General features: G+C 39.0%; 57 protein-coding genes (2 of these 57 running past the window's edge). 23 read left to right on the top strand and 34 right to left on the bottom strand.

The features are described 5' to 3' along the window. On the bottom strand, positions 1–664 hold the start of the coding sequence (gene cysS / locus ACRRSQ_RS01150; protein WP_440873851.1) for a cysteine--tRNA ligase. The gene continues 722 nt to the left of window position 1, outside the view; the window shows 664 of its 1,386 coding nt (coding positions 1–664); the start codon lies at positions 662–664; its stop codon lies beyond the left edge, outside the window. Between the two features lie 195 nt (positions 665–859). Between cysS and ACRRSQ_RS01145 the strand changes: the two genes are divergently transcribed. From ACRRSQ_RS01145 to ACRRSQ_RS01135, 3 genes are all read left to right on the top strand, one after another. Further along, positions 860–1,351 (top strand): peptidylprolyl isomerase, encoded by a 492-nt coding sequence (locus ACRRSQ_RS01145; protein WP_440873850.1) that lies wholly within the window; start codon positions 860–862, stop codon positions 1,349–1,351. Positions 1,352–1,357: 6 nt separating this feature from the next. Continuing rightward, positions 1,358–2,110, top strand: a complete 753-nt coding sequence (gene lpxH / locus ACRRSQ_RS01140) for a UDP-2,3-diacylglucosamine diphosphatase (protein ID WP_440873849.1) — start codon at positions 1,358–1,360, stop codon at positions 2,108–2,110. A gap of 407 nt (positions 2,111–2,517) precedes the next feature. Beyond that, complete coding sequence (locus ACRRSQ_RS01135; RefSeq protein WP_440873848.1) at positions 2,518–3,534, top strand: diguanylate cyclase; 1,017 nt, start codon at positions 2,518–2,520, stop codon at positions 3,532–3,534. A 54-nt stretch (positions 3,535–3,588) separates the two neighbouring features. Here the strand turns inward: ACRRSQ_RS01135 and miaE are convergent, their stop codons facing one another. Next, positions 3,589–4,353: a tRNA isopentenyl-2-thiomethyl-A-37 hydroxylase MiaE gene (gene miaE, locus ACRRSQ_RS01130; protein WP_440873847.1), complete on the bottom strand. Its 765-nt coding sequence runs from the start codon at positions 4,351–4,353 to the stop codon at positions 3,589–3,591. 232 nt (positions 4,354–4,585) lie between these two features. Here miaE and ACRRSQ_RS01125 point away from each other — a divergent pair, with 232 nt between their 5' ends. Both ACRRSQ_RS01125 and ACRRSQ_RS01120 read left to right on the top strand, forming a co-directional pair. Beyond that, positions 4,586–4,867 carry a hypothetical protein gene (locus tag ACRRSQ_RS01125; protein ID WP_440873846.1) on the top strand — a complete coding sequence of 94 codons (282 nt, stop codon included), beginning with the start codon at positions 4,586–4,588 and terminating at the stop codon, positions 4,865–4,867. Positions 4,868–5,127: 260 nt separating this feature from the next. Then, on the top strand, positions 5,128–5,727 hold the full coding sequence (locus ACRRSQ_RS01120; RefSeq protein ID WP_440873845.1) for a Yip1 family protein: 600 nt from the start codon (positions 5,128–5,130) through the stop codon (positions 5,725–5,727). Positions 5,728–5,799: 72 nt separating this feature from the next. Here the strand turns inward: ACRRSQ_RS01120 and purF are convergent, their stop codons facing one another. From purF to fabB, 10 genes are all read right to left on the bottom strand, one after another. After that, positions 5,800–7,317 carry an amidophosphoribosyltransferase gene (gene purF / locus ACRRSQ_RS01115; RefSeq protein ID WP_440873844.1) on the bottom strand — a complete coding sequence of 506 codons (1,518 nt, stop codon included), beginning with the start codon at positions 7,315–7,317 and terminating at the stop codon, positions 5,800–5,802. Positions 7,318–7,343: 26 nt separating this feature from the next. After that, complete coding sequence (locus tag ACRRSQ_RS01110) at positions 7,344–7,826, bottom strand: CvpA family protein (protein WP_440873843.1); 483 nt, start codon at positions 7,824–7,826, stop codon at positions 7,344–7,346. Positions 7,827–7,915: 89 nt separating this feature from the next. After that, positions 7,916–8,584: an SPOR domain-containing protein gene (locus tag ACRRSQ_RS01105; protein WP_440873842.1), complete on the bottom strand. Its 669-nt coding sequence runs from the start codon at positions 8,582–8,584 to the stop codon at positions 7,916–7,918. A 57-nt stretch (positions 8,585–8,641) separates the two neighbouring features. Next, positions 8,642–9,904, bottom strand: a complete 1,263-nt coding sequence (gene folC, locus ACRRSQ_RS01100; protein WP_440873841.1) for a bifunctional tetrahydrofolate synthase/dihydrofolate synthase — start codon at positions 9,902–9,904, stop codon at positions 8,642–8,644. A 31-nt stretch (positions 9,905–9,935) separates the two neighbouring features. Beyond that, positions 9,936–10,802, bottom strand: coding sequence for an acetyl-CoA carboxylase, carboxyltransferase subunit beta (accD, locus tag ACRRSQ_RS01095; protein ID WP_440873840.1), 867 nt, complete (start codon positions 10,800–10,802; stop codon positions 9,936–9,938). 153 nt (positions 10,803–10,955) lie between these two features. Continuing rightward, positions 10,956–11,735 (bottom strand): tRNA pseudouridine(38-40) synthase TruA, encoded by a 780-nt coding sequence (gene truA / locus ACRRSQ_RS01090; RefSeq protein ID WP_440873839.1) that lies wholly within the window; start codon positions 11,733–11,735, stop codon positions 10,956–10,958. Positions 11,736–11,872: 137 nt separating this feature from the next. Continuing rightward, positions 11,873–15,274: a FimV/HubP family polar landmark protein gene (locus ACRRSQ_RS01085; RefSeq protein ID WP_440873838.1), complete on the bottom strand. Its 3,402-nt coding sequence runs from the start codon at positions 15,272–15,274 to the stop codon at positions 11,873–11,875. 246 nt (positions 15,275–15,520) lie between these two features. Next, positions 15,521–16,540 (bottom strand): aspartate-semialdehyde dehydrogenase, encoded by a 1,020-nt coding sequence (locus ACRRSQ_RS01080; RefSeq protein WP_440873837.1) that lies wholly within the window; start codon positions 16,538–16,540, stop codon positions 15,521–15,523. A 17-nt stretch (positions 16,541–16,557) separates the two neighbouring features. Then, on the bottom strand, positions 16,558–17,685 hold the full coding sequence (locus ACRRSQ_RS01075; protein WP_440873836.1) for a 4-phosphoerythronate dehydrogenase: 1,128 nt from the start codon (positions 17,683–17,685) through the stop codon (positions 16,558–16,560). Positions 17,686–17,816: 131 nt separating this feature from the next. Beyond that, entirely contained in the window at positions 17,817–19,028 is a 1,212-nt protein-coding gene (fabB, locus tag ACRRSQ_RS01070) for a beta-ketoacyl-ACP synthase I (protein ID WP_440873835.1), read from the bottom strand. A 189-nt stretch (positions 19,029–19,217) separates the two neighbouring features. Between fabB and mnmC the strand changes: the two genes are divergently transcribed. After that, the gene (gene mnmC / locus ACRRSQ_RS01065; RefSeq protein ID WP_440873834.1) at positions 19,218–21,227 is read left to right on the top strand and encodes a bifunctional tRNA (5-methylaminomethyl-2-thiouridine)(34)-methyltransferase MnmD/FAD-dependent 5-carboxymethylaminomethyl-2-thiouridine(34) oxidoreductase MnmC; all 2,010 of its coding nucleotides are present in this window, start codon (positions 19,218–19,220) and stop codon (positions 21,225–21,227) included. A gap of 78 nt (positions 21,228–21,305) precedes the next feature. Here the strand turns inward: mnmC and ACRRSQ_RS01060 are convergent, their stop codons facing one another. The 4 genes from ACRRSQ_RS01060 to nhaA all read right to left on the bottom strand — a co-directional run bounded on the left by ACRRSQ_RS01060 (position 21,306) and on the right by nhaA (position 24,585). After that, positions 21,306–21,572: a YfcL family protein gene (locus ACRRSQ_RS01060; protein ID WP_440873833.1), complete on the bottom strand. Its 267-nt coding sequence runs from the start codon at positions 21,570–21,572 to the stop codon at positions 21,306–21,308. A 68-nt stretch (positions 21,573–21,640) separates the two neighbouring features. After that, positions 21,641–22,771, bottom strand: coding sequence for an ATP-NAD kinase family protein (locus tag ACRRSQ_RS01055; protein ID WP_440873832.1), 1,131 nt, complete (start codon positions 22,769–22,771; stop codon positions 21,641–21,643). Further along, positions 22,764–23,336 (bottom strand): elongation factor P hydroxylase, encoded by a 573-nt coding sequence (locus ACRRSQ_RS01050; RefSeq protein WP_440873831.1) that lies wholly within the window; start codon positions 23,334–23,336, stop codon positions 22,764–22,766. Before ACRRSQ_RS01050 ends, ACRRSQ_RS01055 begins: the two co-directional genes overlap by 8 nt. 76 nt (positions 23,337–23,412) lie before the next feature. After that, positions 23,413–24,585, bottom strand: a complete 1,173-nt coding sequence (gene nhaA / locus ACRRSQ_RS01045) for a Na+/H+ antiporter NhaA (protein WP_440873830.1) — start codon at positions 24,583–24,585, stop codon at positions 23,413–23,415. Between the two features lie 233 nt (positions 24,586–24,818). On the opposite strand from nhaA, the gene ACRRSQ_RS01040 reads away from it, so the two are divergent. Next, a complete protein-coding gene (locus ACRRSQ_RS01040) occupies positions 24,819–25,286 on the top strand; it encodes an Lrp/AsnC family transcriptional regulator (RefSeq protein ID WP_440873829.1) in 468 nt (155 codons plus the stop codon). A gap of 94 nt (positions 25,287–25,380) precedes the next feature. Here ACRRSQ_RS01040 and ACRRSQ_RS01035 read toward each other — a convergent pair whose 3' ends face one another. From ACRRSQ_RS01035 to ACRRSQ_RS01020, 4 genes are all read right to left on the bottom strand, one after another. Next, complete coding sequence (locus tag ACRRSQ_RS01035) at positions 25,381–26,715, bottom strand: DUF3300 domain-containing protein (protein WP_440873828.1); 1,335 nt, start codon at positions 26,713–26,715, stop codon at positions 25,381–25,383. 88 nt (positions 26,716–26,803) lie between these two features. Then, positions 26,804–28,180, bottom strand: coding sequence for an ATP-binding protein (locus ACRRSQ_RS01030; RefSeq protein ID WP_440873827.1), 1,377 nt, complete (start codon positions 28,178–28,180; stop codon positions 26,804–26,806). Positions 28,181–28,196: 16 nt separating this feature from the next. Beyond that, positions 28,197–28,883 (bottom strand): response regulator transcription factor, encoded by a 687-nt coding sequence (locus tag ACRRSQ_RS01025; RefSeq protein WP_440874251.1) that lies wholly within the window; start codon positions 28,881–28,883, stop codon positions 28,197–28,199. Between the two features lie 2 nt (positions 28,884–28,885). After that, the gene (locus ACRRSQ_RS01020) at positions 28,886–29,176 is read right to left on the bottom strand and encodes a PepSY domain-containing protein (RefSeq protein WP_440873826.1); all 291 of its coding nucleotides are present in this window, start codon (positions 29,174–29,176) and stop codon (positions 28,886–28,888) included. A 222-nt stretch (positions 29,177–29,398) separates the two neighbouring features. On the opposite strand from ACRRSQ_RS01020, the gene ACRRSQ_RS01015 reads away from it, so the two are divergent. After that, on the top strand, positions 29,399–30,169 hold the full coding sequence (locus tag ACRRSQ_RS01015; RefSeq protein ID WP_440873825.1) for a choice-of-anchor H family protein: 771 nt from the start codon (positions 29,399–29,401) through the stop codon (positions 30,167–30,169). Positions 30,170–30,248: 79 nt separating this feature from the next. On the opposite strand, the gene ACRRSQ_RS01010 is transcribed toward ACRRSQ_RS01015, so the two are convergent. Genes ACRRSQ_RS01010 through ACRRSQ_RS00985 form a run of 6 tightly spaced genes read right to left on the bottom strand, consistent with a single transcriptional unit; the run spans position 30,249 to position 35,201 of the window. Further along, complete coding sequence (locus ACRRSQ_RS01010) at positions 30,249–31,511, bottom strand: tetratricopeptide repeat protein (protein WP_440873824.1); 1,263 nt, start codon at positions 31,509–31,511, stop codon at positions 30,249–30,251. Between the two features lie 2 nt (positions 31,512–31,513). Beyond that, complete coding sequence (locus tag ACRRSQ_RS01005) at positions 31,514–32,131, bottom strand: energy transducer TonB (RefSeq protein WP_440873823.1); 618 nt, start codon at positions 32,129–32,131, stop codon at positions 31,514–31,516. A 3-nt stretch (positions 32,132–32,134) separates the two neighbouring features. Next, a complete protein-coding gene (locus tag ACRRSQ_RS01000) occupies positions 32,135–32,536 on the bottom strand; it encodes an ExbD/TolR family protein (protein ID WP_440873822.1) in 402 nt (133 codons plus the stop codon). Positions 32,537–32,548: 12 nt separating this feature from the next. Beyond that, complete coding sequence (locus ACRRSQ_RS00995; RefSeq protein ID WP_440873821.1) at positions 32,549–33,073, bottom strand: MotA/TolQ/ExbB proton channel family protein; 525 nt, start codon at positions 33,071–33,073, stop codon at positions 32,549–32,551. Continuing rightward, positions 33,073–34,422, bottom strand: coding sequence for a MotA/TolQ/ExbB proton channel family protein (locus tag ACRRSQ_RS00990; RefSeq protein ID WP_440873820.1), 1,350 nt, complete (start codon positions 34,420–34,422; stop codon positions 33,073–33,075). Before ACRRSQ_RS00990 ends, ACRRSQ_RS00995 begins: the two co-directional genes overlap by 1 nt. Next, entirely contained in the window at positions 34,422–35,201 is a 780-nt protein-coding gene (locus ACRRSQ_RS00985) for a DUF3450 domain-containing protein (RefSeq protein WP_440873819.1), read from the bottom strand. The genes ACRRSQ_RS00990 and ACRRSQ_RS00985 overlap by 1 nt, the downstream gene beginning before the upstream one ends. 555 nt (positions 35,202–35,756) lie before the next feature. Here ACRRSQ_RS00985 and ACRRSQ_RS00980 point away from each other — a divergent pair. From ACRRSQ_RS00980 to ACRRSQ_RS00960, 5 genes are all read left to right on the top strand, one after another. Next, positions 35,757–36,365 (top strand): hypothetical protein, encoded by a 609-nt coding sequence (locus ACRRSQ_RS00980; RefSeq protein ID WP_440873818.1) that lies wholly within the window; start codon positions 35,757–35,759, stop codon positions 36,363–36,365. 171 nt (positions 36,366–36,536) lie between these two features. After that, positions 36,537–37,325 (top strand): type I methionyl aminopeptidase, encoded by a 789-nt coding sequence (gene map / locus ACRRSQ_RS00975; protein WP_440873817.1) that lies wholly within the window; start codon positions 36,537–36,539, stop codon positions 37,323–37,325. Positions 37,326–37,354: 29 nt separating this feature from the next. Continuing rightward, on the top strand, positions 37,355–39,979 hold the full coding sequence (gene glnD, locus ACRRSQ_RS00970; RefSeq protein WP_440873816.1) for a [protein-PII] uridylyltransferase: 2,625 nt from the start codon (positions 37,355–37,357) through the stop codon (positions 39,977–39,979). A 67-nt stretch (positions 39,980–40,046) separates the two neighbouring features. Further along, on the top strand, positions 40,047–40,877 hold the full coding sequence (dapD, locus tag ACRRSQ_RS00965) for a 2,3,4,5-tetrahydropyridine-2,6-dicarboxylate N-succinyltransferase (RefSeq protein ID WP_440873815.1): 831 nt from the start codon (positions 40,047–40,049) through the stop codon (positions 40,875–40,877). A 376-nt stretch (positions 40,878–41,253) separates the two neighbouring features. Then, complete coding sequence (locus ACRRSQ_RS00960; protein ID WP_440873814.1) at positions 41,254–41,619, top strand: hypothetical protein; 366 nt, start codon at positions 41,254–41,256, stop codon at positions 41,617–41,619. A gap of 44 nt (positions 41,620–41,663) precedes the next feature. Here the strand turns inward: ACRRSQ_RS00960 and truC are convergent, their stop codons facing one another. Further along, positions 41,664–42,461 carry a tRNA pseudouridine(65) synthase TruC gene (truC, locus tag ACRRSQ_RS00955; RefSeq protein ID WP_440873813.1) on the bottom strand — a complete coding sequence of 266 codons (798 nt, stop codon included), beginning with the start codon at positions 42,459–42,461 and terminating at the stop codon, positions 41,664–41,666. Between the two features lie 12 nt (positions 42,462–42,473). Continuing rightward, complete coding sequence (locus tag ACRRSQ_RS00950; protein WP_440873812.1) at positions 42,474–42,809, bottom strand: YqcC family protein; 336 nt, start codon at positions 42,807–42,809, stop codon at positions 42,474–42,476. A 72-nt stretch (positions 42,810–42,881) separates the two neighbouring features. On the opposite strand from ACRRSQ_RS00950, the gene ACRRSQ_RS00945 reads away from it, so the two are divergent. From ACRRSQ_RS00945 to ACRRSQ_RS00935, 3 genes are all read left to right on the top strand, one after another. Continuing rightward, positions 42,882–43,919: a DUF3549 family protein gene (locus tag ACRRSQ_RS00945; protein WP_440873811.1), complete on the top strand. Its 1,038-nt coding sequence runs from the start codon at positions 42,882–42,884 to the stop codon at positions 43,917–43,919. A 2-nt stretch (positions 43,920–43,921) separates the two neighbouring features. Continuing rightward, complete coding sequence (locus tag ACRRSQ_RS00940; RefSeq protein ID WP_440873810.1) at positions 43,922–44,224, top strand: DUF3301 domain-containing protein; 303 nt, start codon at positions 43,922–43,924, stop codon at positions 44,222–44,224. A gap of 96 nt (positions 44,225–44,320) precedes the next feature. Beyond that, entirely contained in the window at positions 44,321–45,406 is a 1,086-nt protein-coding gene (locus ACRRSQ_RS00935; protein ID WP_440873809.1) for a hypothetical protein, read from the top strand. A 774-nt stretch (positions 45,407–46,180) separates the two neighbouring features. On the opposite strand, the gene ACRRSQ_RS00930 is transcribed toward ACRRSQ_RS00935, so the two are convergent. Together ACRRSQ_RS00930 and ACRRSQ_RS00925 are read right to left on the bottom strand one after the other, a co-directional pair. Continuing rightward, positions 46,181–46,822 (bottom strand): GNAT family N-acetyltransferase, encoded by a 642-nt coding sequence (locus tag ACRRSQ_RS00930; RefSeq protein ID WP_440873808.1) that lies wholly within the window; start codon positions 46,820–46,822, stop codon positions 46,181–46,183. Positions 46,823–46,968: 146 nt separating this feature from the next. After that, positions 46,969–47,343 (bottom strand): DUF3192 domain-containing protein, encoded by a 375-nt coding sequence (locus tag ACRRSQ_RS00925; protein ID WP_440873807.1) that lies wholly within the window; start codon positions 47,341–47,343, stop codon positions 46,969–46,971. Between the two features lie 212 nt (positions 47,344–47,555). Between ACRRSQ_RS00925 and ACRRSQ_RS00920 the strand changes: the two genes are divergently transcribed. After that, a complete protein-coding gene (locus ACRRSQ_RS00920) occupies positions 47,556–47,879 on the top strand; it encodes a hypothetical protein (protein WP_440873806.1) in 324 nt (107 codons plus the stop codon). A gap of 71 nt (positions 47,880–47,950) precedes the next feature. Here the strand turns inward: ACRRSQ_RS00920 and syd are convergent, their stop codons facing one another. After that, entirely contained in the window at positions 47,951–48,523 is a 573-nt protein-coding gene (syd, locus tag ACRRSQ_RS00915; protein WP_440873805.1) for a SecY-interacting protein, read from the bottom strand. Between the two features lie 55 nt (positions 48,524–48,578). Between syd and queF the strand changes: the two genes are divergently transcribed. From queF to ACRRSQ_RS00885, 6 genes are all read left to right on the top strand, one after another. After that, complete coding sequence (gene queF / locus ACRRSQ_RS00910; RefSeq protein WP_440873804.1) at positions 48,579–49,433, top strand: NADPH-dependent 7-cyano-7-deazaguanine reductase QueF; 855 nt, start codon at positions 48,579–48,581, stop codon at positions 49,431–49,433. 225 nt (positions 49,434–49,658) lie between these two features. After that, a complete protein-coding gene (locus tag ACRRSQ_RS00905; protein ID WP_440873803.1) occupies positions 49,659–51,263 on the top strand; it encodes a diguanylate cyclase in 1,605 nt (534 codons plus the stop codon). Between the two features lie 103 nt (positions 51,264–51,366). Beyond that, positions 51,367–52,716 (top strand): nucleotide 5'-monophosphate nucleosidase PpnN, encoded by a 1,350-nt coding sequence (gene ppnN, locus ACRRSQ_RS00900; protein ID WP_440873802.1) that lies wholly within the window; start codon positions 51,367–51,369, stop codon positions 52,714–52,716. After that, positions 52,717–53,562, top strand: a complete 846-nt coding sequence (gene xni, locus ACRRSQ_RS00895; protein WP_440873801.1) for a flap endonuclease Xni — start codon at positions 52,717–52,719, stop codon at positions 53,560–53,562. 108 nt (positions 53,563–53,670) lie between these two features. Then, positions 53,671–54,048, top strand: coding sequence for a DUF3192 domain-containing protein (locus ACRRSQ_RS00890; RefSeq protein WP_440873800.1), 378 nt, complete (start codon positions 53,671–53,673; stop codon positions 54,046–54,048). Between the two features lie 202 nt (positions 54,049–54,250). Then, positions 54,251–55,258: an isocitrate dehydrogenase gene (locus ACRRSQ_RS00885; RefSeq protein WP_440873799.1), complete on the top strand. Its 1,008-nt coding sequence runs from the start codon at positions 54,251–54,253 to the stop codon at positions 55,256–55,258. 218 nt (positions 55,259–55,476) lie between these two features. On the opposite strand, the gene ACRRSQ_RS00880 is transcribed toward ACRRSQ_RS00885, so the two are convergent. The 3 genes in view from ACRRSQ_RS00880 to ACRRSQ_RS00870 are tightly spaced (at most 3 nt apart) and all read right to left on the bottom strand, a layout consistent with a single transcriptional unit that may run on beyond the window. Continuing rightward, entirely contained in the window at positions 55,477–57,174 is a 1,698-nt protein-coding gene (locus tag ACRRSQ_RS00880) for a Na(+)/H(+) antiporter subunit D (RefSeq protein WP_440873798.1), read from the bottom strand. Beyond that, on the bottom strand, positions 57,161–57,469 hold the full coding sequence (locus ACRRSQ_RS00875) for a hypothetical protein (RefSeq protein ID WP_440873797.1): 309 nt from the start codon (positions 57,467–57,469) through the stop codon (positions 57,161–57,163). Before ACRRSQ_RS00875 ends, ACRRSQ_RS00880 begins: the two co-directional genes overlap by 14 nt. 3 nt (positions 57,470–57,472) lie before the next feature. Further along, positions 57,473–57,671, bottom strand: partial view of a monovalent cation/H+ antiporter subunit D family protein gene (locus ACRRSQ_RS00870; RefSeq protein WP_440873796.1) — the end only. Its footprint extends 1,325 nt past the window's final position; the window shows 199 of its 1,524 coding nt (coding positions 1,326–1,524); the start codon falls outside the window, past its right edge; its stop codon occupies positions 57,473–57,475.

The following is a 57,671-nucleotide window of genomic DNA, read 5'->3' as shown; positions in this document are numbered from 1 at the left end:
CAAAATGATGACCAAGCTCTTTGGCGTTCATCGCTGAACATTCAATATGCCAGCCCGGACGACCTTCGCCCCAAGGAGAAGACCAACTTGGCTCTTCTGGCTTAGCTGATTTCCATAAAACAAAATCTAACGGATTCTTTTTACTTTCGTCAATATCAACGCGCGAGCCAGATTGCAATTGCTCTAGGTTTTGACCACTTAATTTGCCATATTGCTCGTAACTTGAAACATCAAATAAAACGTCACCGCTTGATGCGACATAAGCATGCTCTTTAGCCACTAAGGTTTCGATCATCGCAATAATTTCAGCCATATGCGTAGTTACACGTGGTTCAATATCTGGGCGCTTCATGTTTAAAGCATCAAAGTCTTGATGCATATCAGCAATAGTGCGCTCAGTTAATTGCTCAGGTAATTCATTGTTTTCAATGGCGCGCTTAATAATTTTATCGTCAACATCAGTAATGTTACGCACATAATTAACCTCATAACCTGAAAAGCGCAGGTAACGGTTAATGTTATCAAAACTAATATACGTACGTGCATGACCAATATGGCATAAGTCGTAAACAGTACAGCCACAAACATACAAACCTACTTTGCCCGCAGAAATTGGTTTAAAGACTTCTTTTTTCCGAGTTAAGGTATTGTAAATTTGTAACATAAGAGTGTTCATTTCCTGATAGTTAAGACGAAAAATCCCCTTGTGGGGATAATTTTTTGCAATTGTACCTGAACAATGCGCATGGGTCATTACGACGAATAGAAAAAATCACTTATCGTTTCATCTATTTTGTACCACAAGCGCAGGAGTTAAGTTACAATTTAGCGATTACAGACAAAATGACGAGAAAATATCATGATCCTTTTTAAAACAACCCTTGGCGATGTGAAAATTGAGTTAGATTTTGACAACGCACCTGTTACTGCAAAAAACTTTCAACAATACGTGGAAGACGGCTTTTACAACGGCACTGTTTTTCACCGTGTAATTAAAGGTTTTATGGTACAAGGCGGTGGTTTTGCACCAGGCTTAGATGAAAAAGAAACCCGTGCTAGCATTAAAAATGAAGCAAACAATGGTTTAAGCAACAAACGTGGTACGTTAGCCATGGCGCGTACTCAAGACCCTCATTCAGCGTCAGCACAGTTTTTCATTAACTTAGTTGATAATAACTTTTTAGACTTTCAAAACGAGTCGACTCAAGGTTGGGGTTACTGCGTATTTGGTGAAGTGGTTGAAGGTTTAGACATAGTTGACAAAATGGCGCTTGTTGATACTGGTCGTATGGGCTTCCATGACGATGTACCAAAAGATGAAATTTTAGTTGAGTCGGCTACTGTCGTTTAAATTTTTATGACTAATATCGCTTCTAAGTCAGTGACCTATTTTATCGCTGACTTACATTTAGCACCAAACAGGCCGGATATCACGGCCTGTTTTATATCTTTTCTTGAAAACCAAGCCCCTGATGCCGACAAGCTTTATATTTTAGGCGACTTGTTTGAAAGCTGGATTGGTGATGATGACGACAGCACATTTGTGATTGATATTGCAAATGCAATCAAAACCCTAAGCACAACTGGCACGCCTGTTTATTTCGTGCATGGTAATCGAGACTTTCTGCTCGGTAAGCGTTATGCGAAAAAATCTGGCATGGAATTACTACCTGAAATTTCAGAAATAGATTTATACGGGCAAAAAGCGGTAATTATGCATGGCGACACACTTTGTACTCGCGACGTGGCTTACCAAGCATTTCGCAAAAAATCGCGCAGCTGGTGGTGGCAAGCCATGATCAAAAGTTTGCCATTGTTTGTACGACGCAAAATTGCCGCTGATTATCGAAAACGCAGCGCATCAGCTACCGCGATGAAATCGCAAGATATTATGGATGTTACTGACGACGAAGTGATTTTATGCCTAGAACAATTTCAATCGCAGCTGCTAATTCATGGCCATACACACCGTCCGAACCGCCATGCCATTGAAGCCAATAATGCCGCAGCAGAGCGCATTGTATTGGGTGACTGGTACGAGCAAGGTGCTTGGCTAAAAGTAAGCCCCAATAGCATTGAGTTGTTAACTCAACCTTTTCAACAAAACTAAGTAACATCAGCTAAGTAACATTGACTAACTAACATCAACTAAGTTCCATGAATTTTCAATGGTAAAATTGGGAGCCTGTGCTCCCTTACATTTTGCCGTTCATCCCTATAACGTTATCAGATGAAATCAAACAAGCTTCTAAAAATAATTGTCGAATTTCAAGAAACTTACTAAGGTGTTTTAAATACAAACGCGTTAATTAAAGTCTCTCGTTACACTTGAATCAAAAAGAGCTTAAAAAAACCAATTTTAACATAATATTTACATTGTTTATCATCGCGCTTTGCTGTTAAAATAGGCGCATACAGCCATTTTAAATAAAAATAATAGCTAAGTATTCAAAGTTTTGGAACAAGGTAAATAATCGGTTTATCTATCTTTATCTTAGAATGCGTTTGGAGAACCTGATGGTTACTGATGATAACTTTCAACAAGCTACTCAATTATCTTTTAAAGCTCAGTCATTTTTAGAAAAAAGAGCTATTGCCCCAACTCCGATAAATTTCTCTGTACTTTATTTGTACTATTCACAACAAAATTCAGAGCTAAGCAGTGCTTTAGATAAAGCCATTAAAGACAGTACGCAAATTGATGCGTTTTTTCTTGAATCACTTTTTAGCGAATATATTTCAAACAGCAGTAGTCTAGAAAAAAATGTCTTAGCGCCTTTTGAAAGCACGTTAAAAATGACCCTTGCCAGCATTAATACACAAGTTGAAAACGAGCAAGAAGCATTATTTGACTTAGAAAAAGTTGATAAAGCACTCGCTAAAATGAGCCAGCATAAATCATTACATAGCGTAGTGAATTTTTTGGTGAAATCAGTTAACGACTCACAACAGCAACGCAAAGTATTAACGGATCAATTAAATAAAACTTCTGATGAAGTGAACAGCTTGCGTAACCAGCTTGAGCAATCAAAACAAGAAGCAAATATTGATACACTTACTGGGCTGTTTAATCGTCGAGGTTGCGAGCAGAAACTTAAAGAGCTTAAACTTACTGATGTTCATTCTTCTTTAATTATTGATATTGACCACTTTAAAAAGGTTAACGACAACTTCGGGCACTTTATCGGAGATAAAGTTATTCAACATGTCGCCAAGATTATTGAAAATAATATAGACAGCGAAGATATCGCTGTTCGCTACGGTGGTGAAGAGTTTTTAGTGGTGATGGCACATAAATCAATTGATAAAGCCCATTATTTTGCCGAAAAAATCCGCAATGCTGTTGGCAAACTAAAACTAGTTCAAAAACAAACAAGTACGTCTTTACCACCAATTTCAGTGTCTATTGGTGTTGCTGAATTAGAAGATGACAACGACTGGCTATCGCTGTTTAAGCGTTCTGATAAAGCACTTTATCGCGCAAAAAATTCAGGCCGAAATTGCTGCGTTCTTGCCGATAAAATAATGGCTTAATTTATACTTGGTAAGTTTTGAGATAATTCTTACCAAGTTAACTATTTTCAGCGCTTATACTAGTGCTGGCACTCCACTATGAAACTTAAAGTCGCTGTCGCTGGTCAATATTAATTCTGCTTCCCGTTCACCGAAAAACATAACCCTTTCAGAAATATCCTTGCCAGCGATTTGTTCAGCTAACGTTAAATAATCTTGATAATGACGCGCTTCAGAACGCAGCAAGGATACATAAAAGTCACCGAGCTTCTTATCGACATGAGGTGCAAGTTTGGCAAAACGTTCGCACGAACGAGCTTCGATATATGCACCTATAATTAACTTATCAATCATTGCATCAGGTTCAAAGGTTTTAACATGTCTCAGTAAGCCTTTGGCGTAACGACAAGGGGTAATACTTCTGTACTCAATGTCATAGTCATGCATCATTTCAAGTACTTGATAAAAGTGATGTAGCTCTTCCTTAATAAGTAAAACCATTTTATCGATAAGATCTTGGCCATAAGGCGAGTTAGATTTAGGAATAACTGACTTAGTTAACTTATTTTTATCAGGCAAGGTGCGCCAGTCCCCTTCTCGCTTATATATCAGCGTTTCAAAAGGCTTAAGCCATGCTAACAGCGCATCGCCGCTTTCTTTATCAACTGCATATTTACGTATTAAGAACATCGCCGATTGGGCGGCTTTTAATTCACAAATTAAATGATCGATTAATACGATATCTAAATTATCAGTTTTAGATGCTTCATCAAGCCAAGCTTGGGGTGTTTCGCACTTAAGAAATGACAGTATGGGTGATAATAATTGGTGAGTGGACATTAATACGCTATCTTCTTGGTAAACTTAGCTTTTCATAAATTTTAACATAGCAATATTATGAGTACGTTGATTATTTGCAACAAAACCTTATTAAGGTTGTGGCGACTTTAGCATTAGCCGTTTAGTTTTAGTAAAAGCACTGCTAATGTTATTTTTTTTCATTTTAAAAAACTGTTTAAAAACAATAAAGCCTGAGATACTAATTAGCTCAACTATTGATAAAAGAATTTTTATGAAAAAAAATGCTCCCGTTGATAAATTGCTCGACAAACATAAACAGCTCACCCACACCGAAGATATTAAAGTCACCTCACATGTACAACGTGAAGATAATGAATGGGTAATTAATACCATCATGCTTGAAGGTATTGATGTTGCGTTTAAATATAAACGAAAAAAGCAATATAAGTCGCTTACGGGGCAACGAGTCAATATTACCTATTATCCTACAGTTGAAACTGTGGCAGGGTTTGATATGGAAGTGATGAATATTATTAGAATTAAGGTTTGCTAGTATTTTGTATTAAAAAGCAAAATACACAACAAAATAAAAATAAAAATCAAATAGTTAACAAAATAAACAGTCGAAATAATTACAATTACTTAAATTTATTTGAATATTTTTTACACTATTTTGTCACTCAATGCTTGACGCAAGCTTCAACTTCTCTCATAAATAAACTATCGGCATATAAAAATAGTGCCGTAAATCAACAATAATAACTTAAATAACAAGCGCGATTTTATGTTTGGGATCAAGAGAGGACGATTATTATGATACTAAATCATATTTGGGGACTATATGCACACCCTAAAGAAGAGTGGCAAACCATCGAAAAACGTCACGAAAGTTTGGTTTACAGTTTAACGCATATATTAATAGTGGCTTTGATACCTGCTGTTTGTAGTTACTTTTCAGCAGCACATATCGGTTGGCAAATTGGCGCTGGAGAATTAATTAAACTCACGAATTCAAGCGCAATGATAATGGCAACTGCCATGTATATCGGCATTGTCGGCGGTGTTTTTGCATTAGCTGTTCTCATTCAGTGGATGGCAAAAACGTTTGACTCACAACCGGATTTCACACAATCACTTGAATTGGCCACATATACTGCAACACCTTTATTAATGGTTGGTATAACGGCATTATTTCCTGTTCTTTGGTTTGTCGCAATGGCCGGCTTAGCTGCACTAGTTTACTCTGTATACTTACTGTATTCAGGCGTACCTATTATGATGAACATTCCAGAAGAAAAAGGCTTTATTTACTCAAGCTCGGTGGTCACTTGTGGTCTCGTCATGTTAGTGTCACTCATGGCGGTAAGTGCAATTTTACTTGGTATGGGATTTGGTGCTGAGTATATTTCTTAATACGTAATCTAAAAAAACTAAAGGCGCCAAATGGCGCCTTTATTATTTGAATGTCGTTACATAAGCTACTGCTTATTCAGAACCTTCATTGTGCATATCAATAATCGAGTCAGCATTTTTATCGCCGCTCTCTTTAGTTTCGTTATTGCGAGCAGCATCTAACTTTTCTAAATAACTATTATCAATATCGTTGGTAATATATTGACCATTAAATACTGACGTTTCAAACGTTTTAATATCTGGGTTGCCTGTACGAACAGCCGCAATTAAATCATCAATGGTTTGGAATATTAATTTATCAGCGCCAATTAAGTCAGCAATATCGTCAAGCTCACGACCATGCGCAATTAGCTCATTTGCACTTGGCATATCAATTCCATATACATTCGGGAAACGAATTTCTGGGGCTGCAGAAGCAAAGTAAACTTTCTTAGCACCAGACGCTCTAGCCATGTCAATAATTTGCTCTGAGGTAGTACCGCGCACAATCGAGTCATCAACTAATAACACATTTTTGCCAGCAAACTCAGCGCTAATGGCATTAAGCTTTTGACGAACAGATTTCTTACGTTGCTCTTGGCCTGGCATAATAAACGTGCGACCAATATAACGATTTTTGACAAAGCCTTGGCGGTAAGGGATGTCTAAATGATTAGCAATTTGCAGCGCAATGTCGCATGAAGTTTCAGGAATTGGAATAACAACATCAATATCGATATCATCCCAATCAGCAGCGATTTTAGCCGCTAATTTATTTCCCATTTCTACACGAGAGGCGTATACCGACATGTTATCAATCGTTGAATCTGGGCGGGCAAAATAAACAAATTCAAAAATACATGGGCTGTATTTAGGATTTTCTGCACATTGATAACTATGCAATTGACCATCTTCAGTGAAGAAAATTGCTTCACCTGGGGCCACATCACGAACAAATTCAAAATCACAAGCATCAAGTGCTACAGATTCTGATGCCACCATGTACTCAACACCTTTTGCCGTTTCACGCTTACCAAAAACTAACGGGCGAATCCCATTTGGATCGCGAAACGCAACCATGCCATGACCAATAATTAACGCCACAGTCGCATAAGCGCCACGAACACGTTTGTGTAGGTTTTTTATCGCTTTAAATATGTCGTCTGGCGTTAGGTCTAAGCTATCTGTTGTTTGCAATTCATGCGCTAAAATATTCATCAATATTTCAGAGTCAGACGTTGTGTTTACATGACGTCTCGCTTCTTTATACAACCAATCTTTTAACTCTTCAGCATTGGTTAAGTTACCATTGTGAGCAAAAGAAATACCAAAAGGAGAGTTTGCATAAAAAGGTTGAGCTTCTGAAGAGCTTGAACTACCTGCTGTTGGGTAGCGAATATGGCCAATACCAATGTTACCCTGTAAACGCAGCATGTGACGCGTGTGAAAAACATCTTTCACAAGCCCATTTGCTTTACGCATTCTAAAAGTATTATCACTAATCGTAACAATACCTGCAGCGTCCTGCCCTCTATGTTGAAGCACAGTCAAACCATCATATAAATACTGGCTAACAGGCGAGTTACCAACAATGCCAACAATACCACACATGCAATTATTCTCCGGAGAATATTAAATTAAGTAAGAAAACTCGATGACTCTTTGAGGTATTCAAAAAACCACTCTACCACTACTGTAAATTCAGGTATTAACTGCGATGCTTGCCACCAAGAGCTTTGAGCCGCGGGAGTAAAAGCATCCATAAAAAACAGCAACGCGCTGATCACCAATACACCTCTTAATGCACCAAAGGCTAAGCCTAGCACACGATCAGTTCCAGACAGGCCTGTTTTACTAACCAATTGGCCAATAATATAGTTAACAAGCGCACCCAAAATTAATGTGGTTACAAAAAGAATAGTAATTGCCGCAGCATTACGCAGCAGTTGATCTGAAATATTAGTAAGAAAGCTGGCTAGGTTTACATAAAATGTACTGGCAACAAAAAATGCGCTGATCCATATAATTAACGATACTGCTTCTTTTACAAAGCCACGGATCAAACTAATTAATGTTGATATGCCAATGACTGCCAAAATGGCATAATCTATCCAAACCATAAATTGAATTTTCTCATTGATTAGAGGCGCGCATTCTATCAGATGCGGTTTTCGCTAGCAACTTAGCAACGCTTTCTATTATTTGTTTGTTACTTTGTTGGGTAAAATCGTGCCACTTTACCGTCAACATTAGTTAACGCTTTCAGTTTGGGTATCTTCTTCTCTAATGAGGATTTGATTAACTCAGGACCTACAAATACCTTAGTTAAGGTGCCATTTTTGGTTTTAATGGGCTTGGTAAACGCTGTATAACCGTTGCTTTTTAATTTGTTGACTAAAGTTTCAACATTCTTTTTATGTTTAAAACTTCCAAGTTGAATAACCCAAGCTTGGCTAGATACCGCTTTTTCAGGCAAGGTTTTTTTAGCGGTACTATTTGATGACGCGCTTTCTTGTTTACTTTTAGTTTTACTATCGTCAAACACTTCAGGTTTAGATACAGCGCTCACTTTCACTTTATCTGAGTTGTTATTTACCCTAGATTGAGTGTCATCTTCAGTATTGTTATTAGAGGAAGTGTTATCTACGTCAAGCGCGACTTCATCAACCACACTCTCTTGTTTGGCTAGAGAGTTGAGTTTTTCTTGAGGAAACGTTTTATTGTTAGTGCCCGTTTCAACAGCCGGCGCTTGCGGAATACTTTCAAATTCTGATTGATATGTTTTTTTCTCACCATCGAGAATATCTGGCAAAAATATAATAGCAACAGCGGCAACAATTACCGTACCAACAAGACGATTGTAAAAAGGGGTAGACAAAAGAAACTCCAAAAATAGTCAATTATAAGCCATTAATAAATATTGGCTTTAGCTTGGCTATGGTAACAATAAACGTCTGATTTCCGCAACGGTGAAAAACGAGCCAAAAACTAATACCAGTTCTTGTTCTTGAGTTTGTTCACAGGCCTGCTCAAAAGCTGCGCTAACACTGTCAAAACAAGCTAGCTTAGTCTCGTCAACGGCGAGTTTATTAGCTAAGGTGCAAGCTTGCGCCCCGCGAGGAACAGATAAGCTTGCTAAGTACCAATGATCAACTACATCGGTTAATGGTGCCAGCGTATTAGCAATATCTTTGTCAGATAACATGCCAACAACTGCTGATATTTTTTGATAACCTCTTTGCTTAAGATTAACCGCTAAATATCGGGCAGCATGTGGATTATGACCAACATCAAGCAAGATATGACAAGGCTGAGTAAATAATTCGGTGCGCCCAGCGACAGAAGTTGCCTGTATAAGTTGATTGACCTTTGGTTCATCTAAAGCAATTTTAAGTTCAAACAACACCGTAAGCGCGGTGGCAACATTAGCTTGTGGTATATTAGTCGGCAATAACTCTTTAAAATGACAATCTTGATAACGCCACTGCCACCTTGATTTTTCACTGATAAGGAAAAAGTCTTGCTCTCTAACTTTTACATCCGCGCCAATTTCTTTTCCATGAGCTAATACTGAATTAGGTATATCGTCATCACCAACAATGGCCAATTTTCCACCACGCATAATACCGGCTTTTTCATAGCCGATAGCGTCTCGGGTATCACCTAAGAAAGCTTGATGATCAAGATCGATACTTGTCAGTACCGCAATATCTGCATCTATCATATTAGTCGCATCTAAGCGCCCGCCTAAGCCTACTTCTAAAATAATGTAATCTGGCTTTTGTGCCATCAAAACAAGAAAAGCAGCTAGCGTGGTAAATTCATAATAGGTTAACGAAATATCAGCACGTGCAGCTTCTATTTGCTCAAACGCGTTGATAAAACTTTGGTCATCAACATCAATTTTATTCACTCTTAAGCGCTCGTTAAAGTGCTCAATATGAGGTGATGAATAGACCGCAACGTTTGCATTTTCTTTAAGTAATGCGTTTTCTAAAAACGCACAGGTAGTGCCCTTGCCATTAGTGCCGGCAACGGTAATAACTTTTGCAAATGAAAAATCGATATTAAGTTTTTGCGCAACTAACTTTATGCGCTCAAGGCCTAAATCGATTTCGATGCTATGAATAGATTCTAAATAAGAAAGCCACTCTGGCAGGCTTTTTCCCTGAGAGTGGCTTGAAAATGTTGAAGTCATGGAAGAGCTTAACTTAACTTAACTTAACTGATTAATCTTCAGAAGCGGTAACACTAGGCTGCGCTGTAAATTTAGCTAACATTCTTGCTAAGGTGTCACGCATTTCACGGCGATCAATAATCATATCGATTGCGCCTTTTTCTTTTAAGAATTCACTACGTTGGAAACCTTCAGGAAGTTTTTCACGTACTGTTTGCTCAATAACACGAGGGCCAGCAAAACCGATAAGTGCTTTTGGCTCAGCTACGTTAATATCACCAAGCATGGCTAAACTTGCCGAAACACCGCCCATCGTTGGGTCGGTTAATACTGACACATAAGGCAGGCCTTTTTCGCTCATTTTAGCTAATGCAGCACTGGTTTTTGCCATTTGCATCAATGAAAATAATGCTTCTTGCATACGTGCGCCGCCACTTGCTGAAAAACAAACAAATGGAAGGTTGTGCTCTAAACAGTATTCAACACCTTTCACAAAACGTGCACCAACAACAGAGGCCATTGAACCACCTAAGAATGAAAATTCAAACGCTGCTGCAACAATAGGCATACCGTAAAGTTCGCCTTTCATTACCACTAGCGCGTCTTTTTCACCGGTATTTTTTTGTGCCGCTGAAATTCTATCTTTATAGCGTTTAGAGTCTTTAAACTTTAATACATCTTGTGCTTCAAATTCTTCACCAAGTTCTTGACGGTTATTTACATCAAGAAAGCCTTCAATACGCTTACGTGCGGTAATGCGCATGTGGTGATCACATTTAGGACAAACCGACATTTGACGGTCAAGTTCAACTTTATAAAGTACTGCATTACACGCAGTACATTTGCTCCAGACACCTTCAGGAATATTGCGTTTCTGGGTTGACTTAGCTTTTGGGAGAATTTTTTCTATCCAGCTCATAAGAGTACTTTTGCCTTTGTAACGAATAATGGGTGACTATTTGATGAAAAAACGTTCACCAAGGTCAAATAGATTTATATAACCGCGAATTAAACCACAGTTTCACCTATATTTCACAGTAAAAACTGGTCTGTTTTGTAATAAACAATTTATTTATAGAAATAAAGGACCTAGATTCCTTTTAGGAATGTCGAAATGTTCAGGGTAGTCAACGTCAACAAAATACAAACCACCGCCTGCTGCCGTCATGCCGGCCATACATCGATTTTTGGCTTCTAGCACTTCTTTTATCCAATCAATGCTTTCTATTTCTTGCCCTACTCTCATCAAGCTGCCAGCAATATTTCTGACCATATGATGTAAAAACGCATTGGCTTTAATATCGATTACCAGATAATCGCCATAGCGAGTTACATTACAATGATGAATGGTTCGCACTGGGGAATGAGATTGACAGTGTACGGTTCGAAAAGACGTAAAATCATGCTTACCAACCAAGTGCTGAGCCGCTTGGTGCATTAACTTTTCATCTAACGGATAATGACAAAAGCTTAAACCTTTGTTTAAAATCGCGGTACGCAATGGATTGTTATAGATAATATAACGGTAATTACGAGCAGTTGCGCTAAAGCGTGCGTGAAAGTCTTCGTCCACTTGTTTTACCCAAGTTACGGCGACGTCGCTAGGTAAGTTGGTATTTACCCCAAGTGTCCAGGCAACATCTTTTCGCACTTTATCAGTATCGAAATGCACCACTTGATTAGTGGCGTTAACGCCTGTATCCGTTCTACCGGCACAAAATACCGCAATAGGTTCATCCGCTATTTTTGATAACGCTTTTTCCAATACTTCTTGAACGCTAATTACATTATTTTGACGTTGCCAGCCAAAATACTTTTCACCATCATATTCAATACCTAACGCATAACGCATGCACACCTCCACATTTCAGGCGGCGCATTATCAACTATTTTAAGTCTCGATGCTATTATTGAGCACATAACTTGAAAATTTTTAACAAAAAATGCCACTAAAATTGCAAACGTGTTTTTAAGCGTGTTGATGCTAGTTTATTTAAAAATGTCGTCTAACAGTTTTTGTGCTTGTACCTTTTGATCGTCATCGCCATTTTCAAGCACTTCTTTTAATATAATTTCTGCGTTTTCACCGTCGCCAATTTCTAAATAAACTTTTGCCAAATCTAACTTTTCGGCTAGCGCTTGTTCGTCTTCATCAGCATCTACCGCATCACCTGCAAATTCAGGGAACTCATCTAATCCGACATCGATGCTGCTTTTGTTATAAGGTTCAGTTTGTTCGGTTTCATCTAAGCTATCAGAGATTAAATCATCAACGGATACAAATTCATCTGGGTTTGACGGTAACGCTTCGTCGTCAGTATGCTCGTCAAATGAAGAAATTTCATCGCCAATGTCTAAATCATCACCAATATCGAGATCTTCAATAAACTCATTTGCCTCGTTAAGATCTTCAGTCTCATCGTTTTGGTTATTGTCTTCAATATTTGCCAGCAGTTCGTCAAAGTCGACATTATCTAATTCTTCAATATCATCTATTTCTGCACTGGCTTGTTCGTCAATGGGGTCAACTAACGTTTGCTCATCATCGTCAGCTAATAAGTCAGCTAATACGCTACTATCAGTAAAGTCAGGCGATAATTCTAACTCTTCAGGATCGATATCTTTTTCATCATTGAGCAATTGATTTAAAGTATCTTCGTCGAATTCATCATCTAAGGCTTCTAATAACTCATCTTGACTTAATTCATTGCTAGGTGACTCTTCTATGTCATCACCGATATCCAATGAGTCTAAAAGCTGCTCGTCACTTTGATGGTTCACTTCATCAATAAGAGCATCAATGTCTAAGTCATCACTCAGCTCATCCGTAAGTTCATCGTCAGCAATTGAGTCAGTTAAATTCTCTTCAACAATATCTTGCTCATCGCCACTTTCCATTGTATTGGCTTTTATGTCACTAAAGTCCATTGCCAAAAATGGCGCTACATATTCTTCACTTAAATCATCAATCAGCGCTTTATTTGGCGACTCGCTTTCTTTGGTTTTTGATTCTGGTACTGCATCAGCAGGTGGTTCAGCTTGTTTATCATCAACTAACGCTTCTGCTGCCGCAGTTGATATGACAGGGCTAGTCCCCATGCTATCGAGTAAGGCATCAATATCGTCAGGATCAGATAACTCAGTTTGGTTATCATCGCTAATATTAGTATCGTCTGCACTTGTTTCTGTCTGAACATCCATGCTATCGAGTAAGGCGTCGATATCATCAGGGTCGGTTAATTCAGCCGGTTCTTCAGGCGCTGGTGCAGCAGGTGCTGCCGCCATCGAATCCATTAATGCATCAATATCATCAGGGTCGGTTAATTCAGCCGATTCTTCAGGCGCTGGCGTTGCAGGTGCTGCCGCCATCGAATCCATCAAAGCATCAATATCGTCTGGGTCAGAAAGCTCTGTTTGGCTATCGTCACTGCTTGATTGTGCAGGAGCATCCATCGAATCTAATAACGCATCAATATCATCAGGATCGGTTAACTCTGCAGATTCTTCTGCCTCTGGCGTTGCAGGTGCTGCCGCCATTGAATCCATCAAAGCATCAATATCATCTGGGTCAGAAAGCTCTGTTTGGCTATCGTCACTGCTTGATTGCGCAGGAGCATCCATCGAATCTAATAATGCATCAATATCATCAGGGTCGGTTAATTCAGCCGGTTCTTCTGCCTCTGGTGTTGTTGGCGCTGCCGCCATTGAGTCCATCAAAGCGTCAATGTCGTCTGGATCTGAAAGCTCTGTTTGGCTATCGTCACTGCTTGATTGCGCAGGAGCATCCACCGAATCTAATAATGCATCAATATCATCAGGATCAGTTAATTCTGCAGACTCTTCGGGCTCAGGTGCAGCAGGTGCTGCCGCCATTGAGTCCATTAAGGCATCAATATCGTCTGGGTCGGTAACTTCTGATGACTCGTCGGCAATAATGCTTTCTATCTCATTGTCAAATTCAGGTGTATCATCATCGTCAGCTGATTCCTCGAGCAAGTCATCAAGTAAGTTTTGCTCTAGAACACCGCCGGCTAGCACATCATCATCTAGCTCTGGTTCATCATCGTTATCATCAACCAAGTCTGAAAGTAGTGAGTCCAAATCACCTTGGTCTAATTCGCCACCTTCTAAGAGCTCAACCGCTTCTTCTTCATCGATTGAAATATCATCGAGATCGTCTAAATCATCAAGTTCGTCAACATCATCGTCTAGATGAATAACATCTTCACTTGAGTCATCAAAGACGGCATCTTCATCTAAACCTTCAAGATCATCTAAATCATCAGAAAATAAATCATCGTCTTTGTTTTCTTCTGGCTCGTCTAACGCTAATTCATCATCAAGTGAAAGTTCATCGTCTAATGACAATTCATCATCAAGCGATAACTCTTCGTCTAAATTAAGCTCTTCATCTAACGATAACTCTTCATCTAATGATTTTTCTTTGCTCTCTTCTTTTTTAGCGGCTTGTTTTTTAGGTTCAAAATCCAATTCATCATCATCGTCTTTTGAATTACGACGTTTTAATAGCAAAGCGACAATGACTACAAGTAAGATACCAGGAATGGTAAAGAGCAGTACCAAAAACCAAGGTTGCGACATGATGTCTTGCTTGTCTAATTCAGCTTGCTGTTTTTCCAATAATAATTGCTGCTCACGAGCTTCTGCTTTCGCTAATAGCTCTTGTTGAAGCGCGATCATATCGTCCATTTGCAATTTAATTTCTTTGCCCTTAGCGACTTCTTGCTGCATTGAGCCAAGTTTGTCGTTAAAGTTTGATAGGCGTTGTCTAAGCTGCTCGTTCTCTTTTAATATCGCTTGTAAACCATCGATCGAGTCTAACACGTCATTTTGAATGGTTTTTAGACGCTCTTGTTGCGTTGTATCAAACGTTTGTAATTGGTCGTTAATTTCGGTTTTAGCAGCGTCTAAGTCTTTCTTTTTAACCACTTGCTCTTGCGGCTTTGGTGGTTCAACCTTGGCGACTTCTTTTTTAACTTTTTTCTGCCACGAGGAGTCATCTTGACGAGATTTTTGTCGAGACGCTTGCGGGCTAATTTTTCGAAACTGTTCAATTTCTGGAATCTTTAAATATTGACCTTCAACCAAATGGTTAAAATTTTGCTCTTTAAATGCTTGCGGATTGGCTTCATACAGCGCCTGCATAACTTGGTACACAGTTAAACTTGGTTCAGGGCGAACCGTTAGCGCAATTTTCCACAATGTATCGCTTGATGTGATCGGGCCATATTGTTGGTACGGAAAGACATCGCTCGACTTAGGTCCTCGAATACGAATCCCCTCTTCTTCTGCACTTAATACTGGCAAATGAAAAGAAGCAATGCTGATGAAAATAACCTGCCACAGGCACAGGCGTATGTATCTTTGCATTTAAGCTATCCTAATTATTATTCTCTATACGTCAATTGCTTGACATTTCCGCGACCAAAAAATCTAAAGCAAACTCTATACCAGTTAAGTTTAAGCTTTGATTAATTGTTAACATAGCATTATTCAATGCTGCTGTGGATACGATTTTAGTGTTTCTAGATAAAAATCAGAAACTAGTCATTCATATTAACGACTAATTCCTGATTTTCTTTAGGAAATCCTACCTGAAAATTTGGTTAGGATCGATTAAGAAAGGTGTTCTTTAACTAATAATTCGGCAATTTGGATGCTGTTTGTTGCCGCGCCCTTACGAATATTGTCCGCAACGATCCACAAATTAATGCCATTTGGGTGGCTGATGTCTTCACGAATACGACCAACATACGTTGCGTCTTGTCCGCTAGCTTCGCCAATTTGTGTAGGGAATTCTTCGTCGTTTTCACACAGTACAACACCTTCAGCATCGTTCATCAATGCTTTAACTTCATCCACTGAAATTTGGCTACGTGTTTCAATATGAAGTGCTTCCGCATGGCCAAAGAAAACAGGTACACGCACAGCAGTAGGGTTAACCAGTACATTTTCGTCACCAAAAATTTTCTTAGTTTCCCATACCATTTTCATTTCTTCTTTGGTGTAACCATTGTCAAGAAATACGTCGATTTGTGGAATAACATTAAAGGCGATTTGACGAGAAAAGTTTTTACTTTCAACCGGCTTGCCGCTTAATAAATCAGCTGTTTGTTTAGCTAATTCATCCATAGATTCTTTACCGCCACCAGACACTGACTGATAAGTACAAACGTTAATACGATCAATACCTACCGCATCTTGAATTGGTTTTAATGCTACTAACATTTGAATTGTTGAACAGTTAGGGTTAGCAATAATGTTGCGGTTACGGTATTCCGCTAATGCTTGTGGGTTTACTTCTGGCACAACTAACGGTACATCGGCTTCGTAACGAAACTCTGACGTATTATCAATTACTATACAACCAGCTTCACCAGCAATAGGCGCAAATTTAGCTGAAATAGAACCACCCGCTGAGAAAAAGCCAATTTGTGCTTGGCTAAAGTCAAAGTGATCTGCATCTAAAACTTCAATGCTTTCACCGTTAAATTCAACAAACTCACCAGCAGAGCGGGCACTCGCTAATGGGTAAAGTTTATTTACGGGGAAATCACGTTGTTCTAAGATTTCCATAATTGTTTTGCCAACTAACCCGGTTGCACCAAGTACGCAAACATCAAATTTCTGTGCCATGCCCCTCTCTCTCTTTCTTATTTAGATGGATTGCTAAAGCCAAGTCGATGTGGCACATCGTTTTTGGCCTGATTAGTCAAGGTAACATTAACCGCGGAAAACTCCCTGCGAGTTGGATAGGTTTTACGAATGGTATCGAAACCCTGACTTGATAACTGTTGACGAAATATGGCGTCGTCTCGCCTTACATCGTAAACCATTTTCACTAACTGGTTTAGTAGTATTTGATCAAATTCTTGCTTTATTTCAACTTTATCGATAGTTGCACTTGGCAATAGTGCTGAAAGCGATAATTTAGCCGGAATTCCTAACTGTTGACATAATGCCTGATAGAGCATTTCTGTGCCACGAGCTTTTCCTTCTAAGCTATAACCAGCAATGTGTGCAGTGGCAATATCAACATGCTCAATCAGTGGTGTTAATACCTTAGGCTCGCCTTCCCAAACATCCAGTACCAACTTTAACTGATGGCCTTGTTCTTTAAGTGCTAACAAGGCTTGATTATCAATGACTTCACCGCGACAGGCAGTGATCAAAATTTGTTCATCGGTTAAGCTTGCTAAATTGTTAGCATTTAATAAATGGTAAGTGGCGTTTTCTTGCGTACGTGTTAATGGTACATGCAGCGAAATAACATCACATTTTAATACCTGCTCTAAACTGACAAAGTCGCGACTATCTTCGCCACTTTGTTCAAGCACCGGATCGCATAGCTTATATTGAATACCTAAGGCGGTAAGTTTTTCACTTAAACGCGTGCCAGTATTACCTGCGCCCACAATACCAACCGTTAATGACGACAAATCCAGTAAATACCGTTCAGCTAATACCACGAGCGCACTAATAACATATTCAGCAACAGAAATTGCATTACAACCTGGCGCTGAAAAAAATGGCACGTTACGGCTTGCCAAATACGTTTGGTCAATATGGTCAACGCCAATTGTTGCGGTACCGACAAACTTGAGCTGCTTGTTTTCAGATAAAAGCGCTTGGTTAACCTTGGTAATTGAACGTACCAATAGCACATCTGCATCGGCAACTTGCTCAGCTGTTAAATCGCGACCAGAAAATGATTGTAATTGCCCCAGTTCGCCAAAAAATTCTGCAGCAAACGGCATATTTTCGTCGTAATAAATTTTCATAAAAGCATTAAATCAGGAGAATTGACGCTATTGTAGCGAATTTTTGCCAAGTTTCGTGTAATTATTTTACTTTTGGCCATAAAAAAACCACTTATGAAAGTGGTTTTTTTTAACAAGCTGACATGTTCAGCTTATTTATATTTTTTCATCACTAACGTTGCGTTAGTACCGCCAAAACCAAAGCTGTTTGACATTACTAAATCTATCTCAGCATCACGTTTTTCAGTGACAATATCTAAACCTTGTGCTTGTTCATCTAAGTTTTCAATATTGATAGATGGCGCAACAAAGTTGTTTTCCATCATCAGTAATGAATAGATAGCTTCATGTACACCAGCTGCACCTAATGCATGACCTGTCATCGCTTTAGTTGCGCTAATTGCTGGTGAATCATTGCCGAATACTTCTTGAATAGCGCCAAGCTCTTTAACATCACCAACTGGCGTTGATGTACCGTGTGTATTTAAGTAATCAACTTTACCTTCAACACCTTCCATTGCTTGTTGCATACAACGAACTGCGCCTTCACCACTTGGTGCTACCATGTCGTAACCATCAGAGGTTGCGCCGTAACCAACAATTTCAGCATAGATATGAGCGCCACGTGCTAATGCATGTTCTAACTCTTCAACTACTAGCATACCGCCACCGCCAGAGATCACAAAACCGTCACGGTCTGCATCATAAGTACGTGAAGCTTGTTCAGGTGTTTCATTGTATTTAGAAGATAATGCGCCCATGCCGTCAAACATCATCGCTAATGACCAATCTAGTTCTTCACCGCCACCGGCAAATACGATGTCTTGCTTGCCTAATTGAATAAGCTCTGCCGCATGACCAATACAGTGAGCACTGGTTGCACACGCTGAACTCATTGAGTAGTTAACACCTTTAATTTTAAATGGTGTTGCAAGACACGCCGAACACGTGCTCGACATAGTTTTTGGCACTGCATAAGGACCTACACGTTTAACGCCTTTTTCACGTAACGTATCAGCAGAAGTAACAACATTATAAGAAGATGCGCCACCAGAGCCGGCAACAATACCGGTACGGAAGTTTGATACTTGTTCTTCAGTTAATTTAGCATCGTCAATTGCTTGTTGCATGGCGATATAAGAATAACCTGCAGCATCGCCCATAAAACGAAGTGCTTTACGATCGATATGATCTTTGATGTTGATATCGGGCATGCCCCAAACTTGGCTACGTAAGCCTTTTTCTTCGAAGCTTTCTGCTTTTGAAATACCTGAACGGCCTTCCTGTAATGAAGCTAAAACTTCTTCAGCATTGTTACCAATACTCGATACAATTCCTAATCCGGTGATCACTACACGTTTCATTTATATAACCATAATAAAATTAAAAAATCGGGCGTATAATAACGACTTTTGCCCCCTAAACTGGTCTATCCAGTGTACACTTGTACGCTGATTTCCGCAAACCTATGACATTTAGGATAAAAAAGCGTAAAATTCTTTCGCCCACGACATGGGCGACAAGTTTAAACTATATAAGTGAAAGAATACATTGTGGCTGATCAAACTCCCATTATTTTTCAAGCAGATGGCTCGCCCTTCTCGCAGCAATTTAACGATATCTACTTTGATAGCCACAGTGGTTACGCACAAAGCGAGTCAGTTTTCATCAAAGGCAATAAATTAAAGCAACGCCTTGAAAAGCTTAGCCCAAACGATAATCTCACCATCGCAGAAACCGGCTTTGGCAGTGGATTAAACTTCCTATTAACGCTAAAAGTTTACCTTGAGGTATTTACTGAAAAACCTACGCAGCAATGGCCAAGCTTATGCTTTATCAGCACTGAAAAATTTCCGATGAGCAAAGTAGATTTAGCTAAGTCTTTGGAAGTATTACCAGAATTAGCAAGACTTGCCCGTCTACTCATCAGCGAATACCCAAAAAGTTGTGATGAAAACAACTCATTACACTTTTTTGAGCAAAAAGTGACGTTACGGCTGCTTTTTGATGATTCAACTCAAGCACTTTCCCAGCTAAAAGTTGGTAAACAAGGTTTAGTTGATGTTTGGTTTCTTGATGGTTTTTCGCCAGCACGCAACCCAGAGATGTGGAGTTTGCCCTTATTTGAACAAATTGCCCGCTTAAGTAAGCCACAAGCCAGTTTAAGCACGTTTACTGTCGCCGGTTTTGTTAAACGACAATTGCAGCAAGTCGGCTTTCGGGTGGAAAGAAAAGGCGCAGACGGTAAGAAAAAAGAAATGACCTGCGGCCTTTATCAAGCACCAAAGCAATCAGGTAAAGGCTATCAGCAAAGGCCATTAATTACAAAACCCCAGCATGTTAGCATTATTGGTGGCGGCATTGCTTCAGCTTGCGCCGCATATGTTTTGACGCAAAAAGGCATCAAGGTCACGTTATATTGCAAAGACTTTTCAGTCGCGCAAGGCGCGTCGAGCAATGCTATTGGCGCGCTGTATCCGTTATTACATCAAAAGGCCGATGATATTAGCCTTTTTTATGAACAAGCCTTTTGGCGGGCAAAACAGCTTTATCAATCACTTGACGAACAAGGCTTTAACTATGCGCACCAGTGGTGTGGTTTGTTAGACATCGCCTATAAAGAGGCCATAGGTAAACGTCATCAACAATTTAGCGAGCTAAATACTTGGCCGCATAATTTAATTCATCAAATATCTGCCGAGCAAGCCTCAAAGGTTGCCAATATATCACTAAACCATGGCGGTTTATTTATGCCGCATGCGGGATGGATCGCACCACAAGAGTTGGTAAAAGCACTTTTTAGTGGCGCAGAAAAAACAGGGCGATTACGCATTGAAACCGGCATCAAGATTAAAAGCGTCACTCAAGTGAGTAAAAAAGCTAACGTCAGAGACGCTTGGCAATTACATACTGATAAAGGTGACTTTCTTGCCAGTGTGCTAATTTTAGCCGGTGGCGCAGAATCAATTCCTTTTGATTATATTAATGAATTGCCGCTAACATCTGTGCGCGGACAAGTCACGTCAATGAAAACCAACGACGATATCGGCAAGCTCAATACCGTCATTTGCCATAAAGGTTATTTAACCCCGCAGTATCAAAACCAACACTGCATTGGCGCAACATTTGAGAAAAATAGTTTTGATACAAATGCCACAAAAGCAGATGATGAATTTAATTTGACTATGTTAAATAAGTGCTTGCCTGACTTAGTGAGTTGGGATGAAAACGATATAAGCCGCGCCAAAGCCCGTTTACGCTGCATGACGCCAGATCACTTACCTATGGTGGGGGCAATGCCAGATATTGAAGCACATAAAGCAATGTACCCACATTTAGCTAAAGATAAAAATTGGCGGTATCACGAACAAGCACCGGTAATTAATAATCTCTATGTGATGACAGGTTTTGGCGCCCGAGGCTTTTGCTCGGCGCCATTAGCGGCAGATATTCTCGCTGCTGATTTATGCGGCACGCCTTATCCTGTAGATAACAATATGCTGTTTAACCTAGCGCCTAATCGCTTTATCGTACGTGATATTATCAGACGAAAGTTTGAATAAAACCAAGACTCAGCGACAAGTTTCAAGTTTCAAGTTTCAAGTTTCAAGTTTCAAGTTTCAAGTTTCAAGTTTCAAGCATTAAAAGCTTTGTTTAAGCTTCAACCAAAACTGTTGCACTATTTCTCTGTCTTGCGGTGATAGCTCTGTTTTGGCTTGCGCTAACTGTTTGTCGACGCTTTCGCTCAGCTTAGCGCTTAGCGGCTGTGATTCATCACCAAACTCGCTAGCAACTAAGGCAACAAAGCCTCGAATGTAACTGCTAGCAAATAAATCGTCAGCATCACTGTCTTGTTCTACTATGTTGTCGAAATGTTGGTATAGGTCGGTAAGGTTTTTAAATTTCATTTTATTTATCTATTTCAGTATTTTTAAGTAGTAAGTTATGTGTTAACACCAATGTGGTGGTTCTCAATTTATTGCGGGCTAGCTACCGGATAGAGTACCTGATCTTTATAGCCGGTTGTCACTGGCAAATAACCACATAACTTTTGGTCTAAATCACTGTCGCCCGTATCTGCAATTAGCGGCTTTTGCGCCAATTCGGTTAATTTAGTTTTAGTGGCAATTATAATAATATTTTCAATACCAATGGCGTTAATCACTCTCGGGCTAAGTTGTTGATTACCTCTGCCAAATATGTGCCCTTGGCCGCCAATTAGGGTGATCACTAGCTTAACCCCTGAGGCTTGATCTTGAATTGCTTGCCAAAGCTCAGGCTCAGTTACATCGTTGGCAGCTAGCTCTTGGTTTTGAACAAGATCTACGCCCAATAATGTATTTTCAATGCCAAGCTCTTCCATCACAAAAGCCGTAGTTGAACCCGAGCCCATCACGAAGAGTTCATCATCCATTTGCTCGATAATATCGGCGGCAATATCTTGCAATACCAGCTCATCGACTTCCTTGCCGCCAGATTTCACCGCTTGTACATAACGCAATTCTTTTGGGATTTGCATTTCACCAAAGCGCTTCGCTTTAACTACGCCTTGCCTAAACAAGCTTTCATCGATATCCATAACATCTGCTTCGGTTAATGTAACCAGCTGACGTGTTACCATCATTTCAACCACACGTCCTGCAGCTTTAGGGGTAACCGCATAAACACCAGAGTGAATTTTACAGCCTGCGGGAATGCCGAGTACCGGAAAGTTATCGCCAACAATAGCGCACACATTACGGGCAGTGCCATCGCCGCCAGCGAACAACAAAATATCTACGCCTTCATCAATTAACGCTTTGGCTGCAAGCTCTGTATCGTTTGCTGTGGTTTGGCTAGACTTGCTCTGATAAACCACTTGTGTATCAAAGCCTAACGCTTGCGCGCAATCTTCGCCCATTTCGTTGTTTGCGGTATAAATAACAATATCGCTTTGATACGGCATTAATGGTGATAACGCTAAACTTGCTCGGCTATTAGCTTTGGCAATAGCGCCAAGGCTAATAGCTTTTTCTGCCACACCTTCGCCGTCACTACCTTTTAACGCAACACTACCGCCAATACCCGCAATAGGATTAATGATAAAACCTAACTTAAATTTACTCATAATAATTTTCCAAAGCAGCCGGCTCTAATTCAAATTGTTCAGCGCATAATACAGGTGTTGTTTGATAAAAGTTTGCAAGGGTATTGATAAATAACTGCGCTCTTTTAGGAAAGCCTTGTTGTAAATAAGCTAACGCTTGTTGATGGACATTTTTTTTAAAGGTTATGGTATCAGCACCAGCACCATTTAGGTTATCTGCCGAGACATTAAATTTTTTATTACACGCGATATTAAACGCCCATTCGATCGCTTGCGGCGCAATTTCAACCTGCTCAAACTTATGCTGTTGTTTTGCATTTCGACCATCTGGAATATACCAATAACCAAAGTCTTCCAACAATCGACGCTCTTTACCGGCAATACACCAATGCGCTATTTCGTGTAAAGCACTTGAAAAATAGCCGTGCGCAAAAATAATTTGGTGATAGCTACAGTGCTCATTGGCAGGTAAATAAAGTGGCTCATCACCACCTTTAATAAGTTGAGTATTGTACTGTTGAAAAAAGGTCTGTTTGAAGAGTTCAATAAGATCTTGGTAACGGTGAGTTAAAAGCTCAGAAGACATAACAACTTATTCAAGTAAAATGCGGCAAAAATTCATGCCGCATTTTACCGAGAAAGTTGTTGCAGTTACAAGTAAATCAATCCATCCGCTTAACGGCATTTTTAATCACTAAGTAGCCTGCTAAGCCTGAAATTAACGAGCCAATAACAATACCAAGTCGGTCTTGAAACATCGGTGAACTGCTTGTTTGTTCAAACGCCAACGAACCAATAAATAAACTCATGGTAAAACCAACGCCACATAATAATGCTACGCCATATAGCAACTGCCAGTTAACTTGATCAGGTAATTTCGCTAAGCCTAGTTTAATGGCGGCAAAACAAAAAACAAATACCCCTAATTGTTTACCAACAACCAAACCAAGAATAATACCTAGCGGCACTGGCGACATCACCTGCTCAAGGCCAACGCCTGATAAACTAATACCGGCATTTGCGAAAGCAAAAATAGGCAACACAAAAAACGCAACACTAAAGTGTAAGTTATGCTCTAACGACTTTAACGGAGAAGGCTCGCCTTCTTCCCCTTTCATTGGGATAAAAAAAGCTAAGAATACGCCCGCTAAAGTTGCATGCACACCCGATTTTAATACGGCAACCCACAAAATAACACCAAGGAAGATATAAGGAGATGTGCTCGTAACATTACGCTTGTTTAATATAAATAATGCGGTTAATACTAATGCTGATACGACTAACGACAAAGTAGACAGTTGGTCGGTATAAAATAACGCAATAATAATAATTGCACCTAAATCGTCAAAAATTGCGAGCGACGTTAAAAACACTTTCAGCTGCAATGGCACTTTACTGCCAATAACCGCCAATATACCTAAAGCAAAAGCGATATCGGTGGCCGTAGGAATTGCCCAACCATTAAGCGCTGACGGATCGTCGTAATTTAATATAGCGTAACAAAATGCGGGCACTACCATACCGCCAACAGCACCAAAAGCAGGTAAGGTAATTTGCCCAGGCTCTGATAAGTTACCCTCTAAAAATTCTCTTTTAAGCTCTAAGCCCACTAAAAAGAAAAATAGTGCCATTAAGCCGTCGTTAATCCATAGCAATAAAGGTTTGGCAATTTCAAAGCTGCCAACAGCTACAACAACGGGCACATCCAGTAATAAATCATACCAGCCTGATAAAGGAGAGTTTGCTAGTATCATGGCTAACGCCGCGGTAAACATTAAAATAATACCGCTAGCCGCCTCTTTTTGAAAAAATGATTGAATAGTCGAAATGGGCATACTTGTCCTTGAAGTAAATGTTTTAACTCAAACGACATAATATGTCGTAATAATAGTAAAACTCAAGTATAAACTTGTTAGTGATATTTACAACCAAGTCTGCATTGAGTTTTATTCGGTATTTGTAAAATTTATCGTAAATTATTCTAAGAATAACTTCCTTTTAAGAAAAAAACAGTATTTAATATGGCAACAATAAAAAATATTATTTGCTGCTATGCACAGGTTTTCAAATGAAAAAACTCGATGATATAGATTTACGAATTTTAACTATCCTATATAAAAATGCTGACATAACCAATAAAGAGCTTGCTGCTCAAATAGGTATTGCGCCATCAACCTGTCTAGAGCGTGTTAAGCGTATGAAGCAAAGTGGTGTGATTAAAAACGCCTTTATTGATATTAACTTTAATTCTATTGGGGGGAATATCGAAGCAATTGCTGCGATTAAATTGCAACCTTATTCAGAGCTTATTGTGAATCAATTAAGAGATGATTTGCTAAAGCTACCTGAGATAGTGAGCTTGTATCATATGGGAGGCAACTTCGACTACTTCATTCATATGTCGGTAAAAGACAGCGAGCATTTACGTCAGTTTGTCTTTAATGCTATTACCTCTCGTGAAGAGGTGACTACTGTTGAAACTTCATTAATTTTTGAACATAGCCGAAGTGGTGTGTTGCCAAATTTTGACAAATAAACTGTCCTTTCTATACCGTGTTAGCTCTGGCTGTTAATACTAAATAACAACCTTTTGCTAACACAGTATAAATAAGCACTACATCATAAAAACACTAATTGTGTTTTTTCATCTGACCACCCTGACCGCCTTGACCACCACGATGTACTTTATGAGCACTTGGTTGTGGTTTTGAGACAGATTTAGTACTTACTGGCTTGTTCTGAGCCTGTCTATTTTGCACAGGTTTAGCTTTCATACTCTGGGTATTATTTTTATAGGTTTTTGCATTATTGCTCGCCGCTTTGGATGCTTGATTGCTCGGTGAGGCAACTCTATTATTACTCTTGTTATTAACACTATGAGTAGGCGGTTTAGCGGTTTTAATACTGTTAGTAGCCTGCTTAGATTTCGCTAGCGACTCAGATACTCGTTGATGCGTTGTTGTCGCTTTTTTTGAATGCACAGCAGCTTTGCTATTAATCGTGCCTTTATTTTTAGTTACTTTGGTAACTGACTTATAAGTCGTTGGTCGATTACTACCGTAATGCTTCTTCACTGACGTAGAACGATAAGCCACACCTTTTCGATGAACTGGGTTATGTGCCCAACGCTTTGAATGACCACTTTTTATAATTACAGTACTGCTGCGATACCTGTGAGTATTTCTATGGTTTACCACAACCACATGCCTGTTATGCCAATGCGGCGCGCCAAAGTGATAGTTAAATGAAATGTGTACACCAACATGCCAAGAAAACGTCATGTGTGGTCTATGGTGATGATGAGGGTAGTGTATCCAATACACGGGTGGATGATACCAGTGCCAATGCCCGTAAACATAGCGCGTATCATAATAAGGTACGTAAACAATTTCCTTTTCTACTGGCTGAATAATAATATTATCGTCTTCTTTGGTAACCTCAACATTTTCCATTTTGTCTAAATTACCCGCCTCATCCGCTTTTGCACGAAGTTGTTGAATAGTATCAAGCACCTTAGCTTCATCTTGTAAAAAAGCATCGCCTAAGTCTTGCGTCCAACTAAGCTCATCATTAAGTCGTGTTAACACAGTATCAAAAGGGACGACCGCTTTTACACTAGGCTCCCAGTCTTGCTGTTCCATTTTCTTAATTTTTTCATCTTTAGAGAGATCTTTATTTTTTTGCGCCCAACGCTCAGCTTCAACAATCTCTAACGGATAAGTTGACGCTATTAATATATGCGTTAGTAAACTGTCAGGATAAAGTGCGATTGGCGCTAACATTTGAGCTAACTCATCATCACTAAAACCTTCGTCACCAGTATCATTTGGCTGATTGCCTTTAGCTGAGTTTGCGCTAACGTTTTCTGAACGTATTTCGCCGCCAGCTTCTTGTGCAACAACGGTAAAAGTCATACTACTGATTAGCAAAACAAATACGGTAAAAATAATCGAACGTATAGTCATTTGGCCATCCTTTAAAAACGATTTTTTGATGATACTAAGATAACAAAGCCTATCTGAACATTAGCTGAACATTGTCTTAGAAAACAACTTAATTTTGACGAAAGGTAATAACAAACTTGGCGCCATGATAACGCTCTGAACGAGAAACAATTAACTGTCCATGGTAGCTAGCAACTAAGTCTCGCACAATCGCTAAGCCTATACCATGACCTTTATCATAAGTATCTGCACGTACGCCACGTTGTAAAATAACTTCTTTTTCATCATCGTCGATACCCATGCCGTCATCTTCAACAGAAACCCTAAGTAGTTTGCCAATGATTTTGACTTCAATTGCAATTTGCTGCTTAGCGGCTTTACAGGCGTTATCAAGCAAATTTCCTAATATTTCCATTAAATCAGCTTCATCGCCTTTAAAAATTGCCGCATCATCAATATCCAATTGGAAAGAGAGTTTGCGTTGGCAGTAAATTTTTTCCAAGGCACTCATCAGCTTATTAACCGTTTCGTTAATATTTACCCCTAAGTGCCAGGCAGAATCACCGGCACTTTGCGCACGTTTTAATTGATGTTCGATCATGTTATCAACAACAGTTAACTGCTCTTTTGTGACTTCATCTAACGCAGGTTGACTTTGAATAACGGATAATGGTGTTTTTAATCGATGGGCAAGATCTGATAAAGCATTTCGGTAGCGTTGTCTTTGTTGCTGCTCAGTTTTTAATAACGTATTAACTTGCTTGATCACCGGCTCTATTTCATCAGGGTAACGCCCTTTCAACACCTGACTCTTGCCAAGTTCAATACTTTCAAGCTCTGCTGTTAAACGAGACAAGGGTTTTAGCGTAAAGTATAACCATACCAATTGAATAATCAAAAATACGGATATCAAGATCCCTAACCAACTCCAAACTTTTTGCTTAAATTCCTGCTCCAACAATAAATAGTCAGATTGCTCTTTAATGATATGCAAGGTGATAGGAAACTCTTTGTCACCCGAACTAAAGCTGACACTAAAGCTAAAAACAATGTGCGGCGTATCTTCAATGCTAATTGCTTTCATTATTGATTGTCCGACTTTTGGCTTGGAAAATCTTGCAGGTAGGGGCATCGACAGCCACGAGGGTGAATGCCAAAGTAGCTGATAATTTTCAGCGTGTAATTGATTTTTGTCATTAACGCTTAAAGATTGCGTAATAAGCGCATATAAGCCTGATTGAATAACGTTGAATTGATTCTCTAACAATTGCTCTGGCATAAACAGCGTATCATCTTCTGTTTCAGCAACGGCCAAAATAGCGTAACTATAAGCATTGAGCTCGTTTTCTATCGATATTTTTAGTTGTCGTTCAAACGCACTATTTAAGGTAATGGCAACAACTGGAATGAGTAAAATACCGAGCAGTGAGGTACTAACAATCAACCTAGCTTTAAGCGAACGGGTTTGCCAAAATGTCCTATCCAATAGCTTTCTGAGCAAATTATTCCGCCTCTGTGTCAAGGGGGCGAATCATATAACCTTGCCCTCGAAGCGTTTGAATAAAGTTGTATTTATTTTCTGGATCTATCTTTTTTCGCAAACGACGAATAAAGACTTCAATGACGTTGGAGTCTAAATCAAAGTCTTGGTCATAAATATGTTCGGTGAGTATGGTTTTCGATTTAACTTCACCAATATGCATGATTAAATAGGCCAACAACTTATATTCATAACTGCTTAAGCTAATTGTCTCTCCGTTCATGGTGACCAGCATGCTGCTAGTATTAACGGCTAACGGACCATTTTCGATGATAGGACTCGCTTGGCCTGCACTTCGCCTTATTAAGGCATTTAAACGTGCACTTAGCTCTTGTGAATGAAATGGTTTTGTTAAATAGTCGTCTGCGCCAGCGTCTAGCCCCGCCACTTTATCTTGCCAACTATCTCTTGCCGTGAGCACGATAATGGGAAATAAAATATTTTTAGTACGCAAGGCTTTAATCAGCTCAATACCATTTAACTTTGGCAAACCAATATCGATGATTGCAGCGTCATAAGGATATTCAGTTCCTTGGAACAACCCTTGTTCACCATCAGATGCAATATCGACCGAGTAGTTTTCAGCCAATAAATGTGTTTTTAAATTCTTTTGTAGTAATGGGTCATCTTCAACAAGCAATAAACGCATCATTACCTTCCTTTGATCCGGCCAGAGGAAGCATCTACTGACATAGAAACAATATGGCCATTTTCTTTTAATACTTTAACTTGATAGCTATTTTTGCCTGAAGGGCGAACTTTAAGTATTTTGCCGCCTGTGCGTCTTTTTACCAGTTGTGCTGCTTGTTGAGGGCTTTTAATTTTTAATTTATTTTTAGCCGCTATAGGCGGTTTCTTATTACGAGTATCAGCCCAAGCACTTTCACTTAAGCTGCCAGTAATAAAAACGGAAATAATTATGACTAGCCATATAGGTTTCATTGTTAGGCCTTTCGTACTCTCTTCATCATTGACATACAACCTAGGGTTAAATTATAGACTTAGTAAACAATAGAACTTTCTCTCATAGAGCATTATAAACTAACACAAATGAACCCTAGCTGAACACAAAAAGCAATAGTCTAGCGTGATAACTTCGTTCAGTTTAGGTTCATATTCCTTAAGTTTTAATACGGTTAACTTAACCATTTAAGGAAGACAGTTATGAGATTAGCTCCCCAAGATATACCTAAAAAAATTTATAAATCTGGCAAACAAAGCGGGTCAGCACAAACGCAGGTTTACATCCAATTACTGTTGATAATTATACTTGCGATGCTTTCTAAGCAAAGTTTAGCGGATCCACTGGCGCTCCAATCACAAAGCACTTACTCACAAAGTACTCAATCCCAGAGCAACTATCATCAAGGCGTATCTCAGTATCAAAGTGTCGAACCGAGTCAATATATCACGGCGAATAATGGCATCTATCTAGAGTTTAGCTTCTTTGACGCGCAAACCTATTTGATAGACGATTTTGACGGCGACCAATACTACCGCACATTTTCAATTGTATTTGACGCTGATCTTTATAGTTACAGTGGTGAATTAACCGCTGAAGTTTATGCCGATATCTACATTAGTGCCAATAACGAAACCTGGGAATATTTGCACAGTACAGATAACTTTTTCATCACAGGCGATAGTGCTGACGACAGTTACGAAGTGATCACCACGCTCAGCTCAGGCTACCCAAGTGGGCATTACGATATTTTAATTGAGCTATTTCACGTAGGTACTAATGGGCCAGTAGCAAGCTTTAGTGCTTATGACACCAACAGCCTTTACGCTTTACCACTTGAAAGTGCTGAATTTGATCAGGTATATGAAGAAGTCTATATCGAGCACGGCGGTAGTTTGCCACTTGCGGCAATTATATTGATGCTAACTATTGTGATCGTTAAGTCTAGGTCCCTACTAATAAAGCGAAAATGAAGCGATATAATAGGCAAAAAAAACCTCACATTAGTGAGGTTTTTTAAATAACTTAACACGTTAGTCTCATCATTAAAAATTAAAGAGACTTACCTTTACGTTCAGCAGTATCTTTAATAAAGCCAACCCAGCCACTAGCTGCACGCTTAGTTTTCGGATCTTTTTGAGCTTTCTTAATATTGCTATAAGCTAGTTTATAGTTTTCTAGATAGAAATAAGATTCAGCTAAGCTCATGTGAACTCGACCAGCATCTTTTTTATCAATTTCTAACGCTTTGTTTAATGCAACAATCGCTTTCTTAAACTGTTCATCTTGCTTAAGCAACATGCCCTGTTTGCGATAATATTTGGCATCATTAGTCATTTTCGCTAATTCACCATAATATTTAGCCGCTTTATCTATCTCTAAAGCGGCATGCCATGCATTAGCTAAAGAGGCAACGTTAGAGTCATCTCTTGTTACTAAACCAGAATCGATATGCTTTTCTAATAACATGGCCGCTTTATGCGGAACTTCATTAGAAGAATATAAACTCGCTAAGGTTTTAATTTGAGATTCTTTATCTAAAAAGCCTTGCTTATACGCAAGTGATAATACTTCTAAACCACTTTTGTAGTCTTCGACAAGTAAATGAAACATACCAAGCTGGGTCCACCAAGTTTTATTCTCAGGGAATACTTGAAGTACTGTTTCTAAAACATCAATGGCCTCTTTATATTTCTTGCGTTCATAGTAAGACTGAATTTTAAGAACATAAGGGTTTTGATTTTGCTTGTCGCCAAACGCCGCAATTGCTTTATCAGCAGGGGCAATAACTTTGTCTAATTGCTTAAGCTCTGAATAAGCTTGACCAATTTTAACCCAAGTATTGCCGTCTGACTTACCAGTAAAGTCCATCCAAGCTTGGTAGTTTTTAAGCGCTTCTTTATAGTCTTTGCCTTGCATTTGCAAGTCAGCTAATAATTTCAACGCTTCACCATGATCGCCTTCATTAAGGATATCAGGAGCTACGGCTTGTTTAAGGTAATCAATCGCTTTCTTTTCGTCACCTTTGGTGGCGTACATTACCGCGATAAAACGTGCAACATAAGCTTTGTCGTAATCTTTCTTGGCTTCAATATCAAGTAAGACAACTAGCGCACCATCAATATCGTCAGCAGAGTATAGTTCAAAAGCTTTAGCTACTTTTTTACCTACACTTTGGCCAACTAACTGTGTTGGGCGCTTTTTCTTTTCTTCTTTTTTAGTTTCTGCTGCCATAGCTGTTGAAGCCATTGGCAATTGCGCTGCTAATAATGAAGAAACGACAACAGCTGAAGTCAATATTTTTTTAAACGTCATTATTAACTTCCTCCATCCATTTTAAAGTCTAACTGTACGGTTAAACCTGGTTGTCTTTGTGGCTTACCATCAACAACTTTAGGTTTATATTTCCACTTTCTAAGCGCGCGTTTTGCTTCTTTATCAAAAATACGCTTAGGCTGAGCTTCGATAACTTTAACGTCTTCAACACCACCAATCTCGTTAATAGTAAATGAAAGTTTAACCCAACCTTCTTTACCATCACGTGCTGCTTGAATTGGGTATTTAGGCTCAATTCGTACAATTGGTGTTGCTTCGCCGTCACGACCAAAACCAGAACCTGGTGCAGAAATACCGGTATTTGCACCTGCTAGTTGCACGCCTGGCATATTAAACGTAAGTCCACTAGTGTCGTTATTAACTTCAGGCTCTGGAGCTTGAGGTTTAGGCGGCGTTTTAGGCGGCGGAGGCGGCGGCGGCGGTACACGACGGCGCTGCTCTGCTGCAGATTTAGGCGGCGTAGTATTAACTTCCACGATGATATTTTCAACTGGTTCTTCGTTACCGCGGTTAGCACCGGTAACAAGGAAAGCCATTAGTGAAAACAATCCAAAAGTTACTGCTGCGCCTAATAGTATTGATACTAAAAAGCGAACCATAAACTACCCCTTTGCTGCTGCAATAGAAATACGATCTATGCCTGCTTCCTTAATTGCATCCATTACTTTAACAACAACGCCATGTTTTGCATCTTTGTCAGCTTGGATGATAACAACATCAGTTGGTTGCTCAGCTAATAATTTTTCAATGTTAGCCGCAACACGTTCGACATCAACGCGACGCTTGTCTAACCAAATTTCACCAGTATCTTTTACAGCAACAAAAATGTTGGCTGATTTTTGGGTGCTTTGATTAGCAGCTTTTGGTTTATTTACTTCAATACCTGCTTCTTTTACGAATGAGGTAGTTACGATGAAGAAGATCAACATGATGAATACGATGTCAAGCATCGGTGTCATATCAACTGCTGCTTCTTCGTCTTCACGAATACGTTTACGTGCCATTGTAATTTCTCTCTAGTGATGAGGTAAACTGTCAACCAGTTTAGCCTTTGCTAGTTTAACTTTTGCATCTAATCTTGAACTAAAAAATACGCCTGATAATGCTGCAACCATACCCGCCATAGTCGGGATTGTTGCCATAGATATACCAGATGCCATTAGACGTGGGTTACCTGTGCCCTGCTGAGCCATAGTTTCGAATACTGAAATCATACCCGTTACTGTACCTAGCAAACCAATCATTGGACACATAGCCACCAAGGTCTTAATGGTGATCATATTTTTCTCAAGTAATTCTGTCGCTTCGGAGATCCATGTATCTCTGATTCGATGCGCATACCATGATGTTGTATCGGTTCTAGCATCCCAACGTGAGATAATATCATCACGCATCTTAGGATAAACTGACGCTAAAAACCAAAAACGTTCAATCATCAAAATCCACATCAATAAGAGAGCAACAGCGACGAAGTAAAGTACATCACCGCCAGTTGCAACAAAACTCCTGACAGATTCAATAAGCTCTATCAGGAATAACATTATTTAGACTCCTTCTCTGCCAAAGCAGCAATCAAACCAGCACTTTGCTCGTCTAATTTGTGAAGAACAGCTTTACTCTTACCAGCAACAATACTGTGTACTAGAATTAGTGGTAACGCAGCGATTAGACCTAATGCAGTTGTTACAAGCGCTAATGAGATGTTACCCGCCATAAGTTTCGGGTCACCCGTACCGAACAATGTAATTGTTTGGAACGTTAAAATCATACCGATTACTGTACCTAATAGACCCATTAGTGGGGCAATAGCAGCAAACATCTTGATTAGGTTAACACCACGTTCAATACGCGGAGTTTCACGTAAAATAGCTTCATCAAGTTTAAGCTCTAACGTTTCAGCGTCAGCACCTTTGTTTTCTTGATATACGTTTAATAGACGACCTAGAGGGTTGTTTTCATTTGGTTGCTCAAGGTTCTTCTGTTGAGCATTCATTTTCGCGCTTACTGCACTTAGTACAATTAGACGCTCTAATGCAATTAAGAAACCGATGATTAACAATACTGTAATTGCGTAACCAACTGTGCCACCTTGATGGTAGAACTCTTCAAGCGTTTTCTTACGAGTTTCTAACGTTAAGATAGCGCCACGTGAAGGGTCAATATATACTGCTTTGTAACCTGAAGTCGTACCAGAAAAACCAGACGCAGTTTCAGAAATGTATCCTGCAGGCTGCTTAGCTAGAGGCTGAACTTGGCCAACTTCATCGTTATAAGTTAAGTAACCGTTATCAGAGATTAAGTTAAATGTACCGATACGAGTAACTGTTTCAGTAGATTTAGAACCGTCAAGATTAGTTACTTCACTAGTAAATTGAGATACTTCACCTGATTGAGTCATTTCAGTTTGAAGAGCAAACCATAATTCTTCAAGTTGTTCTAACTCAGGAATAGCTTTAGCGTTTGCGATTGCATCTAATGCATCGCCACGACCTGGGTACTCAGCACTTACAAGTGATGTCGCGATTTGACCGTATGCATCGGCAGCAGCTGCACGAGAAACACCGAACATTTCACCTAAAGTACCTTTAGCGTTATCAAGTTCAACTTCTTTTTGCGCTAATGTGATTTCATTAGCAGCATATTCTTTAGTTAAACGCTCGTTACGAGCACGTTGATTTGCTAATTCTTTTTTCGCTTTGTTTAATAAAGCTTGTTTGTCAGCGCGTTCTGATAAAAATTCAGCTTCGCGTTTTTTATCGATTTTAGCTTCAGAAATACGGTCAGCTTTTACTTGCTTTAATAAGTCATCTAACTGATTTGCATTAGCAGTTGTTGAAAAACCTACTGAAATAGATGCAGTAAGTAATACAAAATTAATAAGCTTCTTCATTATTTTGCTCCTGCTGCAAATACTGGTAATTTAACTAAGTCTGGCGAAAGTTGCTTGCGCGCCATACGAATAGCGTCGGTAGTAGGCTTTAAGTATTCATCGCCTAATGCATCCCATGAACGTGAATCGTTATTCCACACCCATGCTTGTTTCATATCAAGTGATTGAGCTAAGAAAGCCACACGACCCATGTGTACAAAATCAACAGTGATAGTGCGATCGCCTAGGTCTAATTCACCAACATAAGCGTCGAAAACTGTACCGTAGTTCGCTTCAATTTCGTATGCTTCAAGTACTAAACGGAATTGTTCAGAAACAGAAACGTTAGAATCGTTCATTACATTACGTAAACCTTGAATACGCTCTTGGCGGCCTTCTAAGTTTAATGGAACGTCTAAAGCAATGAATTGCTCAAGTGTTTCGATCATCTTATACATAAGAGGAACAACACCTTGCTTGGTTTTATCGATACCAGCAATTTGACCTTCTAAAGAAGCGATATTAGCTTTTTGATCGTCAACCATACGCTGAACGTGATCGTTGTAGCCTTCTAAAACTTCAGCTTCGTCAACAACATTGCGATATTCAGCAAGCAATTCTTGAGTTTGCTCATAAATATTATTGATTTTGTTTTGAGATTTTACAGAGGCTTTAAAAATTGTTGCTTCTGCTTTCTTTAAATCGTTTAACGCGTCTGCAGCAGCGAAGTTGCTTGCTGTAAGAGCGATTGCGCCCGCTATCGTCGTAGCGATAAGGCTTTTCTTGCTTAATTTGGACATAGTTCCCAACCAGTTGCTATTGAATTTTGATAACAAATATTTTGTTAACGCAAATTTAATAATCTGCCATTTTAAGTTTTAATTTCTCTAGAATAAAACCCCTCAATACTCCCAGACAACAAGATAGCTGTCAACCTGTGAGCGACAAATAAGGTTTCCAAAGCCAACCCTAAACACCTTTTGTATGAATTCCCAACGATTGGCGCGCAAAATTTAACTACCTGCATAATCAAATCAGTTAGCGACGTTATCATTTGGAATACAAAAAGGGGGTTGTCTTTATAGAATTAAATATTTGTTATATATGTTTTACTAATTCGTTCGTAGTAAGTCAAACAAAATTATGCCAAAGCGATTTTTTATTCACTTTTTTGTATTTTATTACCGTAAACGTGCTGGATTTTTATCCTTATAGTCATTTGTTTTAATTGATAATAATTATTTTTAATTGGAAATAGCGCCAAATTGACCAATTGCCCAATAAAATTTTTACCAATTCTGTATAATGTCGCTAAATTTAATCTCATTAATCAGACAATATTTAACGAGCACCAAATGTCTACTGAATTATTCTTTCTCTATGACAGTCATTGTCCATGGAGCTACAAAGCAACACAACTGGTCAAACATATTCATCAGGCGTACCCTAAAATTACCGTGAACTTGTTTCATTGTGGTCATTTTGATGGTGACCAAGTATTAACCCGCGAAAATATTAACGCTGTAGAAGAGCACTGCGCATGTGAATTTAACGAGAGTTATCTCGCCACACTTGCACAAGCTAAAGATTCAACGTTAGCACTGAATTTGCTCTCTTGGGCACAAAACCGCGCCCCAAAAAAAGCATTTGAATTATTACAAGCGCTGCAAAACCTACATTTTGAACAAGGTAATGCACTTTCGTCTTATGAAGAACTTAGCGACACGATTGAACAATTAAAGTTATCCCCGCCAAGTAAAGTATTTACCTTAGCTAAATATACAAAAGATGCAGAGATGGCATTGCAAAGCGTTGTAGAAATTCAAGAGATTATTGGTACAGAAGCGATACCGGCATTATTACTGGCAATCGATGACAGATTAATTTTACTGAACCACAACTTATATCTAACTGACCCAGAAAAAATTATTGAAGCGGTTAAGCTTGAACTGGCCAATAGCTAGTTATTTTTAGTTAGCTTATCTCGGTATTAGTTATCAATAAAAGATCATATACAGTGCTTTCTAAGAATAAGAAAAGCCTGTAAAATATCGTGTTACTCGTGTATAAAATACGCGTTAAAAAATTTATAGAACCTACAGCTCAAGTTAGGTTTATACTGCTATGAGGCATGAATGAGCATTGTAATAAAAACGCAAGAAGACATTGAAAAAATGAGAGTTGCTGGTCAACTAGCCGCAGATGTATTGGAAATGATCGCTCCACATGTGGTTGCCGGTATTACCACCGACGAACTTAATACATTATGCGCAGAATATACCGACAAAGTTCAAAATGCTATTTCAGCGCCGTTAAATTACCATGGCTTTCCAAAATCTATTTGTACTTCGGTTAACGAAGTTGTTTGTCATGGCATTCCAAATGACGTGCCATTAAAAGACGGTGACATTGTTAATATTGATATCACCGTGATCAAAGACGGTTTTCATGGCGATACCAGTAAAATGTTTTTAATCGGCAATGTTAGCCCTGAAGATACGCGTTTATGTCGTATCACTCAAGAAGCCTTATATATCGGTCTTAAAAAAGTAAAACCTGGCGTTGCTTTTGGTGAAATTGGCTCTGCGATCCAAAAGTTCATCAAAAAATCGGGGCGTTACTCTATTGTCAAAGAGTATTGTGGGCATGGTATTGGGACTGAATTTCATGAAGAACCACAAATCGTTCACTATAAAAACCATGACAAAACAAAAATGCAAGAAGGCATGTGTTTTACCGTTGAGCCAATGATCAACCTAGGCCGTGCAAATACCGTGTTAGATAAAGAAGATAATTGGACAGTCACCACTGCTGACGGTAAAAAATCGGCGCAATGGGAACACACCATCGTAGTGACTAAAACAGGTTGTGAAATTTTAACACTTCGTAAAGACGATACTATTGGTCGCATTTTACATAACTAATAACTACCAAAAGAATAAGAAGAATAATTGTGAATAGTCAGTCTGTGATACCTGAGAAAATTATTGAAGTACTTGCCATTAATTCAGATGCTTTAACAAGCGCTGAAATATGCTCATTGAGCAATGAATTTAATGAATGGTTAAAAGAACAATTTTCTCAAGTTGATGTTACTGAACTACTGTCTGCCCGCGCCGAATTTGTTGATCAGATCCTGACTAAGCTATGGTGTCAACATCGTTTAGATGAAGATCAAATTAGTTTAATTGCAGTTGGTGGTTACGGCCGGGGTGAACTGCACCCTTTTTCAGATGTTGATATACTTTTATTAACCCAAGAAGAAGTGGAAACTTCTGTAGAAGAAAAAATTGGCGCATTTATTACCCAATTGTGGGATGTGAAACTCGACATTGGCCACAGTGTCCGCAGTACCAAAGAGTGTTTAAAGCAAGCGGTAGACGATGTAACGGTTGCGACTAACTTGATGGAAATGCGCTTAGTTTGTGGTAATGAAATATTAACAAATCACCTTCAGCCGTTATTAAAAGAAGATGTTTTTTGGACTTCGCAAAAGTTTTTTATTGCCAAGCGTGAAGAACAAGAAAATCGTCACCAGCAATATCATGGCGCTGCATATACGCTAGAGCCAAATTTAAAAGCAAATCCGGGCGGACTGCGCGATATTCAAACCATAGGTTGGGTCGCTAAGCGTCACTTTAATGCAGACTGTATTGAAGAGCTTGTTGAACATAATTACCTTACCCGCAATGAATTTTTCGAATTACTTGAGTGTCAAGATTACTTATGGCGAATGCGCTTTGCCTTGCACATAGTTGCTGGTCGTAGTGAAAATCGCCTGTTATTTGATTACCAAGGTGACGTAGCCAAGTTACTTGGTTTTGGTGATGAAGGCAAAGCAGCCGTAGAGCGCATGATGAAACGCTTCTTCCGTATTATAGGTCGCATCGCCGAGTTGAATAAAATGTTATTACAACATTTTGAGTGCGCCATTTTAAAAAGTCATCATCAAGAACAAATCATTCCCATTAACAAAGACTTTGAACTCGTCGACGGGTTAATAAAAGTGGCTAATCAACGTGTCTTTATGCGTTCGGTAAAAATTATGGAAATGTTTTTATTGATCGCCCAACACCCTGAAATAAAGGGGCTGCACTCTGATACGCTTAGACTCATGCGAAATGCACGACGCCGCTTGGTGTCAGGTCTTATCGATTATGCACAATGTCGTAAATACTTTATGGATTTGATGAAGCACCCACGAGGGTTAGGACTTTCTTTTACCCTAATGCATCAAAACAGTATTTTAGGGGCTTACCTGCCAGAATGGCGCAATATTGTCGGTCAAATGCAGTTTGATTTATTCCACGCCTATTCGGTCGACGAACATAGCTATCGTTTGATTAAAAATTTATATCGCTTTAGCCAATCAGAACATAACCATGAATTTCCACTATGCAGTAAAATTGTGCAACGTGTGCGAAAACCAGAATTACTTTATATTGCCGGAATATTTCACGATATCGCTAAAGGACGAGGCGGTAGCCACGCTGATTTAGGCGCTATCGATGCACTTGCCTTTGGTAAAACACATAACATGAGTGATCATGACAGTCGCATGATTTCATGGTTAGTGAAACACCACTTATTAATGTCTGTCACCGCACAGCGCCGTGATATAAGTGATCCAACCGTTATTAAAACCTTTGCAGAAATTGTTAGAGATGAAGCACATTTGGATTATTTATACTGTTTAACCGTGGCAGATATGCGCGCCACCAATGAAAGTTTGTGGAACAGCTGGAAATCAAACCTACTCGAAGAGCTTTATTTTTCTACAAAACGCGCATTCCGACGCGGCCTAGAAAAACCGGTAGACTTACGGGCAAAAATTAGAGAAAACCAAGGCCAAGCATTGGAGATTATTTCTCAATCAGAATTTGATATTGACGCGTTAAAAGCGTTAAGAAAAGAGTTTAAAGCAGATTACTTTTTACGTTATTCGCCCGAACAAATTGCTTGGCACTGTAAAAATATTTTAAAGCATGATCGAAGTAAACCTTTAGTACTAATTAGCCCTAAGCCGTATCGCGGCGGTAGTGAAGTATTTATTTTCACTAAAGAATTTAACAATATATTTGCGTCAACCGTATCCTTACTTGCCAGTAAAAAATTATCGATTCACGATGCTAAAATTATTACCAGCAAATCGGGTTACACCTTAAACACCTTTGTGGTACTTGATCAACGCAATAAGCCAATTGAAGATAGCTACCGCGCACTAGAAATTGCCCAGTCGTTAACAACGACATTAAGCAAAGAACAAACGAAAGAATACTCGTTAAAGCCAGTGGCGAAACGTTTACAGCAATTTAATGTCAAACTTAAACTAAGTTTTATCGACAACAACAGCAACAAAACAACGCTGATAGAAATTATTGCCCTTGACCAACCGGGTATTCTAGCGTGGTTTGCGCAAGTCTTTAATGATTTAAATATTCATATACATTCCGCCAAAATCACCACCTTTGGCGAAAAAGTAGAAGATGTATTCACGGTCTCAAACGCCAATAACGAGGCGCTTTCAGAAAGTGAACAGCAACATTTAGTTTCAATGTTAACGGAAGATATCAGTTAGTATTTTCCGATAACCACCTTATTTAACTTAAATAAAAATTTTAAAATTTAATTGCATAGGAAAAATGATGAGCGAATTACAAAACATTATTGAAGAAGCTTTTGAACGCAGAGCTGACATTACGCCAGGTACTGTGACTTCTGAAGTAAAACAAGCGGTTCTAGACGCGCTTGCTTCACTAAACAACGGCAGCGCACGTGTTGCAGAGAAAATTGCAGGTGAGTGGGTCGTTCATCAATGGTTAAAAAAAGCAGTGCTTTTATCATTTAGAATTTGGGACAACGAAGTCATCGACGGCGCTGAAAGCACCTTTTTTGATAAAGTACCAATGAAGTACGACGGTTACGATAAAGCCATGTTCGAAAAAGACGGTACACGTGTAGTTCCTGGCTGTGCGGTTAGAACCGGTAGCTTCATCGGTAAAGACGTAGTTGTTATGCCAAGCTTCGTTAATATTGGCGCATTTGTAGACGATGGCTGTATGGTAGATACATGGGCGACTGTAGGTTCATGTGCACAAATTGGTAAGAATGTTCACTTATCTGGTGGTGTCGGCATTGGTGGTGTTTTAGAGCCATTACAAGCGGGTCCAACAATTATTGAAGACAACTGTTTCATTGGCGCACGTTCTGAAATTGTAGAAGGTGTTGTGGTTGAGGAAGGTTCAGTTATTTCAATGGGTGTTTACATTGGCCAAAGTACTCGTATTTTTGACCGTGAAACAGGTGAAGTTCACTACGGCCGTGTACCAGCAGGTTCTGTAGTTGTATCAGGTAACTTACCTTCTAAGTGTGGCACTTATAGTTTATACGCTGCAATTATCGTTAAAAAAGTAGATGCTAAAACACGTGCTAAAGTAGGTATTAATGCCTTACTTCGCTCGGTAAGCGAAGAATAAGCGAGTATTAGTTAAACAGCGCTTAGTCGCTATGTTTAACCTCTAAAATATCACTCCGCTAAATAATGCTTTTAAGCACTATTTAGCGGAGTTTTTTATTTTCTCTACCTTGTAAATTTCAAGCATACTCCCTCACGTTAAAATTTTGACGCCATCGCAAAACAAAGTTTTCAAAGCGACTTACCTTTAGCGTTAAGCAATGTTTTTTTTCAAAAAAATTAAATTTATAATTAGATCTGAATTATAAATTTTTCTTAACTTTCAAATAACTGCATTTTTACCTATCAGCTAATACTTAATGCTCCATCAGCGTCAATTTTTTTTGGCATAACACTTGCCATCTAGAGTTATTATCCATCAATTTTAGTAGCGTGCCATGACATTATTTAAACAGTTGGTTTGCCTTATTAGTGTATTAATACTCAGTGCATGTAGTTCAACAAGCAATAATGATTACAACGTGATCGAGCGTGACTACTTAAAAAAGCCATTGGTTTCTGATCACCAATTAAAACTGTCTTTATTAAACCGCCCTATTCCGCAAGATCAATTAATGATGCTAGCATTTGCACAAGCCAGACAAGAGCAGCAAAAAACTAATGAGCTAGCATTTGTTAACTATGTACAAATTAAAGGTGAAAGAGGTGAAGATGAAAACGATGTACCGTCAAGTCGACGTGTCTCATTTCATATTAGCCAAGACAATAACGCAGTCAGTATTTTAGGGCCAAGCCAACTTTAATTAGCCAAGCTTCTTATGTATTTTCTAATAATAAACTGAATATATTAATATTGAACAAGCTCGTCTTCTTGCCACGATAATAGCTTAAACGCATGTAACCACTTTTCATTAAATTTGGCTTGAATAACCATTGGCTGTTTCGTCACCGGATGAACAAAGCTTATTTTCTGCGCAAACAACATTAACTGTTTGAACTTAAAATGCTCAATAAAAAAGGGGTTTTGTTTGTTGTCACCATAATTAATGTCGCCAATTATCGGATGACGTAAATGTGCTAAATGACGCCTGATCTGATGCCGACGACCTGTTTTCGGTAAACACTTGACCAAGGAGTAACGAACACTTGGGTATTTGCCAACTGCAATTGGCAATGTCGCTTGAGCAAGGCTTTGGTAGTGCGTTTGTGCTGACTGCGCTGGTTTATCAACATTGGCATATTTGTCGCCAATTTTGTCTAACTTTTCTTTAAGGGCGTAATCAACCAATCCTTGTCCACTTAAATGACCTCTCACCAAAGCATAATACGTTTTCTCTAGTTGGTGCTGACTAAATAATTCCCCCATTTGTTGTGCCACCTCTTTGCTCAAGGCAAATAGCAATACACCTGATGTTGGTTTGTCTAAACGGTGCAAAGGATAAACGTATTTTCCTATTTGATCGCGAACAAGCTGCAAAGCAAAATACTTCTCATCTTTATCCATAAAGCTACGATGGACAAACAAACCAGCAGGTTTATCGACAGCAACAAGGTGCTCATCTTGATATAAAATATCTAATACCGGCTTATCTTCATCGTAAACATCTGAGCTTAATTCGGTTTGAGCCGTTAACTTATTATTCATCTTGATCTTAATTTATCCATTTTTCTCTGACAATAATTGCTCAAGCTCGCTTAACGTATCTAATAAGGGTTTAGCATCAGCACCAAGCTTTTTAAATGCATCTTCTGCGATAGGCGTTATTAACATGTTGTTAGGTAAAGGCTGGTTATCTTCAATCAATAAATGAATGCGCGCAATAAATACAAACTGCAGCCATTGTTGAAAAGTTAGCGTATCAAAACAAAATGGCATTTTACTTTGCAATGCCTTTGCAGGCGGCGTTTCACTTTGCCATAAAGATAACGACTTTAAATGGGCTTCTAATGTCGCGAGTAAGGTTAAGGTATTTTCAGTTAACGAGCGATTCATATACTTTTTTACATTGGCGTTAAAAGGCTATTATCTCTATAATGGCGCCATAATTCGATTGCTATTTTTATTATGACAACAATTTCTACTATTTCCGAGCTACTTAGCCTTTCCGACTCTCAATACCGAATTTATGATATTGGCCGACGCATCGACAAAATCTCAAAGGCAGATTTTAATAAAATAGAAGCAAATCAATTACCTTACCCATTTCCATCTCAAGGGCACGCATTTGTTGCCATTGCATTTTGGCAAAAAAAGTCTCCACAACCTTATTTATGGTTTGTAAAACTTCCTTTAGATGAACGTGGCTTATTAAATCTCGCCAGTAGAAATCACTTTATTGAAGTTATTATTACCGCATTGGGTACTGACTTAAGTGTCGACCCTACTGAGAAACAAGAAGAACTACTAAAAAGTAACCCATACCACTTTACGCCGTCGCAATATAAGCTCGCTTTCATTAATAGTTTATTAAAAGCTGAACTAAAACAACCTAATAGCGTTTATTATCAAGGTGTTCAAAACTACTTAACTGAGCAGAAGTGGGATAATTGGCAAACAATCGGTGTACAAGGTATTACCGATCTTTGTGCGCGTTTAGCCTTGGAAAACAATAGAGAATTAGTAAGTACGGCTTTTGAGCACTTGCCAGAGCAAGTCTTGTTACCCGTTTGTTCAGCACTTGAAAATATCAGTTTAGATGTAAATTTAATCGATAAAATCATCGCTAAATACGCCGTTGTGGAACAAAATAACCTTTTGCTAAAAACCCATCTACTGCGCGCATTAGCATCAAGCTGTGAGCATCCTCATGTAATGCAGTTTTTTGACAAACTCTTACAGCAAAGTAATTTGCCAGAAGATATTATCATTGCCATTGCAGCAAGATGTTGGCAAGTTTTGCATCAACCTGCGTACATGATGAATTATTTGGAAAATATCGCCCAAGGTGATGCCAGTGAGATATTTTCGGCATTATTTAAAGATTTAGTTGCGATCCCATTACTGCGCCCCATTCTTTTTCAATGTATGAGAGAGCCTAACCGCAGCGATACTCTTGCTAAAGCCATAGGCTTACTATTTAACCAAGTTGGCTCAAAAGGTTAGTAATGGAAAACATTTATTTTTTACTTATTGTTTGTCTTATCTTTTGGTATTTTGTTTATTTGCGCAAAGTATCTGAAGTTGCTCGTATGCATGCCAAAAGATATTGCGATAAGGAACAACTTCAGTTCATCGCCATCGCGAGACGCTCGAGCAGATTAAGTTTCTCTAAAAAAGATGGTATTTATTGGTACAGTTTGTTTGATTTGGAATTTAGTGGTGATGGTGAATCACAACATCAAGGCGTGCTGAGCTTAAAAGGTTATAAGCTTGATGACATATCATTGCCGGTATATCGCATTCACTAATTGATTCAATCAAGATTAAGTCGCGTAATTGCGGTAGTTGTAAATTAAGAAGGTGTACTAGCAATAAATGCTAGTGCCTATTTCATCGGAGGTTTTGTGCAGTTTTTAAAGTCATTAATTTGTTGGCAAGGTTTTGATAACCGAAATCGTTTTTTTGCCATTCAAAGTGCAAGTTACATTAGCTTTATCGTACTTACCCACCTCTTTGCACAAGCGACTGTTTTCTCAATTTTTGTCTTGCTTACATGCACTGCCTTGACGTTAATCAGCACTCGACGTCGATTAAATGATAGTGAATTAACAAAGAATTGGTTATATCTACCACCTGCCCTGTTTTTGCTATTGGGCCTTGTTATTGTATTGCTCAATCAACCTATCGCCTGTTGGTTGTTAGTTTTGCCAATGCTAATAACCAGTGTGTTATTAACCTATTCTGAAAAAAATAACAAAAACTATATTTTAGGTTATTGGGGTCCTGTAGATTTAAGTGAATTTGCAAAACCTGCGGTTAAACAACGCAGCACTAGAATTGAACCTACACTTGCCCACGCAAATGGCGGTTCTGCTGTGCAGCAAACGCCTGCTTATGAAGCTGATACTTTTCAAGATGAACATATTAACCAAGGTGTAAGCGCAGGTAAAAATGACCTAGGTGAAACCATACGGCTAACGTTATTAAAGAAAAAGCCAATCGTTATTGCATCAGTTGCTGCTGTTGTCGTTATTTTGATCTTGATTATCGCGAATGCTTTAGTATCAACCGAAACCGTTGAAGAACAGCAGGTGCAGGAAGTTATTGAACAAGTACCGGTAGAGCGACTTGCCAAAATCACCTTGCCTGATGACTTTTCATTGATGTTATCAAGTTATGATGGATTAACCATTGAATGGCAAGCCGATCAAAGCGAGCAAAACTTGCTGTGGTCTCAACAAACGGCAAGTGGTGACAAAAGCTGCTCGGTGATAAGGTTTAACAATGGTGATGAAATAAGAACCTTAACCGTAGATGTTGAATCAGGTAGTCAGTATTTTGCCAACTTTTCGCCGCTTGATAGTAAAAAAATAGTCAAGTCTCTGGCGTTGCGTGGCAGTTTCACCTTATGTGGTTACAGCTTTTCACTGAAAGGAAGTCAGGCGGTATTAGGTAAGCATGCAAAATATGCTGATTTTTTAAGTAACTAATGAGGGCTTTCAGAATTCTGCCAGTTCGATAAATTCAACTAGCGGGTAAGTAAAAGGCGGCTATCTTTTACTTGAACATCTAAGGCTAAACCTTAGAAAAAGAATTAGAAAAAAGACATAAAAAAATGCGGCTCTAAGAGCCGCATCTCAATAACTAGCTTATATATTGCATCCTGCAAATTTAGCATCCCTGATCTTCCATGAAAACTATCCGTAGTCTATCCTAGTAAATCCTTTCACTTCCATTGGCTATCCTAAGCCGCAAATTATTCTAAATATGCTAGCGTCTTCCTTAAGCTATTATTTGTCTTCCTGACGGCTTATGTCCATTAGCCAATCCTTTTACATCCATGTTGTAACTTATCCTAGTTACTTAACTTCAATCCTAGAAGTTTCCATCATCATCCATTAAGGCAAGTTTTCCAAAACTCGTGTCGTCCTGACATGGTTAATATTACGTTATTGAACTTTTTTTCGAATGACTAACTCGAAAATATTCCTCACCCCAGCAGTAATAAAATTTCTAAAGAACATACATTAAACATTAAAAACAACAACTTAACAAAAGCTAACAGGCGATTAACAACATGAGACACATTTATATCTCACAACGATGTGAGACATGTCTTACATCAAGAGGGTACAAATAGGAACTAGATGACTTCACGCTAAAAATATACTGAGGAATAATCAAACAAAAGGCGTGCACAGTATGAGCACGCCTTTGTCATGGAACAATATTTTAATTGAAATTATGTTGTTAATTCACAGTTGTTACTGTTGCCGATAATGGATCATCAAAGCGCCAGACACTTTACCAACATTAACCTCATTAACAATTTCATAATTAACATCGCTAAAAAATGTCCGGTATTTATCTGTAGTCGCAAATACAGCAACCCCTTCACTTTCAGGGTGATCATCAAGCACAGTATTTACCGCTGCCAATAAGTAATGCCCAAAACCATGCTGCTGATGTAAAGGGTGAATGGCGATAAACGAAAGCATATGGAATTTTTTTAACGGTATTGCAGATAAAATGATGTTCTCTTTTTCAATCATTTGTTTAGTACTAAAGTACCCAGCACTTAATAACATTTTAAGACGCCAGTGCCAAAAACGTTCAGAGCCAACACCGTCACCAGGCGCATTTAAGCAGGCAACGCCAACCATAGCTTCACCAAGGTACAAACCTATCATTGGTTGCTTTGCTTGCCAAAAGACACTAAGTTCTTCACGAATGGAAGCTCTTAGTCTTTGCTCATAGTCTTCTTTTTCGCTATTAAAAATTTCTAAAAAAACAGGATCGTCATGATAGGCTTGATATAACAAAGAGGCCGCTAATTTTAAATCTTCCGCCGTTAAATATATCGCTTTGATATCAGCCTTGGGTTTTTCGGTTAATACACTAGTCATTAAATTTCCCCCTTATCTTTATAGATGTTGTTGTTATTTTAACCACAATAGCAGGAATTTTTATATGAGGTCAAACACAAAAGAAAGATGGGAAATAGAACAGGAAGGAGGAAGAAAAACAAATTCCTTCCTCAAATTAAACCAAATTAAAGCTGTTGAAACGCCGTGTCGCCCCAGCTAACCAAGACATTATTTTTGAAAATTAGCGGCGTACATTCATCTTTCGACGTTACTCCATCTTTATGCGCACGCTGTGTTCGATAAAAAAGCACTTGAACGTTTTCACCATCTTTTTGGTAAACTTCATTAAAGTCGGCAATACCAAACTCTTTTTGCACCGCATGAATACTTGTTTCCGGCACTAGCTTAGAGATTTTTTTTCGATTGGAATACTCACGATCTTCAAAGTCAGCAGAAAAGCCATGACCATTACCTGCGTCATCACCAATTTTAACAACACAGCCTGATAAAGATAACGCCAATGGCGCTGCGACAAGTAAAGCTAATACAGATTTTTTCATTTGATACTCTCTCTAAATTAATTGGTAATAAGTCACTAGGTTAGCGACATGTTAACTAACCGCTAACCAGTATCAGCAACAACCAAACCAACTTTTTAATCTATTGATATAAAAGAGTTTTTTAAATCCACGTAAAATTCAAACAAGACAAACTTAGTAAAATTGGCTAAAATATCGCAAATTTAGTTAATTCCACTTAGCAAGTGAGCAAAATGACAATATCTGATGAAATTTTAATCATAGCCAATCGCCTTGCCAATCAAGGTAAAAAGCCAAGTGTTGCTTTGGTCAAAACCAAGTTAACGCAGCAAGTACCATTGCCAACTATTATTCAGACGCTAAAAACATGGCAACATGATCCTGAGTTTATCGCGACAGCGAACCAAGCAACGACAGAAACTAAAGCGAGCACGAATCTAGCAACAGCGAAGGAGCAAGAAATACAACAAGCCATTGCTTTAGCAATAGCGCCCCTTCAACAAGAAGTTGCGCAGTTAAAAGAACAAGTCGCATTGTTGTTAACTAAGATGAAATAACTTAAGCAGTACTTTTTATTGATAAGCATGCTTAAGCGATGCTAGTTAAATAGCATGTAGGAACGACGGGGTTAGTCACTAAACTTTGAAAAATCAGGTGATAAGGTTGATAAAAACTCAGCTAAAGACTCTGCCAATTTTTTATGAGGTTCTTTCCCCACTCGTTCAACCCAAACTTCTCCGGTGTCATTATTTACTGAAATAATATGCTCATCATCATCGGTTGCCGCAATAAACACGGTCAACGCTTGTTTTAGCTTTTTCTTCATGATGATATGACCAATAATGTTACCTTGCAGACGTTCAAAGTCATCTTTATTCCAAGCAAATAACAAATCTAACCCGCCATCAGCGCAACTCATCGACAATGCGTCACTATAGATAGAAGTAAAATACGTTTTTATATCGTCGTGTAACGTCATTTCAAGCGCTTGCTCAACATTGTCAAAATCTAGTGCTTCAATGTCGTTAACTGGCTGCCAGGTGATGTGTTTATCATCGAAGGTTTCTTGCTCGCAAGGTGACAACCATTGTTCATCTTTTTCGATTAAAGGTAAGTGAGAGAACTTTTCACGGTAAGCTTGCAGGTATTTCTGCGCTGTTTGCCATATTATTTCAGATAAAGCGGGATTAGTTATTTTCATCGAGCCAAGAGTTCCTTTAAAATAGGGGAATATAAAGCAGCAGCAATTGTAAACTATGACTACTTATCAAAACGCCACAGAGCTTAACAAATTAACTTTAGGTAAAACAACTCAGTATTGTAGCAATTATGATGCAAACCTACTGCAAGCAGTACCAAGAAGCTTAAATCGTAATGACTTAGCGCTAAATGCAGCAGAACTTCCCTTCCACGGCGAAGATGTTTGGTATGGCTATGAATTATCTTGGCTCAACAGTAAAGGCAAACCTGTCGTTGCCGTTGCCGAATTTCGTTTTCCTTGCTCTAGTGTCAATATTGTTGAGTCAAAATCATTTAAGCTTTATTTAAATAGCTTTAACCAAAGTAAATTCGCCTCAAAAGAACTCGTTAAGCAAACGCTAACTAACGATCTTTCCAATACTTGCCAAGGCGTTGCCCAAGTGCGCCTTTTTGCGGTTGACCAATGCCCTGCATTAGCAATTGCACCAAGTTCAGCAAAATGTATCGATGATCTTGATATTAGTATCGATAATTATGAGTTTGACGCGAGTATTTTAGAAGGGGCGCAAACAAATGAAAACGACGACATAAAGAACGTTCATTTGGTCAGTCATTTATTAAAGTCAAACTGCTTAATTACCAACCAACCCGACTGGGCAAGCCTATATATAAGCTATCAAGGGAAAGAGATTTCCGAAGAAGCACTACTTAGGTACATCATTTCATTTCGACAACATAATGAGTTTCACGAGCAATGCGTTGAGCGAATTTTTTGCGATTTACAAAAATATTGTCAATTAACACAGTTAACTGTATTTGCACGCTATACTAGACGCGGTGGTTTAGATATAAATCCTTATCGCTCTACCGACGATAATATAGCACCAGACTTAAGAACCTTGCGCCAATAACAGACTAATTCGTATTAAACGTTAACCTTAATATTGATTGGGTCAAAAAAATGTTAAATATTAAACGAGTTTACTGACATTTTTGATGGTTGTGTTTACAATGAAGGTAATGATAAAGCACTGAAAATTTGAATTGTTCACAGCTTTGCATACATCAATCGCTATTGCAGCATAACGTAAATGGCAATTGTTTATAATGGATCGTCACAAAGGTACATTGCGTATATGAACGACAAGTTAAAGCCTCTTGATCAAGTCGAGCGCTTAAAAAGGAAGTTAGAGTCTGCTGTAAGCTCGCGCGCCATTTTAGAGTCAGACTTTAAAACGCAAACTTCTTTACTTATTCAATTTATCGGTAAACTTAGCCAAGTCTGTAAAGGTATCGACCTTGAACTAGACAACAAACTCGCTAATTTACGTTCAATGCTTAATAAGTCTGCACCCTTATCTGAAATTGAACATCAAATTGGTGTCATTAGCCAGTTATTGCAACAACACTCGAAAGTGAATGAAGTTAATCTTCATCAACTTCACCAAGAACTGACTCATGCTGGTACCGCTTTACAAAAAACTAACGGCCTACCACCAACTCTTCGCAGGGAGCTCCGTGCTTTCTTATCTGAATGTGAAGAAAGCAAAGATGCAATTGTGCAATACGTTCCCTTATTACGCACGTTAATTGAGTTTTACGATACAGCCTTAAAAGCGAAAACAGATATTCCAAAAGGTGGATTGTTAGCAAGCATTAATAACAAACAAACTGCTACCACTGAAGTAGAAGACAATACTGCTGAATTAAAGCCCATCATAGACAAGTTGATCGCGCTTATTAGTCAACTTGAACTTTCTAACGGCTACGACAAACAGCTTTCTGAAATTAAGTTAAAGCTCGATAGTGATATGCCAGTGGATTTTTTACTGGAAAATTTCACCCACGTATTTAACTTGATCATTGCAGAATTTAGACAAGAACGTAAAACCGCGCGTACTTTTTTATCAACGCTTAGCGATACATTAAGCACGGTACAAAATGCGGTTAGCAATACAATTTCGGTCTCTAATAAATCGAAAGCGACCCATGCTAAATTAAACAGTCAGCTTGATAAGCAAATTAAAGAAATGACGGAAGTTGTTGATAAAGCAACATCTTTAGCTAAAATTAAAGTAGACATTAATGGCAAGTTACATGCAATTGTCAATACCATTGAGCTTAAGTCTGCATTTGAAAAGCAGCAGCAAAAAGAGATTGAAACTCAACTTGCTAGCATGAAAGACAAAGTTAATGAGTTAGAGCAGCAAGGCGAAACATTCAAAAAGCGTATCGAAGACCAAAAGCTAAAAAGCTTACAAGACGCGCTGACTAAACTCAATAATCGCGCAGCTTTTGACGACTATTTTGCTCAGCAAATTGTGCGTTTTCATCATACGCCATTTGAACTTGCCATTGTTGTGGTCGATTTAGATAACTTTAAACGCATTAATGATACCTATGGCCATACCGCAGGTGATAAAACGTTACAAGTTATCGCCAATACTTTAACCAAGCAAATTGGCGATGAAGGGTTTATTGCCCGTTATGGTGGTGAAGAGTTTGTATTAGTGTTTTCTGGCTTAAATAAAAAGCAATTAATGACAAAGCTCAATAAACTAAAAACACACATATCACGATTACCGTTTAAATTTAAAAATAATAAAGTGAGCATAACAACCTCTGTTGGCGCTACACATATTAAAGAAAGTGACAATGTTCATATTTCTTTTGAACGTGCCGACCAAGCTTTGTATCAAGCGAAAGCCGACGGGAAAAACCAAGTTATTTATATCGAGTAATTACATCTAGCATTTATATCAAGGGGCTTACTTTCATTTATATTCCCATGTCTTTTTTACCACGAGTAAGCCTTAATTTTCTATGTTGTCAAAGGAGTCGATTATGCATACCCAAATAAATCCTGTTGGTAATATGAATTTGTTGTCTCAACTCGAAGTTGATCAACTCCAGCAATCTGTCACTAGCGACTTATATCAACTCTACCGAAACTGCTCTTTAGCGGTGTTAAACGCGGGTAGTCACACTGATGATGCCGAGCAAATCTATCAACAATATTTAGACTTTAATATTCAAGTATTAAGACGTGAACGTGGTGTTAAGCTCGACTTAACCAACCCACCGGAGCATGCTTTTGTTGATGGTAAGATCATTCGTGGTATTCAAGAGCATTTATCTGCTGTTTTACGCGATATTTTATTTATCAATCATAGATATCACAGTAATAATTTTTCATCTGAACAAATCACGCATATCACCTTTGATATTCTTCGTAATGCCCAAGTGATTAAACCCGAAACAGACCCTAATTTAATTACCTGCTGGGGTGGCCACTCAATTAATCAAAATGAATATAAATACACAAAAGCTGTCGGCTATCACTTAGGGTTACGTGGTTTTAATATTTGTACCGGTTGTGGTCCTGGCGCAATGAAAGGCCCGATGAAAGGGGCGACCATAGGGCATGCAAAACAGCGAATTAAAGAAGGTCGTTATTTAGGACTTACTGAGCCTAGTATTATTGCGGCTGAGCCCCCTAACCCAATTGTCAATGAACTGGTGATCATGCCAGATATCGAAAAACGTTTGGAAAGTTTTGTTCGTGTCTCGCACGGCATTATTATTTTCCCAGGTGGCGCTGGCACTGCAGAAGAGTTACTGTATATTTTAGGCATTATGCTTAACAGTAAAAACCAAGCGCAAAAATTGCCGATTATATTAACGGGTCCAAAAGAAAGCGCTGCTTACTTTGAAGAAATCGATAGCTTTATAGGTGCAACACTTGGTGAAACAGCGCAGCAGCTTTACCAAATAATTATTGATGACCCACAAGCCGTTGCCACCGCTTTAAAAACGGGGCTAGAAGAAGTGCTTACCTACAGAAAATTTGCAGGTGACTCCTACCATTTTAACTGGTCGCTTGTTATCGAACCCGACTTTCAAAAACCATTCGAGCCAACCCATGAAAATATGGCGGCACTTGAAATAAGCACCGAGCTTGATACTGCAACACTTGCTGCGAATTTACGTCGCGTATTTTCAGGGATCGTTGCTGGCAATGTAAAATCATCAGGTATTAAAGCTATTCGAAAACATGGCCCGTTTCATATTTCCGGGCAAAAAGATATTATGGAGCGCATGGATAAACTATTAGCTTCTTTTGTTAAACAGCAAAGAATGAAACTGCCTGGCAGCGAATACATTCCTTGTTATCAAGTCGTTCGAGGCGATTAAATGTCGGCACACTTAGTATTAATCGATGCACTAAATTTAATTCGCCGCATATACGCAGTGCAAGAGCGCCCTTTTTTGTTAAACAATGAATTGGCTGAAAACACGGTAAAACAAGTTATTTTTAATACCATGCGTGCTAGCTCTCAGGCGATGGAAAAAATAATTGAAACCTTGCAGCCAACTCATATGCTAGCGGTATTTGATAGTAAGCAACCTTGTTGGCGCTATCAGCTCTACCCTGACTACAAAAAAGGTCGCAAAAAAATGCCTGCTCATTTAGAGGCAAGTTTGACCGATATTCAAGACGAATTTATGAATATTGGCATCGACTCCTTAGTGTCAGAACAAGATGAAGCAGATGACTTAATTGCCACCTTAGCGGTTAAAGTGGCACTAAAAGGACAAAAAGCGACAATTGTCTCTACCGATAAAAGCTTTTTATCTTTGCTCAATCACAACATTGAAGTGTACGATTATTTTCATCGTCGCTATTTAGATAACCAACATGTAGAGCAAAAGTTTGGTGTAAAGTCTAACCAACTTTTGGATTTATGGACGTTAACCGGTGACAATACCAATAAAATTCCAGGTGTTGCGGGTATAGGCCAAGTTACGGCGTCATCATTGCTCAATCAATATGGCTCGTTAGAAGCAATATTATCAGCACAAGATCTGAAAAAATCAGTCGCAGAAAAATTGCAAGACTCCAGTGAACAAATCAATCTAAGCCGTCAACTACTGTCATTAAAGCAAGACATCCCACTTGGCTTTAACCTCAAAGATATTCGCTTAGAATATAATCAAACCGACAACGCTGATAAACAAGTTGCAGGTAATCACGATTAAGTTACATATTTTTACGACAGGTAGACTGGGCTTTAATTATTTTTCACTTATAGTTAAGCTTGTTAATAAAGTGTCAAAACACTTAGGTAAACTAAACGCAGGATCACAATGAATAAGAAAGTCATCACCCGTATTTTATTAGCGTTAGCCGCCTACGGTGTTTTTGTTTTATTAGTCATGACATTTTATGATGACAGCCCTTCAAACATGAAATGGGAAGATCGTGAAACCTATAATCGTCAGTTTATTGGCAAGTTAAAAGTCGACCAATTCACCTTTGAGCAAGCCATAGAGCAATTAGGTAGCCCCGACATTACCGAAGCTAAAAAACGCAACGACACCTATTATCAAGTTATGTTTTACCGTACTCAGCATATGAAGTCTGACGGTATTACCACTCAAGATGAATGTACACCTCTGGTTTTTGAAAATGGCGAATTAACTGGCATAGGAAGCAGTGCCTATCAACAGTTTTTGTCTCATTAGCTTGTGCTACATCAACGACCTTATAAATAGCCCACCATCCTCGATTTAATACCTGTACTATCAAGCACTAATAATGCCTTGCAATACGTCATTGGCGCGCATGGTAATGCACGCCAACATTCGACAATGGTCTTAGATACAAAGACCGTTAAGGCGTATTAAAGTAGCTAGATTCTTTTTTCATTTAATAAGGTACATTCTCATGTCTAAACAAACCATAACTGTCATTCCTGGCGATGGCATCGGCCCGAGCATTATAGACGCTACAATACAGGTACTTAATAAAGCAGGCTGTGATTTTGACTATGAATACGCAGATGCCGGCTTAACTGCATTAGAAAACCATGGCGATCTTGTACCTGAAAGCACGCTCGAGCTAATTAAGAAAAATAAAATCACTTTAAAAGGGCCATTAACAACCCCCGTTGGCGAAGGCTTCACCTCAATTAATGTCACCTTGCGCAAACAATTTCAACTGTATGCCAATGTACGCCCAGTGCTTTCTTTTAAAGGCACCAAAGCTCGTTATGAAGATATCGATATTATTACTATTCGCGAAAATACCGAAGGCATGTACTCGGGCTTAGGCCAAACAACTTCAGCAGATGGTGCTCAAGCAGAAGCGATGAGCTTGATCACACGAGAAGGCGCTGAGCGAATTGTAACCTTTGCTTATGAAACTGCGCGTAAAGAAGGTCGTAAAAAAGTAACCGCTGTGCACAAGGCCAATATTTTAAAATCAACCTCTGGACTATTTTTAAAAGTCGCCCGTGAGGTAGCCGCGAAATACCCTGACATTGAATCAACTGAGATGATTGTTGATAACTGCTGTATGCAACTTGTTATGAATCCAGCGCAGTTTGATGTGATCGTAACAACCAACCTATTTGGCGATATTTTGTCTGATTTATGTGCTGGCTTGGTCGGCGGTCTAGGGATGGCGCCAGGTGCAAATATAGGCGCAGATTGTGCGATATTTGAAGCGGTTCATGGCAGCGCGCCTGATATTGCCGGTAAAAACTTGGCTAACCCAACATCAGTGATACTCGCAGCGATTCAAATGCTTGAATATTTAGGCATGAACGAAAAAGCTGAATTAATTAGAAAAGCCATTATTGATGTTATTGAGTCTGGCGACAGAACTACCGGAGATTTGGGTGGTACTCATGGCACCACCGATTTTACGCAAGCAGTGCTTGAGCGTTTATAAGCACAGTTAAAGGTATCAACAAAGACTAAAAAGCTCGCAATAAGCGAAATATCGTTCAGTTGAGGTATTATTTTAAAAAATTATACCGTTTGAATATGTGAAAAATCCGATGAACATGGTTTATCGGATTTTTTATGTGAATTAAAAAATAATGAGTCATAGCTTTAATTCGTACAACACTTGTCAGCAAAGCTACCAATGCTCAAACATTGAACTTGTTACAAAAAGCTTAACAACAAGTAAGTCGCTAACACTACCACCACCCACATCGCCATACTGCCAGTTGGGTAATTGCGTGAAAGTAAAATACTTAAGCGATCATTTTTACCGACAAAATAACCTAAGCACAGTGTCAGTTTATGCTTAACCGCACCGCGCACTGCGGTGTCGATTTGCCAAAGCACACTAAAGAGTGATTGCACAACCTTTGGCATGGCTCGGCGGTATACCCAGTCAACATCTAAATGGGTAGAGCGCAGCTCTGGTGGATACATGCCTTTTAGATTTAGCCAAACAAAGGCTAATGCCGAAAAGAATAGCAACTGGGTTTGCGCTAACACATGAGTCGCATCATATGGATTATAGCCAGTATCGTAAGGCAATAATGAATACAAGGCTTGCGGATAGATACCAATAGCGATACAAAGCGCAGCAGCAATAGCCATAGCTATCACCATGTTATTCGGAGGATCGCTCGCTCGAATGCCAGAGTCATGCGCAAAGAAAGCAAAATATGGAATTTTGATGCCGGCATGATGAAATACCCCCGCCGACGCAAATAATAACATCAGCCAGATCCAGTCAAAGCCTTCTTCTAATGCTGCCGTCATCACCATAGATTTACTAACAAAACCACTAAACAGTGGGAATGCCGAAATCGAGGCCGCGCCGACAATACAAAGTATCGTGGTTTTAGGCATGGTTTTGTATAAACCGCCTAAATCAGAGCCATTCATTCGCCCAGTCATGTGCAGCACAGCGCCCATCGACATAAACAACAGCCCTTTAAAAATAACATCGTTAAAAGCGTGAGATACCGCGCCGTTAATCGCGAGCGCAGTACCAATGCCAATACCGACCACCATAAAACCAACTTGGTTAATTAAGCTATAGGCAAGCACTCGGCGTAAATCGTTTTCGATAACGGCAAAAAAGATCGGGAAACAGGTCATGGCTGCGCCAATATAGACTAAGATCTCAGCGCCCGGATAACCACGTGCGAGCACATAAACAGCAACCTTGGTGGTAAAGGCACTCAAAAATACCGTACCTGTGACCGTCGCTTCAGGATATGCATCAGTTAACCAATTATGGAAAAAAGGAAACGCACATTTAATGCCAAAGGCAATAAAGATAAGCCAGCCAGCAATGCCGTCTAAACCGATATAACCAAAGGCTAAGGTTTTATGCTGCGCCGCATAAAACAAGGTACCGGCGAGTAAAATAACGCCCGACAATACCTGAATAAGTAAATAGCGCATACCGGCATGATATGAACGCTCAGTTCTGCGCGCCCAAATAAGAAATACCGAGGTAAAGGCCAACAACTCCCAAAAAACAAACAAGGTTAATAAGTCACCGGCAAATACGGCACCTAAAGCACTACCAGCATACAGCATAGCCGCTACTTGTTGCATGGTATCGCGTAAGTGCAGCGAATAAACGATGCCAATAAAGGCGGCGATATGAAAAACATAACCAAACATGACGCTTAACTTATCAACCCGGTATGGGATCAGTTGATAATCAAGAAAGGCAAATTGAAGATGTACGCCTTCTGGCATCATCCATAAATGCAAACCACTTAAAATTGGGATCGCCAGCATAACCGCACTGCGCAGCATGCCGCGCGTGGCTAATAAAATTAATGCCCCGATAAAAAACGGTATAAAAGGCGGCAACTCAGTCATCCACATGTGGCGCTCCTTGAGTATCTATTTCCTTGTTTGCATCGCTTTTTTCAGGGTTGTCGTAATAATCTTCTCGGCGCATTAAAAATGTTCTCATCCAACTGGCCACAATCACTAATACCACACAGCCAACAAAGCCATAAATAGGGTAAAACGCCCAAAGCTTGTCCCACTCATGCATGGTATGGCGGTGAATAACAAAGTCTAAAATCACTAACACCACGCAACAAACATAAAATATCTGCATTAAACGTTTGATGTTTTTCGGATCATCAAATAAGTATTTTTTTTCATCTGCCATGAATTATTCCCTGCCAGTCAAAACTGCGGTGGCCAACTCAAATAAAGGTTGGGGATAAATAAACAACATTAAGCAACCTAAGGTGGTAACAACAATTGCAATTAATGAAGGTAAAGGCGCTTCTTTTATCGCGATACTTTGCCCGTTTTGTTCTGCTACTTTATCAGCATTGCTTTTTTCCTCGATAGGGCTAAAAGGCGTC

Source organism: Thalassotalea sp. PLHSN55, assembly GCF_052030545.1.
GTDB lineage: Bacteria > Pseudomonadota > Gammaproteobacteria > Enterobacterales > Alteromonadaceae > CANMXU01.
This window is presented reverse-complemented; position numbering and strand designations above follow the sequence as displayed.

Coding starts and splice junctions, on each gene's coding strand:
- ACRRSQ_RS01080 (WP_440873837.1), bottom strand. CDS start 16,540: ATGGCACAGAAATTTGATGTTTGCGTACTTGGTGCAACCGGGTTAGTT.
- ACRRSQ_RS00980 (WP_440873818.1), top strand. CDS start 35,757: ATGTCTACTGAATTATTCTTTCTCTATGACAGTCATTGTCCATGGAGC.
- purF (WP_440873844.1), bottom strand. CDS start 7,317: ATGTGTGGTATTGTTGGCATTGTTGGTAACTCGCCTGTTAGCCAGTAT.
- ACRRSQ_RS00995 (WP_440873821.1), bottom strand. CDS start 33,073: ATGTTATTCCTGATAGAGCTTATTGAATCTGTCAGGAGTTTTGTTGCA.
- ACRRSQ_RS00875 (WP_440873797.1), bottom strand. CDS start 57,469: ATGGCAGATGAAAAAAAATACTTATTTGATGATCCGAAAAACATCAAA.
- ACRRSQ_RS01110 (WP_440873843.1), bottom strand. CDS start 7,826: ATGGTTTGGATAGATTATGCCATTTTGGCAGTCATTGGCATATCAACA.
- ACRRSQ_RS01015 (WP_440873825.1), top strand. CDS start 29,399: ATGAGATTAGCTCCCCAAGATATACCTAAAAAAATTTATAAATCTGGC.
- nhaA (WP_440873830.1), bottom strand. CDS start 24,585: ATGCCCATTTCGACTATTCAATCATTTTTTCAAAAAGAGGCGGCTAGC.
- ACRRSQ_RS01060 (WP_440873833.1), bottom strand. CDS start 21,572: ATGAAATTTAAAAACCTTACCGACCTATACCAACATTTCGACAACATA.
- ACRRSQ_RS00940 (WP_440873810.1), top strand. CDS start 43,922: ATGGAAAACATTTATTTTTTACTTATTGTTTGTCTTATCTTTTGGTAT.
- ACRRSQ_RS01125 (WP_440873846.1), top strand. CDS start 4,586: ATGAAAAAAAATGCTCCCGTTGATAAATTGCTCGACAAACATAAACAG.
- map (WP_440873817.1), top strand. CDS start 36,537: ATGAGCATTGTAATAAAAACGCAAGAAGACATTGAAAAAATGAGAGTT.
- queF (WP_440873804.1), top strand. CDS start 48,579: ATGACTACTTATCAAAACGCCACAGAGCTTAACAAATTAACTTTAGGT.
- folC (WP_440873841.1), bottom strand. CDS start 9,904: ATGACTTCAACATTTTCAAGCCACTCTCAGGGAAAAAGCCTGCCAGAG.
- ACRRSQ_RS01075 (WP_440873836.1), bottom strand. CDS start 17,685: ATGAAAATTTATTACGACGAAAATATGCCGTTTGCTGCAGAATTTTTT.
- fabB (WP_440873835.1), bottom strand. CDS start 19,028: ATGAAACGTGTAGTGATCACCGGATTAGGAATTGTATCGAGTATTGGT.
- ACRRSQ_RS00985 (WP_440873819.1), bottom strand. CDS start 35,201: ATGTCCAAATTAAGCAAGAAAAGCCTTATCGCTACGACGATAGCGGGC.
- ACRRSQ_RS00890 (WP_440873800.1), top strand. CDS start 53,671: ATGAATAAGAAAGTCATCACCCGTATTTTATTAGCGTTAGCCGCCTAC.
- ACRRSQ_RS01050 (WP_440873831.1), bottom strand. CDS start 23,336: ATGTCTTCTGAGCTTTTAACTCACCGTTACCAAGATCTTATTGAACTC.
- ACRRSQ_RS00905 (WP_440873803.1), top strand. CDS start 49,659: ATGAACGACAAGTTAAAGCCTCTTGATCAAGTCGAGCGCTTAAAAAGG.
- ACRRSQ_RS01085 (WP_440873838.1), bottom strand. CDS start 15,274: ATGCAAAGATACATACGCCTGTGCCTGTGGCAGGTTATTTTCATCAGC.
- xni (WP_440873801.1), top strand. CDS start 52,717: ATGTCGGCACACTTAGTATTAATCGATGCACTAAATTTAATTCGCCGC.
- truA (WP_440873839.1), bottom strand. CDS start 11,735: ATGCGTTATGCGTTAGGTATTGAATATGATGGTGAAAAGTATTTTGGC.
- ACRRSQ_RS01035 (WP_440873828.1), bottom strand. CDS start 26,715: ATGACTATACGTTCGATTATTTTTACCGTATTTGTTTTGCTAATCAGT.
- ACRRSQ_RS00885 (WP_440873799.1), top strand. CDS start 54,251: ATGTCTAAACAAACCATAACTGTCATTCCTGGCGATGGCATCGGCCCG.
- ACRRSQ_RS01010 (WP_440873824.1), bottom strand. CDS start 31,511: ATGACGTTTAAAAAAATATTGACTTCAGCTGTTGTCGTTTCTTCATTA.
- ACRRSQ_RS00945 (WP_440873811.1), top strand. CDS start 42,882: ATGACAACAATTTCTACTATTTCCGAGCTACTTAGCCTTTCCGACTCT.
- ACRRSQ_RS00920 (WP_440873806.1), top strand. CDS start 47,556: ATGACAATATCTGATGAAATTTTAATCATAGCCAATCGCCTTGCCAAT.
- accD (WP_440873840.1), bottom strand. CDS start 10,802: ATGAGCTGGATAGAAAAAATTCTCCCAAAAGCTAAGTCAACCCAGAAA.
- ACRRSQ_RS01020 (WP_440873826.1), bottom strand. CDS start 29,176: ATGAAACCTATATGGCTAGTCATAATTATTTCCGTTTTTATTACTGGC.
- ACRRSQ_RS00880 (WP_440873798.1), bottom strand. CDS start 57,174: ATGTGGATGACTGAGTTGCCGCCTTTTATACCGTTTTTTATCGGGGCA.
- ACRRSQ_RS01040 (WP_440873829.1), top strand. CDS start 24,819: ATGAAAAAACTCGATGATATAGATTTACGAATTTTAACTATCCTATAT.
- ACRRSQ_RS01000 (WP_440873822.1), bottom strand. CDS start 32,536: ATGGCACGTAAACGTATTCGTGAAGACGAAGAAGCAGCAGTTGATATG.
- ACRRSQ_RS00990 (WP_440873820.1), bottom strand. CDS start 34,422: ATGAAGAAGCTTATTAATTTTGTATTACTTACTGCATCTATTTCAGTA.
- ACRRSQ_RS00930 (WP_440873808.1), bottom strand. CDS start 46,822: ATGACTAGTGTATTAACCGAAAAACCCAAGGCTGATATCAAAGCGATA.
- ppnN (WP_440873802.1), top strand. CDS start 51,367: ATGCATACCCAAATAAATCCTGTTGGTAATATGAATTTGTTGTCTCAA.
- ACRRSQ_RS01005 (WP_440873823.1), bottom strand. CDS start 32,131: ATGGTTCGCTTTTTAGTATCAATACTATTAGGCGCAGCAGTAACTTTT.
- miaE (WP_440873847.1), bottom strand. CDS start 4,353: ATGTCCACTCACCAATTATTATCACCCATACTGTCATTTCTTAAGTGC.
- lpxH (WP_440873849.1), top strand. CDS start 1,358: ATGACTAATATCGCTTCTAAGTCAGTGACCTATTTTATCGCTGACTTA.
- ACRRSQ_RS00960 (WP_440873814.1), top strand. CDS start 41,254: ATGACATTATTTAAACAGTTGGTTTGCCTTATTAGTGTATTAATACTC.
- dapD (WP_440873815.1), top strand. CDS start 40,047: ATGAGCGAATTACAAAACATTATTGAAGAAGCTTTTGAACGCAGAGCT.
- syd (WP_440873805.1), bottom strand. CDS start 48,523: ATGAAAATAACTAATCCCGCTTTATCTGAAATAATATGGCAAACAGCG.
- ACRRSQ_RS01025 (WP_440874251.1), bottom strand. CDS start 28,883: ATGCGTTTATTGCTTGTTGAAGATGACCCATTACTACAAAAGAATTTA.
- ACRRSQ_RS00950 (WP_440873812.1), bottom strand. CDS start 42,809: ATGAATCGCTCGTTAACTGAAAATACCTTAACCTTACTCGCGACATTA.
- ACRRSQ_RS01120 (WP_440873845.1), top strand. CDS start 5,128: ATGATACTAAATCATATTTGGGGACTATATGCACACCCTAAAGAAGAG.
- ACRRSQ_RS00925 (WP_440873807.1), bottom strand. CDS start 47,343: ATGAAAAAATCTGTATTAGCTTTACTTGTCGCAGCGCCATTGGCGTTA.
- ACRRSQ_RS01055 (WP_440873832.1), bottom strand. CDS start 22,771: ATGAGTAAATTTAAGTTAGGTTTTATCATTAATCCTATTGCGGGTATT.
- ACRRSQ_RS01135 (WP_440873848.1), top strand. CDS start 2,518: ATGGTTACTGATGATAACTTTCAACAAGCTACTCAATTATCTTTTAAA.
- truC (WP_440873813.1), bottom strand. CDS start 42,461: ATGAATAATAAGTTAACGGCTCAAACCGAATTAAGCTCAGATGTTTAC.
- ACRRSQ_RS01145 (WP_440873850.1), top strand. CDS start 860: ATGATCCTTTTTAAAACAACCCTTGGCGATGTGAAAATTGAGTTAGAT.